Annotated in this window: 54 protein-coding genes, 7 tRNA genes and 1 pseudogene (2 of these 62 cut by a window edge); 14 read left to right on the forward strand and 48 right to left on the reverse strand. The window is 72.0% G+C overall.

Features of this window, described 5'->3' with window-relative positions; translation table 11 throughout:
• The 15 genes from aroB to ACWH4W_RS26880 form a co-directional block, all read right to left on the reverse strand.
• A protein-coding gene (gene aroB / locus ACWH4W_RS26810; RefSeq protein WP_473078406.1) for a 3-dehydroquinate synthase crosses the window boundary here: on the reverse strand, positions 1–927 show its 5' portion. Its footprint begins 168 nt before the window's first position; 927 of the gene's 1,095 nt are visible here — the first part of the coding sequence; its start codon is at positions 925–927; its stop codon lies off the left edge, out of view.
• Positions 924–1,436, reverse strand: a complete 513-nt coding sequence (locus ACWH4W_RS26815) for a shikimate kinase (RefSeq protein WP_473078407.1) — start codon at positions 1,434–1,436, stop codon at positions 924–926. Before ACWH4W_RS26815 ends, aroB begins: the two co-directional genes overlap by 4 nt.
• Positions 1,433–2,617, reverse strand: a complete 1,185-nt coding sequence (gene aroC, locus ACWH4W_RS26820; RefSeq protein WP_473078408.1) for a chorismate synthase — start codon at positions 2,615–2,617, stop codon at positions 1,433–1,435. The genes ACWH4W_RS26815 and aroC overlap by 4 nt, the downstream gene beginning before the upstream one ends.
• A gap of 181 nt (positions 2,618–2,798) precedes the next feature.
• Entirely contained in the window at positions 2,799–3,164 is a 366-nt protein-coding gene (locus tag ACWH4W_RS26825; RefSeq protein ID WP_473078409.1) for a hypothetical protein, read from the reverse strand.
• Between the two features lie 51 nt (positions 3,165–3,215).
• On the reverse strand, positions 3,216–4,043 hold the full coding sequence (locus ACWH4W_RS26830) for a shikimate dehydrogenase (RefSeq protein WP_473078410.1): 828 nt from the start codon (positions 4,041–4,043) through the stop codon (positions 3,216–3,218).
• Complete coding sequence (gene mltG, locus ACWH4W_RS26835) at positions 4,043–5,755, reverse strand: endolytic transglycosylase MltG (RefSeq protein WP_473078411.1); 1,713 nt, start codon at positions 5,753–5,755, stop codon at positions 4,043–4,045. Before mltG ends, ACWH4W_RS26830 begins: the two co-directional genes overlap by 1 nt.
• Positions 5,756–5,882: 127 nt before the next feature.
• Complete coding sequence (gene ruvX / locus ACWH4W_RS26840) at positions 5,883–6,347, reverse strand: Holliday junction resolvase RuvX (RefSeq protein WP_473079271.1); 465 nt, start codon at positions 6,345–6,347, stop codon at positions 5,883–5,885.
• A 35-nt stretch (positions 6,348–6,382) separates the two neighbouring features.
• On the reverse strand, positions 6,383–9,052 hold the full coding sequence (gene alaS / locus ACWH4W_RS26845) for an alanine--tRNA ligase (protein ID WP_473078412.1): 2,670 nt from the start codon (positions 9,050–9,052) through the stop codon (positions 6,383–6,385).
• Positions 9,052–9,420 (reverse strand): hypothetical protein, encoded by a 369-nt coding sequence (locus ACWH4W_RS26850; protein WP_473078413.1) that lies wholly within the window; start codon positions 9,418–9,420, stop codon positions 9,052–9,054. Before ACWH4W_RS26850 ends, alaS begins: the two co-directional genes overlap by 1 nt.
• A gap of 7 nt (positions 9,421–9,427) precedes the next feature.
• A complete protein-coding gene (locus tag ACWH4W_RS26855; RefSeq protein ID WP_473078414.1) occupies positions 9,428–9,877 on the reverse strand; it encodes a DUF948 domain-containing protein in 450 nt (149 codons plus the stop codon).
• A 200-nt stretch (positions 9,878–10,077) separates the two neighbouring features.
• Complete coding sequence (gene rpsD, locus ACWH4W_RS26860) at positions 10,078–10,692, reverse strand: 30S ribosomal protein S4 (protein WP_019523761.1); 615 nt, start codon at positions 10,690–10,692, stop codon at positions 10,078–10,080.
• A gap of 303 nt (positions 10,693–10,995) precedes the next feature.
• A complete protein-coding gene (locus ACWH4W_RS26865; protein ID WP_473078415.1) occupies positions 10,996–12,351 on the reverse strand; it encodes a replication-associated recombination protein A in 1,356 nt (451 codons plus the stop codon).
• A 44-nt stretch (positions 12,352–12,395) separates the two neighbouring features.
• Positions 12,396–13,061, reverse strand: a complete 666-nt coding sequence (locus ACWH4W_RS26870) for a vitamin K epoxide reductase family protein (protein ID WP_473078416.1) — start codon at positions 13,059–13,061, stop codon at positions 12,396–12,398.
• A gap of 264 nt (positions 13,062–13,325) precedes the next feature.
• Positions 13,326–14,588 (reverse strand): histidine--tRNA ligase, encoded by a 1,263-nt coding sequence (gene hisS, locus ACWH4W_RS26875; protein ID WP_473078417.1) that lies wholly within the window; start codon positions 14,586–14,588, stop codon positions 13,326–13,328.
• An 11-nt stretch (positions 14,589–14,599) separates the two neighbouring features.
• Positions 14,600–15,310, reverse strand: a complete 711-nt coding sequence (locus tag ACWH4W_RS26880) for an MBL fold metallo-hydrolase (protein WP_473078418.1) — start codon at positions 15,308–15,310, stop codon at positions 14,600–14,602.
• 183 nt (positions 15,311–15,493) lie between these two features.
• Here ACWH4W_RS26880 and ACWH4W_RS26885 point away from each other — a divergent pair, with 183 nt between their 5' ends.
• Both ACWH4W_RS26885 and ACWH4W_RS26890 read left to right on the forward strand, forming a co-directional pair.
• Complete coding sequence (locus tag ACWH4W_RS26885) at positions 15,494–16,315, forward strand: peptidylprolyl isomerase (RefSeq protein WP_473078419.1); 822 nt, start codon at positions 15,494–15,496, stop codon at positions 16,313–16,315.
• Between the two features lie 137 nt (positions 16,316–16,452).
• Complete coding sequence (locus ACWH4W_RS26890; RefSeq protein ID WP_473078420.1) at positions 16,453–17,682, forward strand: DUF349 domain-containing protein; 1,230 nt, start codon at positions 16,453–16,455, stop codon at positions 17,680–17,682.
• A gap of 69 nt (positions 17,683–17,751) precedes the next feature.
• Here the strand turns inward: ACWH4W_RS26890 and relA are convergent, their stop codons facing one another.
• The 15 genes from relA to pgsA all read right to left on the reverse strand — a co-directional run bounded on the left by relA (position 17,752) and on the right by pgsA (position 33,028).
• Positions 17,752–20,277, reverse strand: coding sequence for a GTP pyrophosphokinase (relA, locus tag ACWH4W_RS26895; RefSeq protein ID WP_473078421.1), 2,526 nt, complete (start codon positions 20,275–20,277; stop codon positions 17,752–17,754).
• A gap of 190 nt (positions 20,278–20,467) precedes the next feature.
• Positions 20,468–21,016, reverse strand: coding sequence for an adenine phosphoribosyltransferase (locus tag ACWH4W_RS26900; protein ID WP_473078422.1), 549 nt, complete (start codon positions 21,014–21,016; stop codon positions 20,468–20,470).
• On the reverse strand, positions 21,013–22,128 hold the full coding sequence (gene secF, locus ACWH4W_RS26905; RefSeq protein ID WP_473078423.1) for a protein translocase subunit SecF: 1,116 nt from the start codon (positions 22,126–22,128) through the stop codon (positions 21,013–21,015). The genes ACWH4W_RS26900 and secF overlap by 4 nt, the downstream gene beginning before the upstream one ends.
• Before the next feature lie 3 nt (positions 22,129–22,131).
• Positions 22,132–23,904 carry a protein translocase subunit SecD gene (gene secD / locus ACWH4W_RS26910; protein ID WP_473078424.1) on the reverse strand — a complete coding sequence of 591 codons (1,773 nt, stop codon included), beginning with the start codon at positions 23,902–23,904 and terminating at the stop codon, positions 22,132–22,134.
• A 132-nt stretch (positions 23,905–24,036) separates the two neighbouring features.
• Positions 24,037–24,519 (reverse strand): preprotein translocase subunit YajC, encoded by a 483-nt coding sequence (gene yajC / locus ACWH4W_RS26915; protein WP_473078425.1) that lies wholly within the window; start codon positions 24,517–24,519, stop codon positions 24,037–24,039.
• Positions 24,520–24,684: 165 nt separating this feature from the next.
• The gene (gene ruvB, locus ACWH4W_RS26920) at positions 24,685–25,755 is read right to left on the reverse strand and encodes a Holliday junction branch migration DNA helicase RuvB (protein WP_290004372.1); all 1,071 of its coding nucleotides are present in this window, start codon (positions 25,753–25,755) and stop codon (positions 24,685–24,687) included.
• A 67-nt stretch (positions 25,756–25,822) separates the two neighbouring features.
• Positions 25,823–26,428, reverse strand: coding sequence for a Holliday junction branch migration protein RuvA (gene ruvA, locus ACWH4W_RS26925; protein ID WP_473078426.1), 606 nt, complete (start codon positions 26,426–26,428; stop codon positions 25,823–25,825).
• Positions 26,425–27,003, reverse strand: a complete 579-nt coding sequence (gene ruvC / locus ACWH4W_RS26930; protein WP_106415107.1) for a crossover junction endodeoxyribonuclease RuvC — start codon at positions 27,001–27,003, stop codon at positions 26,425–26,427. Before ruvC ends, ruvA begins: the two co-directional genes overlap by 4 nt.
• 107 nt (positions 27,004–27,110) lie before the next feature.
• The gene (locus ACWH4W_RS26935) at positions 27,111–27,863 is read right to left on the reverse strand and encodes a YebC/PmpR family DNA-binding transcriptional regulator (protein WP_106415106.1); all 753 of its coding nucleotides are present in this window, start codon (positions 27,861–27,863) and stop codon (positions 27,111–27,113) included.
• Between the two features lie 48 nt (positions 27,864–27,911).
• On the reverse strand, positions 27,912–28,517 hold the full coding sequence (pdxT, locus tag ACWH4W_RS26940) for a pyridoxal 5'-phosphate synthase glutaminase subunit PdxT (RefSeq protein WP_473078427.1): 606 nt from the start codon (positions 28,515–28,517) through the stop codon (positions 27,912–27,914).
• Positions 28,517–29,428, reverse strand: coding sequence for a pyridoxal 5'-phosphate synthase lyase subunit PdxS (pdxS, locus tag ACWH4W_RS26945; protein WP_473078428.1), 912 nt, complete (start codon positions 29,426–29,428; stop codon positions 28,517–28,519). The genes pdxT and pdxS overlap by 1 nt, the downstream gene beginning before the upstream one ends.
• 136 nt (positions 29,429–29,564) lie before the next feature.
• On the reverse strand, positions 29,565–30,107 hold the full coding sequence (locus tag ACWH4W_RS26950; RefSeq protein ID WP_473078429.1) for a LemA family protein: 543 nt from the start codon (positions 30,105–30,107) through the stop codon (positions 29,565–29,567).
• A gap of 109 nt (positions 30,108–30,216) precedes the next feature.
• Positions 30,217–31,380, reverse strand: a complete 1,164-nt coding sequence (locus tag ACWH4W_RS26955; RefSeq protein WP_473078430.1) for a glycosyltransferase family 4 protein — start codon at positions 31,378–31,380, stop codon at positions 30,217–30,219.
• Complete coding sequence (locus ACWH4W_RS26960; RefSeq protein WP_473078431.1) at positions 31,377–32,306, reverse strand: phosphatidylinositol mannoside acyltransferase; 930 nt, start codon at positions 32,304–32,306, stop codon at positions 31,377–31,379. The genes ACWH4W_RS26955 and ACWH4W_RS26960 overlap by 4 nt, the downstream gene beginning before the upstream one ends.
• Positions 32,303–33,028, reverse strand: coding sequence for a phosphatidylinositol phosphate synthase (gene pgsA, locus ACWH4W_RS26965; protein ID WP_473079272.1), 726 nt, complete (start codon positions 33,026–33,028; stop codon positions 32,303–32,305). Before pgsA ends, ACWH4W_RS26960 begins: the two co-directional genes overlap by 4 nt.
• A gap of 266 nt (positions 33,029–33,294) precedes the next feature.
• Here pgsA and ACWH4W_RS26970 point away from each other — a divergent pair, with 266 nt between their 5' ends.
• Positions 33,295–35,493, forward strand: a complete 2,199-nt coding sequence (locus ACWH4W_RS26970; protein ID WP_473078432.1) for an elongation factor G-like protein EF-G2 — start codon at positions 33,295–33,297, stop codon at positions 35,491–35,493.
• A 219-nt stretch (positions 35,494–35,712) separates the two neighbouring features.
• Entirely contained in the window at positions 35,713–37,368 is a 1,656-nt protein-coding gene (locus ACWH4W_RS26975) for a hypothetical protein (protein ID WP_473078433.1), read from the forward strand.
• 49 nt (positions 37,369–37,417) lie between these two features.
• Here ACWH4W_RS26975 and ACWH4W_RS26980 read toward each other — a convergent pair whose 3' ends face one another.
• Positions 37,418–37,960 (reverse strand): HIT family protein, encoded by a 543-nt coding sequence (locus tag ACWH4W_RS26980; RefSeq protein WP_473078434.1) that lies wholly within the window; start codon positions 37,958–37,960, stop codon positions 37,418–37,420.
• 151 nt (positions 37,961–38,111) lie between these two features.
• Positions 38,112–40,088 (reverse strand): threonine--tRNA ligase, encoded by a 1,977-nt coding sequence (gene thrS / locus ACWH4W_RS26985; protein ID WP_473078435.1) that lies wholly within the window; start codon positions 40,086–40,088, stop codon positions 38,112–38,114.
• A 482-nt stretch (positions 40,089–40,570) separates the two neighbouring features.
• On the opposite strand from thrS, the gene ACWH4W_RS26990 reads away from it, so the two are divergent.
• Entirely contained in the window at positions 40,571–41,296 is a 726-nt protein-coding gene (locus ACWH4W_RS26990; protein ID WP_473079273.1) for an exonuclease domain-containing protein, read from the forward strand.
• Between the two features lie 99 nt (positions 41,297–41,395).
• Here ACWH4W_RS26990 and ACWH4W_RS26995 read toward each other — a convergent pair.
• The 5 genes and pseudogenes from ACWH4W_RS26995 to ACWH4W_RS27015 all read right to left on the reverse strand — a co-directional run bounded on the left by ACWH4W_RS26995 (position 41,396) and on the right by ACWH4W_RS27015 (position 43,786).
• Positions 41,396–41,467 (reverse strand) — tRNA-Val (locus tag ACWH4W_RS26995).
• Positions 41,468–41,506: 39 nt separating this feature from the next.
• Positions 41,507–41,956, reverse strand: a complete 450-nt coding sequence (locus ACWH4W_RS27000; protein ID WP_473079274.1) for an SRPBCC family protein — start codon at positions 41,954–41,956, stop codon at positions 41,507–41,509.
• 108 nt (positions 41,957–42,064) lie between these two features.
• Positions 42,065–42,848 (reverse strand): annotated as a pseudogene (locus ACWH4W_RS27005) (extracellular solute-binding protein); the annotation flags it as partial.
• A 328-nt stretch (positions 42,849–43,176) separates the two neighbouring features.
• Positions 43,177–43,248, reverse strand: a tRNA-Val gene (locus ACWH4W_RS27010).
• A 79-nt stretch (positions 43,249–43,327) separates the two neighbouring features.
• Positions 43,328–43,786 carry a TIGR02611 family protein gene (locus ACWH4W_RS27015; RefSeq protein ID WP_473078436.1) on the reverse strand — a complete coding sequence of 153 codons (459 nt, stop codon included), beginning with the start codon at positions 43,784–43,786 and terminating at the stop codon, positions 43,328–43,330.
• A gap of 191 nt (positions 43,787–43,977) precedes the next feature.
• On the opposite strand from ACWH4W_RS27015, the gene ACWH4W_RS27020 reads away from it, so the two are divergent.
• Both ACWH4W_RS27020 and ACWH4W_RS27025 read left to right on the forward strand, forming a co-directional pair.
• Positions 43,978–44,391 (forward strand): SsgA family sporulation/cell division regulator, encoded by a 414-nt coding sequence (locus tag ACWH4W_RS27020; RefSeq protein WP_004002642.1) that lies wholly within the window; start codon positions 43,978–43,980, stop codon positions 44,389–44,391.
• An 842-nt stretch (positions 44,392–45,233) separates the two neighbouring features.
• Positions 45,234–45,794, forward strand: coding sequence for a CGNR zinc finger domain-containing protein (locus ACWH4W_RS27025; protein WP_473078437.1), 561 nt, complete (start codon positions 45,234–45,236; stop codon positions 45,792–45,794).
• 85 nt (positions 45,795–45,879) lie between these two features.
• Here ACWH4W_RS27025 and ACWH4W_RS27030 read toward each other — a convergent pair whose 3' ends face one another.
• Together ACWH4W_RS27030 and ACWH4W_RS27035 are read right to left on the reverse strand one after the other, a co-directional pair.
• Positions 45,880–46,032: a hypothetical protein gene (locus ACWH4W_RS27030; protein ID WP_190004184.1), complete on the reverse strand. Its 153-nt coding sequence runs from the start codon at positions 46,030–46,032 to the stop codon at positions 45,880–45,882.
• Between the two features lie 149 nt (positions 46,033–46,181).
• A complete protein-coding gene (locus tag ACWH4W_RS27035) occupies positions 46,182–46,634 on the reverse strand; it encodes a hypothetical protein (protein WP_473078438.1) in 453 nt (150 codons plus the stop codon).
• A 234-nt stretch (positions 46,635–46,868) separates the two neighbouring features.
• On the opposite strand from ACWH4W_RS27035, the gene ACWH4W_RS27040 reads away from it, so the two are divergent.
• On the forward strand, positions 46,869–47,393 hold the full coding sequence (locus tag ACWH4W_RS27040) for a DsbA family protein (protein ID WP_473078439.1): 525 nt from the start codon (positions 46,869–46,871) through the stop codon (positions 47,391–47,393).
• A gap of 31 nt (positions 47,394–47,424) precedes the next feature.
• Here ACWH4W_RS27040 and ACWH4W_RS27045 read toward each other — a convergent pair whose 3' ends face one another.
• From ACWH4W_RS27045 to ACWH4W_RS27055, 3 genes are read right to left on the reverse strand one after another with little or no spacing between them, the layout of a single operon-like run.
• On the reverse strand, positions 47,425–48,249 hold the full coding sequence (locus ACWH4W_RS27045; protein WP_473078440.1) for a GNAT family N-acetyltransferase: 825 nt from the start codon (positions 48,247–48,249) through the stop codon (positions 47,425–47,427).
• A 53-nt stretch (positions 48,250–48,302) separates the two neighbouring features.
• Positions 48,303–49,124: an aminotransferase class IV gene (locus tag ACWH4W_RS27050; protein WP_473078441.1), complete on the reverse strand. Its 822-nt coding sequence runs from the start codon at positions 49,122–49,124 to the stop codon at positions 48,303–48,305.
• Positions 49,121–50,173, reverse strand: coding sequence for a chorismate-binding protein (locus ACWH4W_RS27055; RefSeq protein ID WP_473078442.1), 1,053 nt, complete (start codon positions 50,171–50,173; stop codon positions 49,121–49,123). Before ACWH4W_RS27055 ends, ACWH4W_RS27050 begins: the two co-directional genes overlap by 4 nt.
• Positions 50,174–50,336: 163 nt before the next feature.
• On the opposite strand from ACWH4W_RS27055, the gene ACWH4W_RS27060 reads away from it, so the two are divergent.
• The 5 genes from ACWH4W_RS27060 to ACWH4W_RS27080 all read left to right on the forward strand — a co-directional run bounded on the left by ACWH4W_RS27060 (position 50,337) and on the right by ACWH4W_RS27080 (position 50,821).
• A tRNA-Gly gene (locus ACWH4W_RS27060) sits at positions 50,337–50,409 on the forward strand.
• A 37-nt stretch (positions 50,410–50,446) separates the two neighbouring features.
• Positions 50,447–50,520 (forward strand) — tRNA-Cys (locus ACWH4W_RS27065).
• 1 nt (position 50,521) lies between these two features.
• Positions 50,522–50,593, forward strand: a tRNA-Val gene (locus ACWH4W_RS27070).
• A 41-nt stretch (positions 50,594–50,634) separates the two neighbouring features.
• Positions 50,635–50,706: transfer RNA gene (locus ACWH4W_RS27075), tRNA-Val, on the forward strand.
• A 43-nt stretch (positions 50,707–50,749) separates the two neighbouring features.
• Positions 50,750–50,821 (forward strand) — tRNA-Val (locus tag ACWH4W_RS27080).
• A gap of 57 nt (positions 50,822–50,878) precedes the next feature.
• On the opposite strand, the gene ACWH4W_RS27085 is transcribed toward ACWH4W_RS27080, so the two are convergent.
• The 4 genes from ACWH4W_RS27085 to ACWH4W_RS27100 all read right to left on the reverse strand — a co-directional run bounded on the left by ACWH4W_RS27085 (position 50,879) and on the right by ACWH4W_RS27100 (position 53,027).
• Positions 50,879–51,160, reverse strand: coding sequence for a TFIIB-type zinc ribbon-containing protein (locus tag ACWH4W_RS27085; protein WP_473078443.1), 282 nt, complete (start codon positions 51,158–51,160; stop codon positions 50,879–50,881).
• Between the two features lie 100 nt (positions 51,161–51,260).
• Positions 51,261–52,187, reverse strand: a complete 927-nt coding sequence (locus ACWH4W_RS27090) for a phosphotransferase family protein (RefSeq protein WP_473078444.1) — start codon at positions 52,185–52,187, stop codon at positions 51,261–51,263.
• Between the two features lie 173 nt (positions 52,188–52,360).
• Complete coding sequence (locus ACWH4W_RS27095) at positions 52,361–52,540, reverse strand: hypothetical protein (protein ID WP_473078445.1); 180 nt, start codon at positions 52,538–52,540, stop codon at positions 52,361–52,363.
• A gap of 211 nt (positions 52,541–52,751) precedes the next feature.
• Positions 52,752–53,027, reverse strand: a complete 276-nt coding sequence (locus ACWH4W_RS27100; RefSeq protein ID WP_473078446.1) for a hypothetical protein — start codon at positions 53,025–53,027, stop codon at positions 52,752–52,754.
• A gap of 204 nt (positions 53,028–53,231) precedes the next feature.
• On the opposite strand from ACWH4W_RS27100, the gene ACWH4W_RS27105 reads away from it, so the two are divergent.
• Positions 53,232–54,530, forward strand: coding sequence for a serine/threonine-protein kinase (locus tag ACWH4W_RS27105; protein WP_473078447.1), 1,299 nt, complete (start codon positions 53,232–53,234; stop codon positions 54,528–54,530).
• 144 nt (positions 54,531–54,674) lie between these two features.
• Here the strand turns inward: ACWH4W_RS27105 and ACWH4W_RS27110 are convergent, their stop codons facing one another.
• On the reverse strand, positions 54,675–55,493 hold the full coding sequence (locus ACWH4W_RS27110; protein WP_473078448.1) for a TrmH family RNA methyltransferase: 819 nt from the start codon (positions 55,491–55,493) through the stop codon (positions 54,675–54,677).
• Between the two features lies 1 nt (position 55,494).
• Positions 55,495–56,086: the 3' portion of a uroporphyrinogen-III C-methyltransferase gene (gene cobA, locus ACWH4W_RS27115; protein ID WP_473078449.1), read on the reverse strand. It continues 644 nt past the right edge of the window; the window shows 592 of its 1,236 coding nt (coding positions 645–1,236); its start codon lies off the right edge, out of view; the stop codon is at positions 55,495–55,497.

A 56,086-nucleotide genomic window follows, 5' to 3' on the forward strand; every position in this document is an offset into this window, starting at 1 on the left:
GTGCAGTGGGAGCCCGACGGCCTCGAGGACCGTGCGGTGGCGGTCGGCGGTGGCGTCGTCGAGGCGGCCGGCGAGGCGGCCCAGTTCGGCGGCGAAGTGCATGCCGACGGCGACGGCGGCGCCGTGGCGCCACTTGTAGCGCTCGTTCTTCTCGATGGCGTGGCCGAGGGTGTGGCCGTAGTTGAGGATCTCGCGGAGGCCGGACTCCTTGAGGTCGCTGGAGACCACGTCGGCCTTCACCCGGATCGAGCGTTCGATCAGCTCGGCGGTGTGCGGTCCCGCCGGGGTGCGCGCGGCCTCGGGGTCGGACTCGATCAGGTCGAGGATCACCGGGTCGGCGATGAAACCGGCCTTGATGACCTCGGCGAGCCCGGAGACGTAGTCGTGGACCGGGAGGGAGTCGAGGGCGGCGAGGTCGCAGAGGACGCCGGCGGGCGGGTGGAAGGCGCCGACGAGGTTCTTGCCCTCGGCGGTGTTGATGCCGGTCTTGCCGCCCACGGCCGCGTCGACCATGGCCAGCACGGTGGTCGGGACGGCGATCCAGCGCACGCCGCGCAGCCAGGTCGCGGCGACGAATCCGGCCAGGTCGGTGGTGGCGCCGCCGCCGACGCCCACGATGACGTCGGTACGGGTGAAGCCGGACTGACCGAGCGCCTTCCAGCAGTAGGCGGCGACCTCGGCGGTCTTGGCCTCCTCCGCGTTCGGCACCTGGATGGCGACGGCCTCGTAGCCCTGCCCGGCGAGGTCGGCGCGCAGCGCGTCACCGGTCTCGGCGAGGGCCTCGGGGTGGATGATCGCGACCCGCTGGGTTCGTTCGCCGATCAGCCCGGCCAGTTCGCCGAGCAGTTGCCGGCCGACCAGGACGTCGTAGGGCTCGGTGCCCGCCGTGCCCGCGACGTGGATGCGGGTCACTGCCTCGTTGCTCATGCTTCCTTCAGCTCCAGTGCGTCGAGGACCGCGTCGGCGACCTCTTCGGGCGTGCGGCCGTCGGTCGGCACGACGGCCGTGGCGGTCTCCTCGTACAGGTGGCGGCGGGCCTCCATCAGCTCGCGCCACTGCTTGCGCGGGTTGACCGCGAGGAGCGGGCGGGCGGCGCCCAGGCCGGTGCGCCGGACGGCCTCCTCGACGTCCATCGACAGGTAGGCGACCCGCTCCGCGGCGAGCAGCGCGCGGGTGTCCGGGTCGAGGATCGCGCCGCCGCCCAGGGCGAGGACGCCGTCGTGGGAGGCGAGCGCCTGCCGCACGGCCTCCTTCTCCAGGGCGCGGAAGGCGGGCTCGCCGTCCTCGACGAAGATGTCGGCGATGGTGCGGCCCTGCCCGGCGACGATGTCGTCGTCGGTGTCCCGGTAGCCGACGCCGAGCCGCTCGGCCAGCAGCCGGCCCACGGTGGACTTGCCCACGCCCATCGGGCCGGTCAGAACGAGTCGCGGACTCACCGGATCGCCAGGTTCTCGAGGTACGAGGTGACGTTGCGACGGGTCTCGGCAACGCTGTCACCGCCGAACTTCTCCGCCACCGCGTCCGCCAGCACCAGCGCGACCATCGCCTCGGCCACGATCCCGGCGGCCGGCACGGCGGAGACGTCGGAACGCTGGTGGTGGGCCCGCGCGGCCTCACCGGTGGTCACGTCCACCGTCCCCAGAGCACGCGGCACGGTGGCGATCGGCTTCATCGCCGCACGCACCCGCAGCAGTTCACCGGTGGACAGACCACCCTCGGTGCCACCGGAGCGGCCGGAGACCCGCCGGACCCCCTCGGGCGTGTTCACGATCTCGTCGTGCGCCTCGGAGCCGGGCACCCGGGCCAGCTCGAAGCCGTCACCGATCTCGACGCCCTTGATGGCCTGGATGCCCATCAGCGCACCGGCCAGCCGCGCATCGAGCCTGCGGTCCCAGTGCACGTGCGAACCGAGACCGACCGGCACCCCGTGGGCGAGGACCTCCACCACACCCCCGAGGGTGTCACCGTCCTTGTGCGCCTGATCGACCTCGGCGACCATCGCCTTCGACGCGTCCGCGTCCAGACAGCGCAGCGGGTCGGCGTCCAGCCGCTCCACATCCGCCGGCGTGGGGTACACGCCCCGCGGCGCCTTGACGGAACACAGTTCGACCACATGGGAGACGATCTCCACGCCGGCCGTCTCCTTCAGGTACGACCGGGCCACCGCGCCCAGCGCCACGCGGGCGGCGGTCTCCCGGGCGGAGGCGCGCTCCAGCACCGGCCGGGCCTCGTCGAAACCGTACTTCTGCATACCGGCCAGATCGGCGTGACCGGGACGCGGGCGGGTCAGCGGGGCGTTGCGGGCCAGACCCGCCAGCACCTCCGGGTCGACCGGGTCGGCCGCCATGACCTGCTCCCACTTCGGCCACTCGGTGTTGCCCACCATGACCGCGACCGGGGAGCCCAGGGTCAGCCCGTGCCGGACACCGCCGAGGAAGGTGACCTCGTCCCGCTCGAACTTCATCCGGGCACCACGACCGTAGCCCAGCCGCCGCCTCGCCAGGTGGTCCGCCACCATGTCCGTGGTGACCGGCACGCCGGCGGGAAGACCCTCCAGCGTCGCCACGAGTGCGGGACCGTGGGACTCACCCGCGGTCAGCCAGCGCAACCTGCTCAACGGTGCTCCTCCGTGTTCGCGCCCCGGTACTGCCCTGCGCACGCTCCTTCTCGCGTACGCGCGCGGCGGGACGGGGTGCGCGGGTCCCGGTCCGCCGTCCTTCGATCCTCCCATGTCGGGTGCGGGATCCGGCCGCCGGTCCATCTGGCGGACGGCCGGGATCACCTGCCGGCCGCCGGGATCAGACCAGGTCGTCGCCCTCGCGGCGCGGCGCGTAGGCGCCGAGGAAATCGGCCCCGCTCGGCTCGCGGGTGTCCGCGGCGGCGGGCCGCGGCGCGTGGGCGCCCAGGTGGTCGGCACCGCTGCCCTGGTGCGCCGGGGCGTACGGGCCGAGGAAGTCGGCACCGCTCGCCTGCGGGTGGACCGGCGTGCCCGCGCGCAGGGCGCGGCGGGCGGCGATCCGGCGCTTTACCTTGCGCGCCCAGACCGCCAGGACGGCGAGCACCACCAGCGCCAGCACGGTGATCTGCACCCACTCGGGCAGAAAGCCCAGCAGCGACTCGAATATCTGCGTCTTCCAGGACGCCAGCGGCACGCCTGCGGACATGAGAAGGGTCCCCTCCCTCACGCTCCGCCCCCTGCGGAACGAGGAGGGATCCTACCGGGCCGCCAGAGCCCGTTCGCCCGCGTGCCGCATGGCCTCCAACGGGGCGGGCGAGCGGCCGGTCATCTGCTCCACCTGGAGCACCGCCTGGTGCACCAGCAGGTCGAGTCCGCTGACCACGGCCCCGCCGTACGCGGACCAGCGGGCCGCGAGGACGGTCGGCCACGGGTCGTACAGCACGTCGAAGAGGACCGCCGGGCGCTCCGGCACGGCGCGGGCGAGCGGGTCGGTGGCGCCGGCCGGGGTGGTGCTGACGACCAGCGGCGCGTGCAGGGCCTCCTCGGCGTCGTCCCAGGCGGCGATCCGCACGGTGACGTCCAGGCGTTCCGCCCACTGCCGCATCTCGGCGGCCCGGGTCTCGCCGCGCACGTAGACGGCGACCTCGCCGGAGCAGACGCGGGACAGCGCGGCGAGCGCGGAGGAGGCGGTGGCGCCCGCGCCGAGGATCGCGGCGGTCTCCACCTTCTCGATGCCGTGCTCGCGCAGGGCCGCGACCATGCCGGGGATGTCGGTGTTGTCGCCGGTGCGGCGGCCGTCCTCGGTGAGGACGACCGTGTTGACCGCGTCGACCGAGGCAGCCGTCTCGCTGATGCCGTCGAGCAGCGGGATCACGGCCCGCTTCAACGGCATGGTCAGCGACAGTCCCGCCCACTCGGGGCCGAGGGTCTCGAAGAAGCCGGGCAGCTCCTTCTCGTCGATCTCGAACCGGTCGTACGTCCAGCCCTCCAGGCCCAGCTCGGCGTAGGCCGCGCGGTGCAGCACCGGGGAGAGCGAGTGGGCGATCGGGGAGCCGAGGACGGCGGCACGGCGGGGCGCTGTCATCAGTTCCCCCTCATCTTGTTCCACTTATCGACCAGCTTCGCGTGCTCGGCGTTGGTCTTGGTGAACTCGCTGGTCTTGCCGTCCAACGAGATGAAGTAGTACCAACCGTCGTCCGTCGGGTCGAGCGCGCCCTTGACGGCGTCCTCGCCGGGATTGCTGATCGGTCCGGGCGGCAGCCCCTTGTAGAAGTACGTGTTGTACGGGTTGTCGTAGTTCCTGAGCTCGCTGAGGGTCAGGTCCAGTTCGCTCTGGTTCTTGATGTAGTTGTAGGTGGAGTCGAACTCGAGCATGCCGTTGGTCTCGGTGTTGCCCGGCTTGAGCCGGTTGTAGATGACCTCGGACATCTTGCGGAAGTCGGCGTGACTGGTGCCTTCGGCCTGGACGAGGCTCGCCACGGTGATCAGCTGCCACGGATCCTCGAGGCCGAGGCTCTCGGCCTTCTTCTCGACTCCGAGCTTCTCGTAGGTGGCGGTGGCGCGCTCGACCATGCTCTTCAGCACGTCCTCGGGTGTCTGCCCCTCGGACACGCCATAGCTGGAGGGGAACAGGAACCCCTCCAGGGGGTCCTTGACGTCCTCGTGGTTCATCGCCCAATCGGGCAGGCCGAGCTTCTCCCAGTTGTTCTTGGCGACCTTCGCGGTGGTCCCGTCCTCGACCTTGAGGCGTGTGTCGATGAGCTTGTAGATGTCGGCGTTGCGCTTGCCCTCGGCGATGATCAGGTTGTTGCGGCTCTTCGGGCTGAGCATCAGTTCGACCACGCTCGCGGCTGACATCTCCTTCTGCAGCGTGTAGACGCCGTCCTGGATGTTCTTGCCCTCCGGGTTGGCCGCCTGGGCCGAGACGAAGGCGTCGACGCTCTTGACCACGCCCATCTTCTTGAGCACCTGGCCGATGGCGTAGCCGCCGGAGCCCTTGGGGATGGTGACGGTGACCTGCTCGCCGTTCCCGGATCCCGCGAAGTCCGGGGCGCTGCCGAAACGATCCTGGTAGAACTGGTAGCCGAAGTAGCTCACACCGGCCAGTCCGCCGCCGAAGACCGCGACGACCACGAGACAGGCCGCTCCGCTGCGCCGCTTCTTCTCCTTGCCGCCGCCCCGGCGGTCCCCGCCGCCCCGGCGTTCGCCGCGGCCGCGCCGGTCGTCCGGCTCGTCGGCGCGGCCGTCCTCGTCGTCACCGCCCGCGAAGAACGCGTGCTCGCCCTGGTCGGGGCCGGGGTCCCAGTCGGTCCGCGGCTCGGGCTCGCGCTCCGGCTCGGGCCGCCGGCGGCCGGGGGGCTCGGGCGGCGGGTAGGCCTCGGGGGTGCCGTAGTAGTCGGACTGCTCCCCGCCGTAGGGCGCGGGCTGCTGCGCGTACGGATCCTGCGGACCGCCCGCGTACGGGTCCTGGGGGTACGAGCCGGTGGGCCAGCCGTTCTCGTCGTACTGCGGCTGCTGGTGCTGCTGCTGCTGCGCCTGGTGCTGCTGCTGGTGCTGCGGGGGCGTGTGCTGCTGACCGTACCCGTCGTACTGCGGGTACGACGGGTCGCCGTACTCGTGCTGGTCACCCGTGCCCCAGTCGCCGTACTGCTGCTGCGACTGCTGCGGGTGATGCTGCTGGCCGCCGTAGGACTGCTGTGACTGCTGAGCCTGCTGTCCTCTCCATCCGTCGTCCCCGTACAACGGGTCGTCCGGATGCCACGGTGCGGAGCCTTGGCCCCGGCCATACTCAGTCATCGATCCCCTAGAGCCGCGAGGCGGTGGCAGCCCGGCCACCTGAAGACCGCGGCTTCCGTTCCGCCTCTCTTTGTGCGGGGGCTGTTCGAACGCCGCCCGCATCGCGCGGAACGTTACCGTATCGCGATCAGATGACCACTTCGACGCCCTCACCGGGTGGTCTGCCTGACACCCGTTCGGATTCCAGTGCCTGCTGGAGGATGATCACAGCGGCGGCCTGGTCGATGACCGAGCGCCCCTTCTTGGACTTCACGCCCGAGGCGCGCAGCCCCTGACTGGCCGTCACCGTGGTCATGCGCTCGTCCACGAGTCTCACCGGAACCGGCGCGATCATGCGCGCCAGCTCCTGGACGAAACCGCGGACCTTGGCGGCGGCGGGGCCCTCGCCCCCCTTGAGGGAGCGAGGGAGGCCGACGACGACCTCGATGGGCTCGTACTCCTCGACGAGCTGCCCCAGCCTGCGGTGCGCGGCCGGAACGTCCCGGCCGGGGACGGTCTCGACCGGGGTGGCGAGGATCCCGTCGGGGTCGCAGGAGGCGACCCCGATGCGGGCGTCCCCGACGTCGATCGCGAGGCGGCGGCCGCGGCGCATCACCGGGCCGCCCGCCTGCTCGTTCTCCGTACCGCTCACTTGGCGGTGTCCGCCACGAGCCGCTCCACGGCGTCGACGGCCTCGCCGACCGCGGCCGGGTTCTGGCCGCCGCCCTGGGCGACGTCCGGCTTGCCGCCACCGCCGCCGCCGAGGGTCTTGGCGGCGGTGCGCACCAGGTCGCCGGCCTTGAGCCCGCGCTCGCGGGCGGCCTCGTTGGTGGCGATGACGGTGAGCGGCTTTCCGTTGACCGTGCTGAACAGGGCCACGACGGCGGCCCGTCCGCCCTGGATGCGGCCGCGCACGTCGAGGACCAGCCTGCGCAGGTCGTCGGCGGTGGTGCCGTCCGGGACCTGGCCGGTGACCACGGCGACGCCCTTGATGTCCTTGGCGGACTCGGCGAGACCGGCGGCGGCCTGGAGCACCTTCTCGGCGCGGAACTTCTCGATCTCCTTCTCGGCGTCCTTCAGCCGGCCGAGCATGGCGGAGACCTTCTCGGGCAGTTCCTCGGGACGGCCCTTGAGCAGTTCGGTGAGCTGGTTGACGACCGTGTGCTCGCGGGCGAGGAAGGTGTAGGCGTCCACGCCGACCAGGGCCTCGATGCGGCGCACGCCGGAACCGATGGAGGACTCGCCCAGCAGCTTCACCAGGCCGAGCTGGGCGGTGTTGTGCACGTGGGTGCCGCCGCACAGCTCCTTGGAGAAGTCGCCGATGGTGACCACGCGCACCCGGTCGCCGTACTTCTCGCCGAACTCGGCGATGGCGCCCTGCTTCTTGGCCTCGTCGATGCCCATGATGTCGGCGCGCACGTCGAGGTCGCGGGCGAGCACCTCGTTGATCTTCTGCTCGACGTCCAGCATGACCGTCTGCGGCACGGCGGACGGCGAGCCGAAGTCGAAGCGGAACCGGCCGGGCTGGTTCTCGGAGCCGGCCTGGGCGGCGGTGGGACCGAGGGCGTCGCGCAGGGCCTGGTGGGTGAGGTGCGTGGCCGAGTGGGCGCGGGCGATGGCCTTGCGCCGGCGGTCGTCGATGGCGGCGTGGGCGCGGGAGCCGACGGTGACCTCGCCGACCTGGACGACGCCCTTGTGGACGTAGACGCCCGGGACCGGCTTCTGGCAGTCGCGCACCTCGATGACGGCGCCGGAGTCGGTGCGGATCCGGCCGGTGTCGCCGATCTGGCCGCCGCCCTCGGCGTAGAAGGGGGTGCGGTCCAGGACGATCTCGACCTCGTCGCCCTCGGTGGCCGCGGGCGAGGAGACGCCGTCGACGAGGATGCCGACGACGGTGGACTCGCCCTCGGTGTCCGTGTAGCCGATGAAGTCGGTGGCGCCGGCCCGGTCGGCGATCTCCCGGTAGGCGCCGAGGTCGGCGTGGCCGGTCTTCTTGGCCTGGGCGTCGGCCTTGGCGCGCTCCCGCTGCTCCTTCATCAGGCGGCGGAAGCCGTCCTCGTCCACGGTCAGGCCCTGCTCGGCGGCCATCTCCAGGGTGAGGTCGATGGGGAAGCCCCAGGTGTCGTGGAGCAGGAAGGCCTTGTCGCCGGGCAGGACGCTGGAACCGGCGGCCTTGGTCTCGGACACGGCGGTGTCGAGGATGTTGGTGCCGGCCTTCAGCGTCTTGAGGAAGGCGTTCTCCTCGGCGAGGGCGACCTTCTCGATCCGCTCCCGGTCGGTGATCAGCTCCGGGTACTGCCGGCCCATCATGTCGATGACGACGTCGATGAGGTCCTTGACGACCGGGCCGGTGGCGCCGAGCAGGCGCATGTTGCGGATGGCGCGGCGCATGATGCGGCGCAGCACGTAGCCGCGGCCCTCGTTGCCCGGGGTGACGCCGTCGCCGATGAGCATGACCGAGGTGCGCATGTGGTCGGTGACCACGCGCAGGGACACGTCGGACTGCTGGGCGTCGCCGTAGCGGACGCCGGTCAGCTCGGTGGCCTTCTCGATGACGGCCGTGGAGGTGTCGATCTCGTACATGTTCCGCACGCCCTGCAGAATCATGGCGAGCCGCTCGAGGCCGAGGCCGGTGTCGATGTTCTTGCTGGGCAGGTCGCCGAGGATCGGGTAGTCCTTGCCCGGGCCCTCGCCCCGCTCGTACTGCATGAAGACGAGGTTCCAGATCTCCACGTACCGCTCGTCGTTGACGGCGGGGCCGCCCTCGGGGCCGAACTCGGGGCCGCGGTCGTAGTTGATCTCGGAGCAGGGACCGCACGGGCCGGGGACGCCCATGTCCCAGAAGTTGTCCTTCTTGCCCAGGCGCTGGATCCGCTCGGCGGGCACGCCGACGACGTCGCGCCAGATCTGCTCGGCCTCGTCGTCGTCCTGGTAGACGGTGATCCAGAGCTTCTCCGGCTCCAGGCCGTAACCGCCCTTGTCCTGGGGGCTGGTGAGCAGCTCCCAGGCGAGCTTGATGGCGCCTTCCTTGAAGTAGTCGCCGAAGGAGAAGTTGCCGCACATCTGGAAGAACGTGCCGTGGCGGGTGGTCTTGCCGACCTCTTCGATGTCGGGGGTGCGCACGCACTTCTGCACGCTGGTGGCGCGGTCGAAGGGCGGCTTGACCTCGCCCAGGAAGTAGGGCTTGAAGGGCACCATGCCGGCCGGGACGAGCAGCAGAGTCGGATCGTCCGCGATGAGCGACGCCGACGGGACGACGGTGTGCCCACGCTCCTCGAAGAAGCTCAGCCAGCGGCGGCGGATCTCGGCCGACTCCATCAGTGGTCCTCATTCCGGTTGTGCGGGTACGTCGGGTACGTCGACTTCTTCGGGCCCTCGACGTACGTCGGGCCGTTGCGGTTCTCGATCACGGCGTAGCCGCGGGGCGCGGGCAGTTCACGGTCGACGGGGGCGTTGAGCCCGAGCGCGTCGCCGAGTTCGGCCTCGCGCTGGGCCATGTTCTCGCGGACCTCGAGGGCGAAGTCCACCGCGCGGTCCTTGAGCCGGCCGCCGGCCTCGATCGCCTTGTTGGCCGCGGCGACGGCGAGGTGCTCGGGGGTGAGCTGCTTGATCTTGCGGTTGACCTTGGTGGTGGCCCACACGCCGGCGGCGACGCCGGTGCTGAACCAGAACGTTCGGCGGAACATCGTCCGGTCAGTCCTTCTTTCCCCGGGTCCGCTTGTCGCGCCGCGCTCCCGGGACGGTGCGGCCCACGATCACGTTGCGCCGCGTCCTGTCCGGCGCGTCCTCCTTGCGGCCGCTGACGGCCCGGCGCACGCCGTAGCCGAAGGCGGCGACCTTGACCAGGGGGCCGCCGAAGGTGGAGGCGACCGTGGTGGACAGCGCGGAGGCGTTGGAGGTGACCTCCTGGACGTCGGAGGCGATCGCGTCGACCCGTTCGATCTGGGTCTGCGCGGACCGCACCGCCGTGGAGGCGTCCGCCAGCAGCGGGACGGCCTGGTCGGTCACGTCCGCCACCAGCTTGGTGGTCGCCCGGAGCGTCTGGGCCAGCCTCGCCAGCGCGACGGCGAGGAAGGAGACCAGGATCGCCCAGAAGACGGCCACCAGGATTCCGGCCACCTCACCACCGGACACTGTGTGCACCCGCTCCCTTGAAACGCGCCTGAACATCGAGAAAGTCGTGTCACCGAGCCTATCGCGCCGGTGGCGGGTCCCCGTACCGGATTACCGTCCGCCGCGGCATCGGTCTCGCCGGAAGGCTCCCGGGCGAGGACGAGCCCGCCGCCTCGCCCGCCCCGAGGGGCGGGAAGACGACGGGCTCGGGATACCGCGCGCCTGCCGGATCAGCGGGCGTAGTACTCGACGACGAGCTGCTCGTCGCAGATCACCGGGATCTCCTTGCGGTTCGGCTCGCGGTCCAGGCGGAACGCCAGGGCCTTGAGGTTCACCTGGAGGTAGCGCGGGATCTCACCGTCGGGGGCGAAGCCACCCTCACGGGCGATCGTGAAGAGGGTCTTCTCCTTGCTGCGCTCGCGGACCTCCACGACGTCGTCCGGGCGGACGCGGAAGGAGGGCTTGTCGACCTTCTTGCCGTTGACCTGGATGTGGCCGTGGGTGACCATCTGGCGGGCCTGGTAGATCGTGCGGGCGATGCCCGAACGCAGGACCAGCGCGTCGAGACGGCGCTCGAGCTCGATGACGAGGGCCTCGCCCGTCTTCATCGACGTCTTGGAGGCGCGCTCGTAGGCACGGACGAGCTGGCGCTCGGAGAGGTCGTACTGCGCGCGCAGACGCTGCTTCTCCAGCAGACGGACCTTGTAGTCCGAGTTCTGCTTGCGGCCGCGGCCGTGCTCACCCGGCGGGTAGGGGCGGGCCTCGAAGTACTTGACGGCCTTCGGGGTCAGCGCGATACCGAGGGCACGCGACTTCTTGACCTTGGGGCGGGACTGGTTCGCCACTTGTTTTCCTTTTCGTGTTCCGGCTGCCTCAGGGTTACGGGAGGTCGCATCCGCAGCAGGGGAATTCCCATCGGGCCCGCGAGGGACCTGGTGGGCAGCCGCTCCCCTGAACTGGGCACATACGTGCAGCACACGAACGGCCCACCGACCGGTCCCGGGACTCACGGGTGGTGGTGGGCTGCCCGCGACACCTACGACGGTGCGCGACGCTCCTGGATCGAAGGATCCGGCTGGTCGTCCCGCCTGAGGCGCCGACCGGAGCCGGACACGGGACACAGCACTTCGACGGATTCTACAGGGTGCTCAGGGCCGCCTGCGACCGAGGTGCTTCCTGGTCCACTCCACGGCGTCCGCGTACCGCGCCTCGGCGCCGTGCCGGGTGGGCTCGTAGTACTCGCGGTCCTTCAGGGCGTCCGGGGCGTACTGCTGCTCGGCGATGCCCTCGGGCAGGTCGTGCGGGTAGACGTAGCCCTTGCCGTGGCCGAGCTTGCCGGCCCCCTGGTAGTGACTGTCGCGCAGGTGGGAGGGGACGGGGCCGGCCAGACCCTTGCGGACGTCCTCCAGGGCGGCGCCGATCGCCGTGGTGGCGGCGTTGGACTTGGGCGCGAGCGCCAGGGCGATGGTGGCGTGGCTGAGGGTGAGGGCGGCCTCGGGGAAGCCGATCATGGCGACGGCCTGGGCGGCGGCGACCGCGGTCTGCAGCGCGCCCGGGTCGGCGAGGCCGATGTCCTCGCTGGCGGAGATCATCAGGCGGCGGGCGATGAAGCGGGGGTCCTCGCCGGCCTCGATCATCCGGGCCAGGTAGTGCAGGGCGGCGTCCACGTCGGAGCCGCGGATCGACTTGATCAGGGCGCTGGCGACGTCGTAGTGCTGGTCGCCGTCGCGGTCGTACTTCACGGCGGCCCGGTCGACCGTCTCCTCCAGGGTCTCCAGGCTCACCTCGGACTCGCCCTTGTCCAGCGCGGCGCCGGCGGCGGCCTCCAGGGCGGTGAGCGCGCGGCGGGCGTCCCCGCCGGCGATGCGCAGCAGGTGCTCGGCGGTGTCGTCGGGGAGGGTGAGGGAGCCCTTGAGGCCCCGCTCGTGGGTGAGGGCGCGCCGCAGCAGACCGCGGATGTCGTCGTCCGTGAGCGGCTCGAGGGTGAGCAGCAGGGAGCGGGAGAGCAGCGGGGAGATGACCGAGAAGTAGGGGTTCTCGGTGGTCGCGGCGATGAGCGTGACCCAGCGGTTCTCCACGGCGGGGAGCAGGGAGTCCTGCTGGGCCTTGCTGAAGCGGTGGATCTCGTCGAGGAAGAGGACCGTCTCCTGGCCGTACCCCCCGGAGGCGCGGCGGGCGCCGTCGATGACCGCGCGGACCTCCTTGACGCCCGCGGTGATCGCGGACAGCTCCACGAAGCGCTTGTCGGTGGCCTTGGAGACGACGTAGGCGAGGGTCGTCTTGCCGGTGCCGGGCGGGCCCCAGAGGATCACCGAGGAGGGGCCCGCGGGGCCCGAGGAGCCCTCCCCGACCAGTCTGCGCAGGGGGGAGCCCGGCTTCAGCAGGTGCTGCTGGCCCACCACCTCGTCGAGGGTGCGCGGGCGCATCCGGACCGCCAGGGGGCTGCCGGCCGGGTCCTTCTCCTGGCGTTCTTCTGCTGCGGCGGTGAACAGGTCGGGCTCCACGCTGAAACCCTAAGGCACCGCGCCGACAGCCCCGGAGCGGGCGGTCAGCTGGTCCAGAAGTCCCACCAGCGGGTCAGGATCAGCATGCCGATGACGCCGATGTGCAGTACCGGCAGGACCCAGGTGAACTCGCCGAAGAAGCCCTTGAGCCAGGAGGGCGCGGGCAGGAAGCCCTTGCGGACGTTGAAGGACGTCACGTACCAGAACATGATGATCGTGGCGACCCAGGCGAGGCAGCACCACAGGCACAGGGCGTTGATCCGGTACAGGGACTGGACCGTCAGCCAGGCGCAGAAGCCGACGCCGAAGAGGGTGCCCGCGTTGAAGGTGAGCCAGTACCAGCGGGGGTAACGGGCCCCGGCGAGCAGGCTCATGCCGACGCAGACCACGATGCCGTAGGTGACCAGGCCGAGCATCGGGTTGGGGAAGCCGAAGACGGAGGCCTGGTCGCTCTCCATGACGCTGCCGCAGGAGACGACGGGGTTGAGGCTGCAGCCGGGGACGAACGTCTCGCCCTTGACCTTGGCCTCGAGCAGCTTGAACTTGTCGAGCGTGATCACCCACGCGGCGAGCACGCCGGCGGCGCCGGTGATCACCAGGAGCCACGCGAACGCCCTGCTGCCGCCCTCCGTGCGGGGCGAGGTGTCACTCCCGTCGGGGGGAGAGGGTTCGGACTCCATGTCGACGTCCCTGACTGTCGTCTTGCTCATCACGCCGATTCCGTCACTCACGCATGCGGACCTGCTTCGGGCAGGGGCCATTGTGCCGTACGGCGGGGCGCGTTCGCTGTTGACCGGAGATAAGGGCGCACAGGCGTTCGTGTCGGGGCGCAGGATTTCGGCCGGTCTTCGTCGGGTGTTCGCACGGGTGCGCGAGTCCGCTCCCCCGCCGGGGTGGCGGCGGGATCCGGGCCGTTGACGACCCGGGCGCCGGACCCCCTCGGAAGGGGACCCGGCGCCCGGGAGGGACGCGTCTCAGCCGAGGCGGGACTCGAGCTCCGCCACGACCTCGTTCACGCCGACCGCGGTCTGCTCGCCGGACTCCAGGTCCTTGAGCTGGATCACGCCCTCCTCGATGTCGCGCTCGCCGAGGATGAGCGCGTACCGGGCGCCCGAGCGGTTGGCCGCCTTCATCGCGGCCTTGAGGCCCTTGCCGCCGTAGGCGAAGTCCGCGGCCACGCCGTTCTTGCGCAGCTCGGTGACCTTCGCGAACAGCACCCGGCGGGCCTCGTCCCCGAGCGGCACGGCGAACACGCTGGTGGCGGCGGGCAGTTCCAGCTCGACGCCCTCCGCCTCCAGGGCCAGCACCGTGCGGTCGACGCCGAGCGCCCAGCCGACGGACGGCAGCGCGGGGCCGCCGATCATCTCCGACAGGCCGTCGTAACGGCCGCCGCCGCCCACCGCGGACTGGGAGCCGAGGCCGTCGTGGACGAACTCGAAGGTGGTGCGGGTGTAGTAGTCCAGGCCGCGCACCAGCTTGGGGTCGTCCTCGAAGACCACCCCCGCGGCCGTGATCAGCTCCCGGACCTCCTCGTGGTACGCCTTGCAGGCGTCGCAGAGGTGGTCGCGCAGCAGGGGCGCGCCGGTGAGCTGCTTCTGCACCGACTCGCGCTTGTCGTCCAGGACGCGCAGCGGGTTGATCTCCGCCCGGCGCAGGGTGTCCTCGTCCAGGTCCAGGCCGCGCAGGAAGTCCTGGAGGGCGGCCCGGTAGACGGGACGGCACTCCTTGTCGCCCAGGCTGTTGAGCAGGATGCGGAAGTTCCGCAGGCCCAGGGAGCGGTAGGCCTGGTCGGCCAGGATGATCAGCTCGGCGTCGAGCGCCGGGTCCTCCGCGCCGATCGCCTCGGCGCCGACCTGGGAGAAGTGCCGGTAGCGGCCCTTCTGCGGGCGCTCGTAGCGGTAGTACGAGCCGGAGTACCAGAGCTTGACCGGGAGGTTGCCCGCCTTGTGCAGGCTGGCCTCCAGGGCGGCGCGCAGCACGGAGGCGGTGCCCTCGGGACGCAGGGCGAGCCGGTCGCCGCCCTTGGTCTCGAAGGCGTACATCTCCTTGGTGACGATGTCGGTGGACTCGCCGACGCCGCGCGCGAACAGCTCGACGTTCTCGAAGCCGGGCGTCTCGACGTAGCCGTAGCCGGAGCCGCGCAGCGGGGCGGCGATCGCCTCGCGGACCGCGAGGTACCTGGCGGAGTCGGGCGGCAGCAGGTCGTAGGTGCCCTTGGGGGCCTTGAAGGTGCTCACGGAAGTACTCGTCACATTCCTCGTCGGGGAGCCTCGTCCCGGGCTCCCGGGCCGGCGGCCACCTGCCGCAGATACGGGTTGGTGGCGCGCTCCTGGCCGATGGTGGTCTGGGGGCCGTGGCCGGACAGCACCACGGTCGAGTCGTCGAGCGGCAGGCACACGCGGGCCAGCGAGTCGAGCATCTCGGCCATGTCACCGCCGGGCAGGTCGGTGCGTCCGATGGAGCCGGCGAACAGCAGGTCACCCGAGAACATGACCGGCGGGACGTCGGCCGACTCGGGCAGGTTGTAGGTCACCGACCCCTTGGTATGGCCCGGGGCGTGCGCGACGGAGAACTCCAGGCCCGCCAGCTTCAGCGTCGCGCCGTCGGTGAGCTCCTTGACGTCGTCCGGCTCCCCCACCGCCAGCTCCCCCATGAGCGGCATGCCGATGGCCCGGCCCAGGCCCTTCTCGGGGTCGCTCATCATGTACCGGTCCTCGGGGTGGATCCAGGCGGGCACGTCGTGCGCCCCGCAGACCGGGACCACCGAGGCGACGTGGTCGATGTGGCCGTGGGTGAGGACGACGGCGACGGGCTTGAGCCGGTGCTTGCGGACCGCCTCCGCCACGCCGTCGGCGGCCTGGTGGCCGGGGTCGATGATCACGCACTCCTCACCGGCGGCGGGGGCGACGAGATAACAGTTCGTCCCCCATGCTCCGGCGGGGAACCCGGCAATGAGCACGATCGTCCTTCGTTTGTGTCGGTACGGGAGGCTTGCGACGGGCTGAGCCCGTGGTCAGAGCCTACCGGCGCTGCCGATTCCTCAGCGAACCCATATACGGTACGGGGCACACGCAGGCGGTCGGCTCACCGCACGCACGCACGCGTACCGGCCGGCACACGAGACGCATGAGGAGAGAACCCGGTGGTCAGCCAGGAGCAGCGGCGGCGTCAGCTCGCCCGGGAGAAGTTCTTGCGGCAGCAACAGCGGCGTACCGAGGCGCGGCGCAAGGCGAAGGTCCGCAACGCGGTCATCGCGTCGGTGCTCGGTGTGACCCTGGTCGGCAGCCTCGCGCTGTACACGACGGGGGTGCTCAAGCAGGACGACGACAAGACCAACGCGGCCGCGGAGGTCACGCCGGACGCCGAGCCGGCGAGCAAGGCCCCGGACCCCTGTGAGAAGCCGGCCGGGGGCAAGGTCAAGACGCAGACGTGGAAGAAGGAGCCGGCGATGTCGATCGACAAGTCGGCGGCGTACACGATGAAGCTGGAGACGACCTGCGGGACGATCGACGTGGCGCTGAAGGCGTCGGCGGCCCCGCACACGGTCAACTCGTTCCACTTCCTCGCCGGCAAGGGCTACTTCGACCACACCAAGTGCCACCGGCTCACCACCAACGGCATCTACGTCCTGCAGTGCGGCGACCCGACGGGCACCGGCACCGGCGGCCCCGGCTACACGATCCCGGACGAGAACCTGAAGGACGCGAGCCTGAAGGACAACACCTACCCGGCGGGCACGGTCGCGATGGCCAACACCGGGCAGAAGGACAGCGGCGGCAGCCAGTTCTTCCTGGTCTACGAGGACAGTCAGCTCCCGCCCAGCTACACCCCGTTCGGCACCGTCTCGGACGCGGGCCTGAAGGTCCTGAAGAAGATCGCCGACGCCGGGGAGAGCACCGGGGGCGGTGACGGGGCGCCCAACGCGACGGTCGTGATCGACAAGGCGACCGTGACCGCATCCTGAGCCCCAACTGCGTAATTTCGGTCGCGCGGGATGCGGACAGGCATCCCGTCGGTCGCCTATGTTGGCCGTGACGAAACTGTGGACGATGCCCGGGGGAGCGCACAGGCCCCTCGACGGCATCATGTGGAGGAGGCGCTGTGAGCAGCGACCCGTGGGGCCGCGTCGACGAGACGGGGACCGTGTACGTGCGTACGGCCGACGGCGAGAAGGTCGTCGGTTCCTGGCAGGCCGGCTCCCCTGACGAGGCGCTGGCCTACTTCGAGCGCAAGTACGAGGGCCTGGTGGTCGAGATCGGCCTCCTCGAGAAGCGGGTGAGGACCACCGACCTGTCGTCCAAGGACGCCGTGGCCGCGATCGACCACCTGCGCGAGCAGGTCGACGCCCATCACGCGGTCGGTGACCTCGACGCCCTGAGGGCCCGGCTGGACAAGCTCGTGGAACTGGTCGAGGCGCGCCGCGAGGAGCGCAAGGCGCAGCGGGCCCGGCAGTCCGAGGAGGCCCGGCGGGCCAAGGAGGCGCTGGTCACCGAGGCCGAGGAACTGGCGCGGTCCGACCAGTGGCGGGCGGCCGGGGAGCGGCTGCGGGCCCTGGTGGACACCTGGAAGGGTCTGCCTCGGCTGGACCGCAAGTCCGACGACGAGCTGTGGCACCGCTTCTCGCACGCGCGGTCGGCGTTCTCCAAGCGGCGCAAGCAGCACTTCGCACAGCTGGACGCGCAGCGCGAGGAGGCCCGCCGGCTCAAGGAGCAGCTGGTCGCCGAGGCCGAGGCGCTGTCGGGCTCGACGGACTGGGGTCCGACCGCGGCCCGGTACCGCGACCTGATGACGCAGTGGAAGGCCGCGGGCCGCGCCCAGCGCGAGCACGAGGAAGAGCTGTGGAACCGCTTCCGCGGCGCCCAGGACGTCTTCTTCGCGGCCCGCTCCTCGGTGTTCGCGGAGCGTGACGCGGAGCAGGCGGAGAACCTCAAGCTCAAGGAGGAGCTGGCGGGCGAGGCGGAGAAGCTGCTGCCGATCACGGACCTGAAGACCGCCCGGGCCGCGTTCCGCGCGATCAACGAGCGCTGGGAGGCCATCGGCCACGTGCCGCGGGACGCCCGTCCGCGGGTCGAGGGCCGGATGCACGCCGTGGAGCGCGCCCTCCAGGAGGCCGAGGAGGCCGAGTGGCGCCGGACCAACCCGGAGGCCCGTGCGCGGGCGGAGGGTCTGACCGGTCAGCTGCAGGCCGCCGTGGACAAGCTGAAGGGCCAGATCGAGCAGGCCCGCGCGCAGGGCAACACCGCCAAGGCGGAGAAGCTGGAGCGCGAGCTGGAGGGCCGCCAGGCCCTGCTGGACCAGGCCCTGAAGGGTCTCCAGGAGTTCGGCGGCTGAGCCCGGCCGCACGCGCGACGAAGGGGCCGCCGTACCTCGGCGGCCCCTTCCGTGTGTCCGGCGCGCGTCCTACCCGCGGTTGCGGGCCGAGGTGACGCGGTAGACGTCGTAGACGCCCTCCACGCCGCGTACGGCCTTCAGGACGTGGCCCAGGTGCTTGGGGTCGCCCATCTCGAAGGTGAAGCGGGAGGTGGCGACCCGGTCGCGGGAGGTCTGGACGGCCGCGGACAGGATGTTGACGTGCTGGTCGGACAGCACGCGCGTGACGTCCGACAGCAGCCGGGAGCGGTCCAGGGCCTCGACCTGGATGGCGACCAGGAACACCGACGACTGGGTGGGCGCCCACTCGACCTCGAGGATCCGCTCGGGCTCGCGGGACAGCGAGTCGACGTTCACGCAGTCGCTGCGGTGCACGGAGACGCCGCTGCCGCGGGTGACGAAGCCGATGACGGGGTCGCCCGGCACCGGGGTGCAGCAGCGGGCGAGCTTGACCCACACGTCCTCGACGCCCTTGACGATGACGCCGGGGTCGGCGTTGGAGCGGCGCTTGCGGCGGCTGCGGGCGGGCGGGACCGACTCGTCGATCTCCTCGGTGGCCGCCTCCTCCCCGCCGAGGGCCTGCACCAGCTTCTGCACGATGTTCTGCGCGGAGACGTGCCCCTCGCCGATCGCCGCGTACAGCGCGGAGATGTCGGAGTAGCGCATCTCGTGCGCCAGCGTGACCAGCGAGTCGCCGGTGAGGATGCGCTGGATCGGCAGGTTCTGCTTGCGCATGGCGCGGACGATGGAGTCCTTGCCCTGCTCGATCGCCTCGTCGCGGCGCTCCTTGGAGAACCAGGCGCGGATCTTGTTGCGGGCGCGGGGCGACTTCACGAAGCCGAGCCAGTCGCGGGAGGGGCCCGCGCCGGCCGCCTTGGAGGTGAAGACCTCCACCAGGTCGCCGTTGTCGAGGGTCGACTCCAGCGGCACCAGGCGGCCGTTGACGCGGGCGCCTATGGTGCGGTGGCCGACCTCGGTGTGCACCGCGTAGGCGAAGTCCACGGGGGTGGCGCCGGCGGGCAGCGCTATGACGTCGCCCTTGGGCGTGAAGACGAAGACCTCGTTGCGCGAGAGGTCGAAGCGCAGCGACTCCAGGAACTCGCCCGGGTCCTCGGTCTCCTTCTGCCAGTCGAGGAGCTGGCGCAGCCACGCCATGTCGTTGAGGTGGTCGTCCTTGCTCTTGCCGGACGACCTGGGCGCGTCGGTGCGGATCTTGGAGGCGCCGGCGACGGCCTCCTGCTTGTACTTCCAGTGCGCGGCGATGCCGTACTCGGCGCGGCGGTGCATGTCGAACGTGCGGATCTGCAGTTCGACGGGCTTGCCGCCGGGGCCGATGACCGTCGTGTGCAGCGACTGGTACATGTTGAACTTGGGCATCGCGATGTAGTCCTTGAACCGGCCGGGGACCGGGTTCCATCGCGCGTGCACCGTACCGAGGGCCGCGTAGCAGTCGCGGACGGTGTCCACGAGGACGCGGATGCCCACCAGGTCGTAGATCTCCGCGAAGTCGCGGCCGCGGACGATCATCTTCTGGTAGACGCTGTAGTAGTGCTTGGGGCGGCCGGTGACGGTCGCCTTGATGCGGGCGGACCTGAGGTCCTGCTGCACCTCGTCGGTGACGATGGCGAGGTACTCGTCGCGTTTGGGGGCGCGCTCGGCGACCAGGCGGACGATCTCGTCGTACATCTTGGGGTAGAGGATCGCGAAGGCGAGGTCCTCCAGCTCCCACTTGATGGTGTTCATGCCCAGGCGGTGGGCGAGCGGCGCGTAGATCTCCAGGGTCTCGCGCGCCTTCTTCTCCTGCTTCTCCCGCTTGAGGTAGCGCATCGTGCGCATGTTGTGCAGGCGGTCGGCGAGCTTGATGACCAGGACGCGCGGGTCCTTGGCCATGGCGACGACCATCTTGCGCACGGTCTCGGCCTGGGCGGCCTCGCCGAACTTGACCTTGTCCAGCTTGGTGACGCCGTCGACGAGCAGCGCGACCACGTCGCCGAAGTCGCGGCGCAGGTCCTCCAGGCCGTACTCGGTGTCCTCGACGGTGTCGTGCAGCAGCCCGGCCATCAGCGTCGCCGGGTCCATGCCGAGCTCGGCGAGGATGGTGGTGACGGCGAGCGGGTGCGTGATGTACGGGTCGCCGCTCTTGCGCTTCTGGCCGCGGTGCCAGCGCTCGGCGACCTGGTAGGCGCGCTCGATCTGGCGCAGCGTGGCGTTCTCGGTCTTCGGGTCGTTGCTCCGCACGATCCGGAGCAGCGGCTCCAGCACCGGGTTGTACGGGTTGGCCCGCTGGACGCCGAGCCGGGCCAGGCGGGCGCGGACGCGGTTGGAGGAGCCGGAGCGCGGCTGGCCGGCGTTGGGACGGGCCGGGGACGCGGAACGCTCGGGAGGGGACGGCTTGGGACGTGGCTGCTCGGGCTTGTCCACGGGAGCCGCCTGGGCGCGCTGCACCGGCCCTCGGGTGTCGTTCTTCGCCTGGGGCGTGTCCGGCGCGGGCTTCGCCGCCGGCGCCGAGGCGGGCTCGGGCTTGGCGGCGGTCAGGTGCTGGGCCTCGTCTGGCAAGAGGACTCCTCGTGCGCGATCCGGGTCCCCGGTCAGGCTCCGGAGATCCCATGGTAGCGAGCCCGCGTCCGCCGATCGCCTCCGGAGCGGTGTGAGGGCCGTCGACAGGGGAAACGCACGAGGCGGACCCGTATTCCTCCGGGTCCGCCTGCGTGGTGTTTCCGGGGCCGTTCCCGGCGCCCCCGTGGGCTCAGACCGTGAGCAGCGCCTCCAGCGGTGCGCCCGCCAGGGCGGGCTCCAGCCGGGCCCGGCCGCCGAGGAAGCCGAGCTCCATCAGCACGGCGAGGCCCGCGACCTCGGCGCCCGCCCTGCGGATGAGCTGGAGGGACGCCTCGGCGGTGCCACCGGTGGCCAGGACGTCGTCGACGACCAGGACGCGGTCGTCGGCGCCGAGGTCCTCCGCGTGGATCTCGATCTCGGCCGAGCCGTACTCCAGGTCGTACGCCTGGCTGAGGGTGGCCCCGGGGAGCTTGCCGGCCTTGCGGACGGGGATGAAGCCGAGGCCGGCCCGGAGCGCGACCGGGGCGCCGAGGATGAACCCGCGGGCCTCCAGGCCGACGACCTTGGTGGCGCCGGCCCGGCGGGCGACGTCCGCGAGGGCCGCGGTCAGCGCGTCGAACGCCTTGGGGTCGGCCAGGAGCGGCGTGATGTCCTTGAACATCACGCCCGGCTCCGGGTAGTCCGCCACGTCCCGGATACGGCTCAGCAGCAGGGCGGAGAGGTCGGCGTGCTCGGTCATCTGCGCTTTCCTGAGGGTCGGCCGCGGCCGCGGACGCGGGACGCGGGCTGGGTGCGGGGCCCGACGACCGCCGCCGCGACGCCGGCGGGCTCGTCGTGGCCGTCGTGGGTCACGGGGGTGTCCCGGCCGTCGTCCGGGTCGCCGCCGTGGGCGCGCTTGGCCAGCACGCGCTTCTTCAGGCTCCTCATGGCCGGCTCGCGCTCCTTGAGGTCGGCGACGAGCGGGGTGGCGATGAAGATCGAGGAGTACGCGCCGGCGGCGAGGCCGACGAACAGCGACAGGGAGATGTCGTTCAGCATGCCGGCGCCGAGGACGCCGCCGCCGATGAACAGCAGTCCCGCCACCGGAAGCAGCGCCACCACCGTGGTGTTGACCGACCGCACCAGGGTGCTGTTGATCGACCGGTTGGCGATCTCGCTGTACGTCCAGCGGGTCTGCTTGGTGATGTCCTTGGTCTGTTCCTTGAGGCTGTCGAAGACGACCACCGTGTCGTACAGCGAGTAGCCGAGGATGGTGAGCAGACCGATCACCGTGCCGGGGGTGACCTCGAAGCCGACGAGGGCGTAGACCCCCACCGTGATGGTGATGTCGTGGATCAGCGCGACGAACGCGGCCACGGCCATGCGCCACTCGAAGGCGATCGCCAGGTAGATCACGACCAGGATGAGGAAGATGCCCAGGCCCTGCCAGGCCTTGTTGGCGATCTGCTCGCCCCAGCTGGGACCGACCAGTTCGGCGTTGATCTTCTCGGCGTCGACCCCGAGGTCGGCGGCGAGCCGGTCCTTGATGGTGTCCGAGGTCTTGGTGTCGATGCCGGAGACCTGGATGCGCAGGCTGCCGTCACCGAGCTTCTGGACGATGGCGTCGTGGCCGGAGGCGTCCTCCGCGTGGTCCTCGGCGGTCGCCACCGAGACGCTCATGTTCTTCGGGGTGGTGAAGACCGCGCCGCCCTGGAACTCGATGCCCATGTGCAGGCCGCGCACGCCCAGGCCGAGGATGGCCGCGATGGTGATGAGGATCGAGACGCCGTACCAGAGCTTGCGGTTCTTGACGAAGTCGTAGCCGATCTCGCCGTGGTGCAGTCGGGCGCCGAGGGTGCCGAGCTTCGACATCTCTCACGCCTCCTTCGTCAGGGCAGGGGCGGAGGGACGGCGGGTGCGGCGCAGCGGCGGTTTCGCGCCCAGCGCCTTCGGGTCGAGACCGGACCACTTGTGGCCGCTCGCGAAGAACGGACGGCGGGCCATCAGTGTCAGCAGCGGCTTGGTGAAGAGGAACACCACCACGACGTCGAGGAGCGTGGTCAGCCCCAGGGTGAACGCGAAGCCCTGCACCTTGCCGACGGTGACCACGAAGAGCACGGCGGCGGCCAGGAAGGACACGAAGTCGGAGACCAGGATGGTGCGCCGGGCGCGCGGCCAGGCCCGCTCCACGGAGGGGCGCAGCGAGCGGCCCTCGCGGATCTCGTCCCGGACCCGTTCGAAGTAGACGATGAAGGAGTCCGCCGTGATGCCGATGGCCACGATGGCGCCGCAGACGGCCGGCAGGTTCAGCGCGAAGCCGATGGTCGGGCCGAGCAGCGACATGATCACGTAGGTGAGGGCCGCGGAGACCAGCAGGGACGCGACGGCGATGAAGGACAGGCCGCGGTAGTAGATCAGCAGGTACAGCACGACCAGCGCGACGCCGATGGCGCCGGCGATCAGGCCGGCCTCGAGCTGCTCGCCGCCGAGGGCGGCGGTGACGGTGGTGACGCTGTCCTCACGGAAGGTCAGCGGCAGGGCGCCGTAGGACAGCATGTTGGCCAGTTCCTGCGCCGACTGCTGGGTGAAGTTGCCGGAGATCTCGGCGTTGCCGCCGGTCAGGGCCTGCCGGACGTACGGGTCGGAGACGACCTCGCCGTCCAGGACGATCGCGAACTGGTTCTGCGGGGACGGCTTCTGGGAGAGCTGGCCGGTGATGTCGGCGAACTTCTTGGAGCCCTCGTCCGTGAACTGCATGGTCACGGTCCAGCCGGCGCCGGACTGGGTGTTGAGGACGGCGTCGGCCTCGTCGACGTCGGTGCCGTCGACGGCGGCCGGGCCGAGGATGTACTTCTGCCACTGGCCCTCGGAGTTCTGGCCGCAGGCGACGGTGGAGTCGGTGGCCTTGGCGCCGTCACCGGCGGTGGCGCGGACGCTCTCCTCGGTGCAGTCGAGCCCCGCGTACGCGGCCTGGAGCTCGCTGTCGGCGTCGGCGGAGGCGCCGCCCGCCGCGGACGGGGCGGGGCTCGCCTGGTCGGTGGCGGACGGGCTCTCGTCGGCCTTCAGGGCGTCGGTGAGCGCGCGGCCCTGGGCGGTGGCGCTCGACGAGGGAGTGGCGGGCGCGGCGGAGCCGTCGGTGGCCTCCTCGCTCGCGTCGTCCGTGGCCCTGTCGCCGGAGGAGCCGGAGGAGTCTGCGGAGGGGGCGCCGGTGGCGCTCGGCTCGGGGGCGGCGCCGCCGGCGGCCAGCTCGGTGGCGATCACGGGACGGAAGTAGAGCTTGGCGGTGGTGCCGACCTGTTCCCGGGCCTGCTCGGAGTTGGTGCCCTTGGGGATGTTGACGATGATGTTGCGGTCGCCCTGCGTCTGGACCTCGGCCTCGGAGACGCCCAGACCGTTGACCCGCCGCTCCATGATGGAGACCGCGGTGTCCATGTTGGTCTTGTTGATCGCGGATTCCTGGCCCGCCTCGGGGACCGCCGCCAGCGTGATGCTCGTACCGCCGGCCAGGTCGATGCCCAGACGCGGAGTGGTGTGCCCGGAGGCGAACATCCCTCCGGTGAGCGCCACGATGGCGATCAGGATCAGAGCCAGCGAGCGCCACGGCTTGCTTGTGGCGCTCGCGTTCTGTCCCTTTTTGAGTGCTGCCACCTTTGTACTCCCTCTCGGGCCGCCTGATCCCGAGAGGGGGGCCGGCGGCCATGACGTGGTGTCGGGATGATCCCGTGCGAGCCGGGCATGGTCCGGGGCGCGCGGGCGGTACCCGCGCGCCCCGGGACACGGCTACTTCGCGTCGGTGCCGCCGTCGGACTTCTTCGCGCGCGCGTCCGCCGTGGCGTCGGCCGGCTCGTCCTCCGCGTCCTTCTTGCCGAGGTCGACAGGCGTGTCGTCGGAGTCGGCGGCAGCGTCGGAGGAGTCGTCGGTCTCGAGGAGGGAGGAGGCGTCGTCGGGGACGACGTCGGCGTCGGACTGCGGGTCGTGCTCGATGCCGTGGACGATGCGGTTGTACTCGTCGTCGCTCAGGACGGCGCCGATCGAGTTCTTCGCGAACAGCAGCTCCACGCCCGGCCCGGCGTCGAGGAGGACGGTGTCCTCGTTGACCTCCTTGACCGTGGCGTACATGCCCCCGATCGTGCGGACGCCGGAACCGGGCTGCATCTGGTTCCGCATCTCGATGACCTGCTGCTGCTTCTTCTTGGCCGAGCGGGTCATCAGGAACATGGCCCCGATGAGCACAATGAACGGGAGGAGGGTCAGGAGACTCACGGGTCGGAACTTCCTTCACACGACCGCGATGGTGAACGGCCTGATGGTTGGGGGTATGTGCTGCCGCCGACAAGGGCGGCACCGGCGGAGTCTAGGCGAGTCCGCACCGAGGGAACAACGCTCAGCATGGCACCCGGGTTCCTGCCCGGGCCAGCGCGCCCGCCGTCACGCCCCGAACAGGTCCCCTTGTCCGTTTCCGGCGGCCTGCGAGCGCGGCGGCGTGAGGCCGAGATGCGACCATGCCGCGGGCGTCGCCACCCGTCCCCGCGGGGTACGGGCGAGCAGTCCCTCCCGCACCAGGAAGGGCTCGGCCACCTCCTCCACGGTCTCACGCTCCTCCCCCACCGCGACGGCGAGCGTGGACAGGCCGACCGGACCGCCGCCGAACAGCTTGAGGAGCGCCTCCAGCACCGCCCGGTCCAGCCGGTCCAGGCCCCGGGCGTCCACCTCGTACACCGCGAGGGCCGCGGCGGCGACGTCCTGGGTGATCCGGCCGTCGCCCTTGACCTGCGCATAGTCGCGGACCCGGCGCAGCAGGCGGTTGGCGATGCGGGGTGTGCCGCGGGAGCGTCCGGCGATCTCCGCGGCGCCCTCGGTGTCGATCTCCACGTCGAGCAGGCTCGCCGAGCGGTGGACGACCCGCTCCAGCTCGGCCGGCTCGTAGAACTCCATGTGCGCGGTGAAGCCGAAGCGGTCGCGCAGCGGGGGCGGCAGCAGACCGGCCCGGGTGGTGGCGCCGACCAGGGTGAAGGGCGGCAGCTCCAGCGGGATCGCCGTGGCGCCGGGGCCCTTGCCGACGATCACGTCGACGCGGAAGTCCTCCATCGCCATGTACAGCATCTCCTCGGCCGGCCGGGACATGCGGTGGATCTCGTCGAGGAAGAGGACCTCGCCCTCCTGGAGGGAGGAGAGGATCGCGGCGAGATCGCCGGCGTGCTGGATGGCGGGGCCGGAGGTGATGCGGATGGGGGCGTCCATCTCCGCCGCGATGATCATGGAGAGGGTGGTCTTGCCGAGGCCGGGGGCGCCGGAGAGCAGGACGTGGTCGGCGGTGGCGCCGCGGGCGCGGGCGGCCCGCAGCACCAGGTCGAGCTGCTCACGGACCTTCTCCTGGCCGATGAACTCGCCCAGGTCCTTGGGGCGCAGCGCGGCCTCGACGGCCTGGTCCTCGCGGTCGGCGACCGATTCCACCAGCCGCTCGGAGGCGGCGGTGTCGTTCGTGTCGTCCCAGTTCATGTGCGTGTGCCTCAGCTCTCCGTACGGACTCGGGCGCGGTCGTGGGCCGTTGGGCGGCGGCCGCGGTCTATCGGGCGCGGTTCAGCGTCTGCAGGGCCGCCTTGAGCAGCTGCCCCACCGGTACGGCGCCCCCGGCGGCCTCCGCCCGGGGGGTCACCGCGGCCACGGCCTCGTCGGCCTCACGGGTCGCGTACCCCAGTCCGATGAGGGCGGCGTGCAGCTGGTCGCGCCAGCCGGCGGTGACGGGCGCGCCGACGGCGGGGGCGCCGGTGGGCTCGCCGAGCCGGTCCTTCAGTTCGAGGAGGAGCTTCTGGGCGCCCTTCTTGCCGATGCCGGGGACGGCGGTCAGCGCCTTCTCGTCGCCGGTGGCCACGGCGCGGCGCAGGGCGTCGGGACTGTGCACGGCGAGCATGGCCTGGGCCAGCCGGGGGCCGACGCCGCTGGCGGTCTGGAGCAGCTCGAAGACCTGGCGTCCGTCCTCGTCGGCGAAGCCGTACAGGGTCAGGGAGTCCTCGCGGACGACGAGGGAGGTGGCGAGCTTCGCGGGCTGTCCGACGCGCAGCGTGGACAGCGTGTCCGGCGTGCACCGGACGGCCATGCCGACACCGCCGACCTCGACCACCGCGGTGTCGGGGGTGAGGGCGGCGACCGTGCCGCTGACGAAGGCGATCATGCCGTACGGCCTTTCGATGCGTGGCGGGCCGCGGGGGCCCGGGGGGTGGTCTGCGGGGCGCGCGCCGCGTGGGCGGCGACGGCCTGCTGGAGCCGGTTCTGGGCGGGGGCGCGCCAGATGTGGCAGATGGCGAGCGCGAGGGCGTCGGCGGCGTCGGCCGGCCTGGGCGGCGCGTCGAGCCGCAGCAGGCGGGTCACCATGGCGCCGACCTGGGCCTTGTCGGCGCGGCCTGAACCGGTGACGGCGGCCTTGACCTCGCTGGGCGTGTGCAGGGCGACGGGGATGCCCCGCCGGGAGGCGCAGAGGATGGCGACGGCGCTGGCCTGGGCGGTGCCCATCACCGTGCGCACGTTGTGCTGGCTGAAGACGCGCTCCACGGCGACGAACTCCGGGCGGTGCTCGTCGAGCCACTGCTCCAGGCCCTCTTCGACGGCGACCAGGCGGTGGCCGAGGTCGGCGTCCGTCGGCGTGCGGACGACTCCCACGCCGAGCATGGTGAGCGGGCGTCCCGCCACCCCCTCGACGACGCCGACGCCGCACCGGGTCAGTCCCGGGTCGACCCCCAGTACGCGCATGCGCGGCCCCCTTGCTCGATCACCTGTTTGTGCAGGCTATCGGGTGCCACCGACAGAGCGGCGGGCCGACGGGGTGTGTCCCGTCGGCCCGCCGCCCCGCGGACGCGTCACGCGTCGACCTTCTCCATGATCTCGTCGCTGACGTCGAAGTTGGCGAAGACGTTCTGCACGTCGTCGCTGTCCTCCAGCGCGTCGATGAGCTTGAAGATCTTCTTCGCGCCCTCCTCGTCCAGCTGGACCTGCATGGTCGGGACGAAGTTGGCGTCGGCCGACTCGTAGTCGATGCCGGCGTCCTGGAGCGCGGTACGGACCGCGACCAGGTCGGTCGGCTCGCTGATCACCTCGAAGTTCTCACCGAGGTCGTTGACCTCCTCGGCGCCCGCGTCGAGCACGGCGGCGAGGACGTCGTCCTCGGTCAGCTCGCCCTTGGGGACGATCACCACGCCCTTGCGGTGGAACAGGTACGACACCGAGCCCGGGTCGGCCATGGAGCCGCCGTTGCGGGTCATCGCGACCCGGACGTCGGAGGCGGCGCGGTTGCGGTTGTCGGTGAGGCACTCGATGAGCACCGCGACGCCGTTGGGGCCGTAGCCCTCGTACATGATCGTCTCGTAGTCGGCGCCGCCGGCTTCCAGGCCCGCGCCGCGCTTGACCGCGGAGTCGATGTTCTTGTTGGGGACCGACTGCTTCTTCGCCTTCTGGATGGCGTCGTACAGCGTCGGGTTTCCGTCGGGGTCGGCGCCGCCCATCCGGGCCGCGACCTCGATGTTCTTGATGAGCTTCGCGAAGAGCTTGCCGCGCTTGGCGTCGATCACGGCCTTCTTGTGCTTCGTCGTGGCCCATTTAGAGTGGCCGGACATCTGCCTGTCTCCTTCGCGTAACCCATCGCTGCAACGAACGCAGGAATCCTACAAGGACTCGCCCCTCCGGTTCGCCCGCACCATGTCGGTGAAGAGGCGGTGCACCCGGTGGTCCCCGGTCAGTTCCGGGTGGAAAGCGGTCGCGAGCGCCCTGCCCTGGCGGACCGCGACGATGTGGCCGTCGTGCTCGGCGAGCACCTCGGCGGACGCGCCGACGGAGTCCACCCAGGGCGCCCGGATGAAGACGCCCTGCACGGGTTCCCCGGCGATTCCCTCGACCTCGACGGCGGCCTCGAACGACTCGTTCTGCCGGCCGAAGGCGTTGCGGCGCACGATCATGTCGATGCCGCCGACGGTCTCCTGCCCGGAACGCGGGTCGAGGATCTTGTCGGCGAGCATGATCATGCCGGCGCAGGTGCCGTAGACGGGCATACCGGCGCGCACGCGGGCGCGCAGGGGCTCCATCAGACCGAAGAGCACGGCCAGTTTGGAGATCGTGGTGGACTCCCCGCCCGGGATCACCAGGCCGTCGACCTCGGCAAGCTCCTCCGGGCGCCGGACCGGCCCGGCCACGGCGTCGGCCGCGGCCAGGGCCACCAGATGCTCCCGTACGTCACCCTGGAGCGCGAGCACTCCGATCACGGGAGCGGTCATCACCAGCCCCGGTTGGCGTAGCGCTCGGTCTCGGGCAGGGTGTCGCAGTTGATGCCGACCATGGCCTCGCCGAGGTTGCGGGACGCATCGGCGATGATCTTCGGGTCGTCGTAGAAGGTGGTCGCCTTGACGATGGCCGCGGCGCGCTTGGCGGGGTCGCCGGACTTGAAGATGCCGGAGCCGACGAAGACGCCCTCGGCGCCGAGCTGGCGCATCAGCGCGGCGTCGGCCGGGGTGGCCACACCGCCGGCGGAGAACAGCACCACCGGCAGCCTGCCCAGCTCGGCGACCTCCTTGACCAGCTCGTAGGGGGCGCGCAGCTCCTTGGCGGCGGCGTACAGCTCGTTGTTGTCGTAGCCCCGCAGGCGGGCGATCTCGTTCTTGATCTGGCGCAGGTGGCGGACGGCCTCGACGACGTTGCCGGTGCCGGCCTCGCCCTTGGAGCGGATCATCGCGGCGCCCTCGGCGATGCGGCGCAGGGCCTCGCCCAGGTTGGTGGCGCCGCAGACGAAGGGGGTGGTGAAGGCCCACTTGTCGGAGTGGTTGACCTCGTCGGCCGGGGTGAGGACCTCGGACTCGTCGATGTAGTCGACGCCGAGCGACTGGAGCACCTGGGCCTCGACGAAGTGGCCGATGCGGGACTTGGCCATCACCGGGATGGACACGGCGTCGATGATGCCCTCGATCATGTCCGGGTCGGACATCCGGGCCACGCCGCCGTCCTTGCGGATGTCGGCGGGGACGCGCTCCAGCGCCATGACGGCGACGGCGCCCGCGTCCTCGGCGATCCTCGCCTGCTCCGGCGTGACGACGTCCATGATCACGCCGCCCTTGAGCTGCTCGGCCATGCCGCGCTTCACGCGCGCGGTGCCGGTCTGGGGACCCTGGTTTTCGGAGAGCGTGCTGGACACGAATGACCTCGCTGAGGTGAGGGGGATTCTGCAGCACTGAGGAAACGTGACCGGAGCAGGCCACATCAAGGGCCAATGGGGAGCCGGTGGCTCGTTCTCGGCCGACGGCCGGGCTCCTGGTGGCCGGACATCGCCGTCAGGCGGCCCGCTCGATCAGCGCCGCCGGCGGCTCGTCGTCCATCTCGAAGGCCATCGGGAACGGGGCGTGGCCGGCCAGCCGGAACCAGCGCACCTTGCGGTGCAGCCGCAGGGCGCGGGCGGCGCGCACGGCGTCGTTGTGGAAGCGGCGGGCCATCGGCACCCTGCGCACGGCTTCGGCGAGTTCCCGCGTGGCCTCCTCTCCCCCGGGCGCCTCCCGGACCGCGTCCACCTGCTGCGGGTCGGCGAACACCGCCCGCAGCGCCTGGCTGAGCTCGCTCTCGGCGACCTCCCGCTGCTCCTCCACCGCCTGCCGCGCGGCGTGCGCGGCCTCGTACAGCACGATCGAGGCGGCGGGGTCGAGCACCCCGGAGGTGGCCAGCTCCTGCGCCACCGAGGCGCGGCGCAGCAGTTGCGCGTCGAGCGCGGCGCGGGCGGCGTCGATCCGGGCGTGCAGCCGGTCCAGCCGCCCGGCCGTCCAGCTCAGGTACAGCCCGACGGCGACGAGGACGACGAGGATCCAGATCAGGGTTGCGGTCACGGGCGGCAAGGCTAGTACCGGCGCGGCGGGGCGCGGTCCCTGGGGCCGCGCCCCGGATCCCGGGTCCGGCGCACGCGGGGCTTGAGGACACGGGACGCGCCCCGGGGTCTCAGTCCCGCGCCAGCCCCAGCCGGGCCCTCAGGCCCGTCGCGCGGTCGTCCGTGGCGACCGCCGCCGCGCCCGCGGTGACCGTCTCGTAGACGGAGAGGATGTCCGCGCCGACCGTCGACCAGTCGAAGCGGCGCACATGGGCGCTGCCCCGCGCGCGGAGTTCCGCGCGGCGCTCGGGGGCGCCCAGGAGGCGCACCGCCGCGTCGGCGAGCGCGTCCGCGTCCTCGTTGGCGAACAGCTCGCCGGCCGCGCCCCGGTCGAGGACCTGGGCGAAGGCGTCCAGGTCGGAGGCGAGCACCGGCGCGCCCGCCGACATCGCCTCGACCAGGATGATGCCGAAGCTCTCGCCGCCCGTGTTGGGCGCCACGTAGAGGTCCACGCTGCGCAGCAGCCGCGCCTTGTCCTCGTCGCTGATCATGCCGAGGAACTCCACGCGGGGACGCAGCTCGGCCGGCAGCGACTCGACCGCCTCCTCCTCGTCGCCGCGCCCGGCCACCAGCAGCCGGGTCCGCGGGCGGGCGGCGAGGATCTTCGGCAGCGCCCGCATCAGCACCGGCAGGCCCTTGCGGGGTTCGTCGATGCGGCCGATGAAGCCGATGGTGTCGCCCTGCCATTCCGGCTTGGGCTCGGCCTCGGCGAAGAAGTCGACGTCGACGCCGTTGGGGATGACCACGGCGTCGCCGCCCAGGTGCTCGACGAGGGTGCGGCGGGCGTACTCGCTCACCGCGATCCGCGCGCTGATCTTCTCCAGGGCGGCCTGGAGGATGGCGTACGCGGCGATCATCGCGCGGGAGCGCGGGTTGGACGTGTGGAACGTGGCGACGATCGGGCCCTCGGCCGCCCAGCAGGTCAGCAGGCCCAGCGAGGGCGACGTCGGCTCGTGGATGTGCACCACGTCGAAGGAGCCCTCGTGCAGCCAGCGCCGCACCCGCGCGGCGGACAGGAAGCCGAAGTTCAGCCGGGCCACCGAGCCGTTGTACGGCACCGGCACCGCGCGGCCCGCGGAGACGACGTACGGGGGCAGCGGGGTGTCGTCGTCGGCCGGGGCGAGGACGGAGACCTCGTGTCCGAGGCGGAGGAAGTACTCGGCCAGGTCGCGGATGTGGAACTGGACGCCGCCCGGCACGTCCCAGGAGTACGGGCAGACGATGCCGATCCTCACGGCGTCCCCTCCCGGCCCTCGCCGGGGGCGTGCGCGGGGTCGAGGTCCTCGGTCCACAAGCGCTGCAGCATGTGCCAGTCCTCCGGGTGTCCGGCGATTCCGGTGGCGAAGGCGTCGGCCAGCGCCTGTGTCATCACGGACGTCTTCTCGGCGCGCGTGCCTGACGCGGGAACCTCGACCGGGGGGTGGACCCGGCCCCGCATCACGGGCGGTTCGTCGTACCAGAGGGTGACGGGCAGCAGCCGGGCGCCGGTGTGCAGGGCCAGCAGGGCGGGGCCGGCGGGCATGCGGGCGGCGTGGCCGAAGAAGCTCACCTCGACGCCCGAGGCGGACAGGTCGCGGTCGGCGACCAGGCAGACCAGGCCGCCGTCGCGCAGCCGTCGGGCCAGGGTGCCGAAGGCGGAGCCGCCGCTGTGCGGCAGGACCTCCATGCCGAGGCCCTCGCGGTAGGCGACGAAGCGGTCGTACAGCGTCTCCGGCTTGAGGCGCTCGGCGACGGTGGTGAACGGCATGCCGAGCCGGGTGGTGAGCCAGGCGCCGGCGAGGTCCCAGTTGGCGAGGTGCGGGAGCGCCAGGACGACGCCCTTGCCGGCCGCCATGCCCTCGTCGAGGTGGTGCAGGTCCTTCACGGTGAGGGAGTCGGCGATGCGCTCGGGGCTCCAGGAGGGCAGCCGGAACGACTCCATCCAGTACCGCAGGTAGGACCGCATGCCCGCGCGGGACAGCTCGGCGAGCCGCTCCGGGCTCGCGCCGGGCACCACGCGCGCGTAGTTGCTCTCCAGCCGCAGCACGCCCTTGCCGCGCTGCTTCCAGGCGGCGTCGGCGATGGTCCGGCCCAGGCGCACGGCGACCGGCTCGGGCAGTTTCTTCACGGTGCTCCAGCCGGCGCCGTACAGGGCGTCGGCGAGCCGTTCGCGGGCGCTCACTGGGCGGCCTCGCTCCCCTGCGCCTGCCGCTCCGCGGCCTCCGCCTCGGCGGACTCGCGGCGCACGGTGACCACGCGCTGGATCAGCGTGACGAGGCTGCCGACGGCGACGGCCCACAGGGCGACGGGCAGCAGGTACTGGATGCCGGGCACCCCGAACGCGTGCAGGCCCGCGAGCCCGGCCGCGACCAGCGAGATCACCAGCCGCTCGGCCCGCTCCACCAGCCCGTTGACGGCGACCGGCAGCCCGATCGACTCGCCGCGCGCCTTGGTGTACGACACCACCTGGCCGCTGGCCAGGCAGAAGATCGACACCGCGCACAGCACGTCGTCGTCGCCGGAGCCCGCGTACCACAGGGCGAAGCCGCCGAAGACCGCGCCGTCGGCGACCCGGTCCAGGGTGGAGTCCAGGAAGGCGCCCCAGCGGCTGGAACGGCCCAGCTGCCGGGCCATGTTGCCGTCGACCAGGTCGGAGAAGACGAACAGCGTGATGACGACCGTGCCCCAGAAGAACTCGCCGCGCGGATAGAAGACCAGCGCACCCGCCACCACGCCCGCGGTGCCGATGAGCGTGACCGTGTCGGGGCTGACCCCCCGCCGGATGAGAAACGCGGCGAACGGTGTGAGGACACGCGTGAAAAATGCACGCGCGTACTTGTTCAGCATGGCCTTCCCGACGGTCGGTGTGGCCGCGCGGCCCCTGCTGGCCACCGGCGGGCCCATCGTAGTCACGCGCGCGGGGGCGCGGCTGCGGGGCACCCGGGCCGCCGTGCGCGGGCGCCGCCGCGCGCCCCGCCGCACCCCCGCGGACCGGGGCCGCGGCGGGGAGCACGTCCTTCGTATGGACGGGCCGTGACAGGAGTGGAAAGCTCGAAGAACCGCGGGCGCCGCCGGAGCCGCACCGCAGGCGATGCCCCCGGACGGGGTCCGGGGAAGGGTTCCACGGGTCCGCGCCCACAGTGACCTCACCGTGCACGGGAGGCAGGATCATGGGCGACAAGGCGCACACACACCCCGGGGCCGCCGGCAGGGCACAGGCGGCCGACCGTCCCACGTCCGTACGGAACGTGGTGCTGGTCGGCCACTCCGGATCGGGCAAGACGACTCTGGTGGAGGCCCTCGCGCTGACCGCGGGGGCGGTGAACCGGGCGGGCCGCGTGGAGGACGGCGGCACCGTCTCCGACTACGACGACATCGAGCACCGGCAGCAGCGTTCGGTGCAGCTCTCCCTGGTGCCGGTGGAATGGAACGGCATCAAGGTCAACCTCCTGGACACCCCCGGCTACGCCGACTTCGTCGGGGAGCTCAGGGCCGGTCTGCGAGCGGCGGACGCGGCCCTCTTCGTCGTCTCCGCCGCGGACGGCGTGGACGGTCCGACCCGCATGGTGTGGGACGAGTGCGCGGCGGTCGGCATGCCGCGCGCCATCGTCGTCACGCACCTGGAGGCGGCCCGCGCCGACTTCGAGGAGATGACCCGCGTCTGCGCGGAGACCTTCGGCGGGGACGACCCGGACGCGGTGCTGCCGCTGTACCTGCCGCTGCGCGGCCCGGAGGGGCCCGACGGGCACGCGCCCGTGACCGGCCTGATCGGGCTGCTGACGCGGAAGCTGTTCGACTACTCCAGCGGTGAGCGCGTGGCGTCCGAGCCGGTCGGGGACCAGGTGCCCCTGATCGAGGAGGCACGCGGCCGGCTGATCGAGGGGATCATCTCCGAGAGCGAGGACGAGACCCTCATGGACCGCTACCTCGGCGGTGAGGACGTCGACGTCGAGACGCTGATCGACGACGCGGAGCGGGCGGTGGCGCGCGGCGTCTTCTTCCCCGTCCTGGCCGCCGCGCCCGCCGCCCCCGGCGCCCGCCAGGGGCTCGGCACGGTGGAACTGCTCGACCTGGTCACGAACGGCTTCCCGACCCCGCTGGAGCACGGCACCCCGCAGGTGACCACGCCGGACGGCAGGCCGCGCGAGCTGAAACCGTGCGACCCGGACGCCCCGCTGGTCGCGGAGGTCGTGAAGACCTCCTCCGACCCCTACGTGGGGCGGCTCTCGCTGGTGCGGGTCTTCTCCGGGACGCTGCGCGCCGACCAGACCGTGCACGTCTGCGGGCACGGCCTGACCGACCGGGGCCACGAGGACCACGACGTCGACGAACGGGTCGGCGCCCTGTCCACGCCGTTCGGCAAGCTGCAGCGGCCGGTGTCGCACGTCATCGCGGGCGATCTGGCGTGCGTGGCGAAGCTCTCCCGCGCGGAGACCGGCGACACCCTGTCCGCGAAGGACGACCCGCTGGTCATGGAGCCCTGGGAGATGCCGGACCCGCTGCTGCCGCTGGCCATCGAGGCGCACGGCAAGGCCGACGAGGACAAGCTGTCCCAGGGGCTGGCGCGGCTGGTGGCCGAGGACCCGACGATGCGGCTGGAGCAGAACCAGGACACCCACCAGGTGGTGCTGTGGTGTCTGGGCGAGGCGCACGCGGACGTGGCGCTGGAGCGGCTGCGCAGCCGGTACGGCGTGCAGGTCGACGTGGTGCCGCACCGGGTGTCGCTGCGGGAGACGTTCGGCGGCCCGGCCTCCGGGCGCGGCCGGCACGTCAAGCAGTCCGGCGGGCACGGGCAGTTCGCGATCTGCGAGATCGAGGTGGAGCCGCTGCCGAACGGCTCGGGCATCGAGTTCGTGGACAAGGTGGTCGGCGGCGCCGTGCCCCGGCAGTTCATCCCCTCGGTGGAGAAGGGCATAAGGGCTCAGGCCCTGAAGGGAGTCGCCACCGGGCACCCGCTCATCGACGTGCGGGTGACCCTGCTGGACGGCAAGGCGCACTCGGTGGACTCCTCCGACGCCGCGTTCCAGACGGCGGGCGCGCTGGCCCTGCGGGAGGCCGCCGCGGACGCGGGGATCCTCCTGCTGGAGCCGGTGGCCGAGGTGTCCGTGCTGGTCGGCGACGACTACGTGGGCGCCGTGATGAGCGACCTGTCCGGCCGGCGCGGCCGAGTGCTGGGCACCGAGCAGTCGCCCGGCGGACGCACGCTGATCCGGGCGGAGGTGCCGGAGATCGAGATCGGCCGGTACGCCGTCGACCTGCGGTCGCTGTCGCACGGCACCGCCCGTTTCAGCCGCCGCTACGTCCGGCACGAACCCATGCCGCCGCAGGTCGCGGAACGGGTCAAGGGGGAGGCGCACGCGGCCTCGTGACACGCCGGGCGTCCGCCGGTCGCTCCGGCGGACGCCCCTGTGTGCGCGGTCACGCTCCCGGTTCGCTCCGTATCGCCTCCCCCGTACCGGAGAACGGCTTGGAACGGCCCCCGGCGGACGGCGGTGGCTGCCTATACGCTGAACACCTGATCAACAGGTGTGCGCAGTACGGAAGTCGGGAAGGCCGCAAGACGACAGTCGCGGCGATCGGGGGCGGGAATGACCGGTGAGAGCGGTTTCGCGGATTTCTTCGGTCCGCAGGTACCGCGCACGGGCGACGAGGGCCAGACACCCACCCTCGCACTGGCCTCGGCGGCCTACCGGGACAACGAGGCCGAGGAGATACTCAAGGCCAACAACGAGTGGCACAAGTCGGCGGTCGGCAAGCCGCGCGTCAAGCTGTTCCGGCCCAATCTGGGCGAGGCGTTCTCCCGGGCGATCATCGACCGGATGCTGGGCTCCGGCCGCGCCCCGCTCATCCAGTCCTTCGGCACCCAGCCCCAGGTGGTGGTCGAGCACGCGCTGGCGGCGCACCGCATCCGCCGGGAGCGCGACAACTGGCTGACCGCCGTGATGGTCCTGTGCGGGCTGCTGTTCCTGCCCGGCCTGCTCGTGTGGCTGCTGGTGTTCCAGATCCGCACGACGATGGCCAAGCGTGAGGACAAGCGGGCCGGCGCGCTCGCCACCACCCTGCTGGTGGGCGTCGGCGCCCTCGCCGTGCTGTTCCTGCTGCGCATGCCGTTCGACGGCTTCTGGGGCTGGTACGCGCGCGCGTGTGTGGTGGCCCCGGTGCTGGGCTGGTTCTGGGCCAAGCGGATCTGCGAGCGGACCGCCCATGACCTGCGGGAGCGCTGGGAGAGCCTGCTGTCCGGCGGCAGCATCGGCGCCAAGGTGCCCGAGACGGTGCCGAGCAGCCCCGGCGAGACGGCGGCCGAGCAGCTCCGCCAGTCACTGGCCCGGCTGAGCGCCGAGCAGCAGTCCAACTCCGCCTTCTACGCCGGTCCCAAGGGCATCCTCGGCATGGGCACGCGCTGGGGCAGCTGGCAGCTCGCCGAGGACCTGGTGCCGGCCGACCCCGGCCGGGAGATCCACCCGTTCCGCAGCTGGGACGTCATCAAGGCCATCCACGACCGGCTCCGCATGCTGGAGCGCGGCCCGCTGAACACGGGCGGCTTCCCCAAGCCGTCGATACGCCACTGGATCGTCACGCCCATCGGGGAGAACGCCACGTCGGTGTCCCGGCCCGAGGGCACGGACGTCGAGGCGTACCAGGTGAAGCCGCACGCCGTGCAGGAGATCTGCAACAAGCAGCAGTTCGGCGCGGGCGACCGGCACTACCTGGGCGTGCAGTGGACCCTGTGGGACGGCCAGCTGGTGATCACGATGCTGATCACGGTGACCGTGCTGCACGAGACGCTGCGCATCGAGGTCACCGGGCACGCCCTGGGACCGGTGCACTCGCTGTTCACCACCAAGCCGGCGGCCAAGGAGAAGGAGGTCCAGAAGTCGATCAAGTTCTGGGAGACCCGGAAGGTCAAGCTCCCGCTGGTCGACTCGGACGAGGTGGTGCGGCTCGCCGCCCGCGCGCCGCTGACCAACTACCCGCCGCTGCTGTACTGGCTCGGCGGCAAGCTGAGTCTGCCCGAGCCGTTCGGTCTGCGTCATGCCTGGGCGGACAAGCCCTGGCGGCACCGGTTCATGGCGGACGACGCGCTGCGGGCGGCGACGCCGGTGCTGCGCGTGGTGCACTCCGCGGCGCTCAAGGTGCTGGAGGAGAACGGCGTGAACACCGAGAAGTTCGGCTCCCGCTCCTCGTCCCTGTCCACGGCGGTGCAGGACGCGACACCGAGCAAGGCCGACCTGTACGACGCGTAGGCGAGGACGGGCGGGGTGCGCGGGACGGGCCCCGCCCCGTGGCCGGGCGTCAGGCCGCCGGCCAGGCCTCCGCCAGCATCTTGCGGGTGTCGCCCAGCAGCTGCGGCAGCACCTTGGTGTGGCCGATGACCGGCATGAAGTTGGTGTCGCCGCCCCAGCGCGGGACGACGTGCTGGTGCAGGTGGGCGGCGATGCCCGCGCCCGCGACCGTGCCCTGGTTCATGCCGATGTTGAAGCCGTGGGCGCCCGACGCCGTGCGCAGCGCCGTCATCGCCTGCTGGGTGAGCACGGCGAGCTCCGCCGTCTCCTCCACGGTCAGCTCGGTGTAGTCGGCCACGTGCCGGTACGGCACGGTCATCAGATGGCCGCCGGTGTACGGGTACAGGTTGAGCACCGCGTACACCAGCTCGCCGCGGCGCAGGATCAGCCCGTCCTCGTCGGACTCGGCCGGCAGGGAACAGAAGGGGCAGCCGTCGCCGGGGCCGCTCGGCTTGTTCTCGCCCTGGATGTAGGCCATCCGGTGAGGCGTCCACAGACGCTGGAACGCGTCCTGCGTCCCCACTCCCAACTGCTGCTCCGGCTCACTCGTCATGCGTGCAGCATATGGCGTGACCACGGGGCGGCGGCAAAAAGGCCCCCGGGATCGCTCCCGGGGGCCGAGCCCCGCGTCGCGGGGATCAGGTCGGCATATGCCACGTCCGACCGATCGCGTCCGGACCGCCCCTGCTTGCGCGGGGAGCAGGTCACACCTGGATCCGGCGCTCCACCACGTCAACGAGCTTCGCCAGCGCCTGGTCGCGCGGGATGCCGTTCTCCTGCGAACCGTCGCGGTAGCGGAACGACACCGTGCCCGCGTGCATGTCCTCGTCACCGACGATGATCATGAACGGGACCTTCTGCTTCTGCTGCGTGCGGATCTTCTTCTGCATCCGGTCCGAGGAGGAGTCCACCTCGACGCGCAGACCCTTGCGCCGTGCCTCGCCCGCGAACTCCTCCAGGTACTGCACGTGAGCGTCACCGACCGGGATGCCCACCGCCTGGACCGGGGCGAGCCACGCCGGGAAGGCGCCCGCGTAGTGCTCGAGGAGCACCGCGAAGAACCGCTCGATGGAGCCGAACAGCGCGCGGTGGATCATGACCGGACGCGTCTTGGAGCCGTCCGCGGCCGTGTACTCCAGGTCGAAACGCTCCGGCAGGTTGAAGTCGAGCTGGATGGTCGACATCTGCCAGGTGCGGCCGATCGCGTCGCGCGCCTGGACGGAGATCTTCGGACCGTAGAAAGCCGCGCCGCCCGGGTCCGCCACCAGTTCCAGGTTCTGCTTCTCGGCGACCTGGCGCAGCGTCTCGGTCGCCTCCTCCCAGGCCTCGTCGGAGCCGACGAACTTCTCCGGGTCCTTGGTGGACAGCTCCAGGTAGAAGTCGGTCAGGCCGTAGTCGCGCAGCAGGTTCAGGACGAAGGTGAGGGTCTTGTCGAGCTCCTCGGACATCTGCTCGCGGGTGCAGTAGATGTGCGCGTCGTCCTGGGTGAAGCCGCGGGCACGGGTCAGGCCGTGCACGACGCCCGACTTCTCGTACCGGTACACGGTGCCGAACTCGAACAACCTCAAGGGCAGTTCGCGGTAGGAGCGGCCGCGCGCGTCGAAGATCAGGTTGTGCATCGGGCAGTTCATGGGCTTGAGGTAGTAGTCCACGCCCTCGTCGAGCTGCATGGGCGGGTACATGCCGTCGGCGTACCAGTCCAGGTGGCCCGAGGTCTCGAAGAGCTTCCCCTTCGTCGCGTGCGGGGTGTAGACGAACTCGTAGCCCTCCTCCTCGTGGCGGCGCCGCGAGTAGTCCTCCATGACCCGGCGGACGATGCCGCCCTTGGGGTGGAAGACGGCGAGGCCGGAGCCGATCTGCTCCGGGATGGAGAACAGGTCGAGCTCGCTGCCGAGCTTGCGGTGGTCGCGCTTCTCGGCCTCGGCGAGGAACTCCAGGTGCGCCTTCAGCTCCTCCTTGGAGGGCCAGGCGGTGCCGTAGATGCGCTGGAGCATCGGGTTCTTCTCGCTGCCGCGCCAGTAGGCGGCTGCGTTGCGCATCAGCTTGAACGCCGGGATGTTCCGGGTGGTGGGCAGGTGGGGGCCCCGGCAGAGGTCCTTCCAGCACAGCTCGCCGGTCTTGGCGTCCAGGTTGTCGTAGATCGTCAGCTCACCGGCGCCGACCTCGACGTCCGCGCCGTCCTCGGACGAGGCGGCGCCCTTGAGGCCGATCAGCTCCAGCTTGTACGGCTCGTCGGCGAGCTCCTCGCGGGCGGCCTCGTCGGTCACCACGCGGCGGGAGAAGCGCTGGCCGCGCTTCTGGATCTCCTGCATCTTCTTCTCGATGGCCTTGAGATCCTCGGGCGTGAAGGGCTTCTCCACGTCGAAGTCGTAGTAGAAGCCGTCCCGCACCGGCGGGCCGATGCCGAGCTTGGCCTCGGGGAACAGCTCCTGCACGGCCTGGGCCATCACGTGCGCGGTGGAGTGGCGCAGGATGTCGAGGCCGTCCTCGGAGGAGATCTCGACGCCCTCGACGGTCTCGCCGTCCCTGACCTCGTACGAGAGGTCCTTGAGCTCTCCGGCCACGCGTGCGGCGATGACGGAACGCTCGCCGGTGAAGAGCTCGGCGGCCGTAGTGCCCGTCGTCACCACGCGTTCTTCCCGCTCGGAATCGCGTTGGATGATCACACGGACGTCTGACACCGGTCTCTCCTGACTGAAGGCTGTGGTCGCGGCGCCATACCGGAGCGCACGCATGGGTGCGATCGTACCGACCCGGGACCGGTCGAGGCGAAATCAGCCGTCGCGGGCCGGGCCGCGGGCCTCGCCGAAGCCGCCCGCGCATCCGCGCCGGCGGGCCCACGAGGAGCGCGTGTCCGGCGGTCCGGTGATCGTCTCCACCGGGCGCGACGCGGAGACGGCGGCATGGTGCGCCCGCGGACACCCGCAGCCGCACCGTCGCCCGCGACCGGGACCGTGTGCCCGCGGGCGGCGGGTGCGCGCTCCGGTCGCGGCCCGCCCGTTCGGGCTGCACGGCGGCCACGGCCAACTGCCGTCCGGAACAGCCGGATCCCCGTGCGGGTCGCTGAACTGCCCCCGGAGTAGTGCGCGAACGGTCCGGGTATCACCGGTCAGAGCAGTGCGCGGTACGTCGACTGCTGCTGGTGAGCGAGGGGTTGGTGGGTATGACGTGCTGGTACGAGGGGCCGCTGGCCGCCTTCGACACGGAGACCACGGGCGTGGACGTCGAGAACGACCGGATCGTGTCGGCCGCCCTCGTCGTCCAGGACGCCCCGGGCGCCCGACCGCGGACGACCCGCTGGCTGGTGAACCCGGGCGTGCCGGTGCCGGCCGCCGCGACCGAGGTGCACGGGCTGACGGAGGAGCACCTGCGGCGCAACGGCCGCTGGCCCGCGCCGGTGATGTACGAGGTGGCGCAGGCGCTGGCGGAGCAGGCGGCCGTGGGCCGGCCGGTGGTGGTGATGAACGCACCGTTCGATCTGACGCTGCTGGACCGGGAGTTGCGCCGGCACCGGGCGTCGTCGCTGGCCCGCTGGTTCGAGCGGACGCCGCTGCTGGTGCTGGACCCGCGGGTGCTGGACAAGCATCTGGACCGCTACCGCGAGGGCCGCCGCACGCTGGCCGGTCTGTGCGCGCACTACGAGGTGGAGCTGGAGGAGGCGCACGAAGCGGCGGCGGACGCGGCGGCCGCGCTGGAGGTCACCCGGGCGGTGGGCCGCCGGTTCGCGTCCCGGCTGGAGCGGCTGTCCCCCGGTGAGCTGCACACCTTGCAGGCGGTGTGGCACGCGGCGCAGGCGCGGGGCCTGCAGGCGTGGTTCCAGCGCACCGGCACGGAGGAGGTCGTCGATCCGGCCTGGCCCTTGCGTCCGGACCTGCCGGCAGCCGCCTGACCTGGGGGATCGGGCTCGCGACGACGCCTTCGCCGCGCACAACACCAAAAAGAGCGACGTGGTCCGTTGTACAACGGACACACGTCGCTCTTCCGAGCGTGGGCGATACTGGGTTCGAACCAGTGACCTCTTCGGTGTGAACGAAGCGCTCTCCCACTGAGCTAATCGCCCGGGAACGCACTGAACCATACAGGTCCGGGGACGCTTCCTTCAAACCGCTCGCAGGTGCGCCGCCAGTCCGCGCCGGCCGGCCCGCAGCATCAGCGCGTGGTTGGCGCGGAAGAGGGGTCGTCCGGGCACGGCCAGCAGGCGCAGCAGCCGCGCCCGGGCGTCGACCTCCTGCTCGTAGTGGGCGAGGCAGCCGTGGGCGCCCAGATCGGTGACGGTCCAGCGCGCCCAGCCGTCGATGTCGCCGGACAATCCTGCCTCCAGCACGCCGCTCTCCCGGTCCCGCCGCCCCTCGTGCAGGGTGAAGGTCAGGTCGTACGGGAGCACGGAGCGGATCGTGACGATGCCGGTGGTGTCGTCGAGGCGGGCGACCTCCCGCACCTGCGGCCACCACCGGGGGTAGTCCTCGATGCGCTCCAGTGCGCCGTAGACGGTCACGGCGGGCGCGGACAGGGTCCACACACTGCGGAAGCGGTAATGGTTCCGGTCCATGTACGGAGTGTGCCCGTCCGCGCCCGGCTCGTGCGTCACGGCATGCGGTCCCCCAGGAGTGCGAGGTTCCCGACGGCGGCGAGTCCGTGGAGGGCGGTGTCGTTGGGTGCTGAGCGTCAGCGGGCGGAGGAACTGGCCGGTCCGCCTGCCGCCGGTGGCGGGGACGGGCGCGAGTCCGTACTCGCTCCTGCCCTCGGGGGTGTGGCGGACGGTGAAGCTGTCCCAGGCGAACTCGCCGCCCGCGAGTGCGGCGGGGAGCGTCGGCCCGGGCATGACCTGCGCCACCTTCTTGGGGTCGGCGAAGAGGCCGGACCTCACGCCCTCCTCCTTCGTCCACCACCGTGTCAGATCCACCTCGGTGGAACCGAGATCGTTCTCGGTGAGGAACGCCGTGCCGTTCTGACGCAGGTACAGGTCGTAGAGGTACATGCCGCTGTCGCCGGTCCGGCCCGCCCGGGAGCCCTCCATGCGCAGGTCGCCGGCCTTCACCTGCGCGTGGAGGTCGAGGAGCACATCCTTCGCATCGTATTCACGGAGGAATCCGCTGACATTCTGGAAGACGTCCGGCGGATTCCCGCTGGAAGTCTGCGTGTCGGACTTCCTCCAGAAATCCGTGTACGGCTGGAAGACGGTCTTGACCTTGGTCTTCGGGTACTTCTTCTCAAGAGATCGGCGGTCTTGTCGATGCGCTGCGCCCGGCCCTCGGCACCCCACCAGGCATAACGGATCGTCACGGTTCCGCTTCCGGAACCGCTTCCGCCACCGCAGGCGGTCGCCGTCGCGCCGGGCCCCGTGACGGCGAGCGAGACCCCGCCGCCTTGAGGACCGTCCGCCCCTCCCCACCCTTGCCCTGCTGCCTACAGGGCTCCTCGCGACGTCCCCGGCCACTCATGAATGGTTTCAAGCAAGCGCTCGCCAACACAGGGCCCGAGCCCTCATGAGCGCGTCAATGATTCGGACAGGAATTGACGGCGGATCCTCGCGGGGGCATGACGGCGGGCGCGTCCGGCGAAGATCCGGGCCGGCAGGGAAAACGGCAGGTCCCGCGCCTGCGACCGACCGGCCGAACAACGCGGCGACGGCCGCGGCGGGCCACGCGGAAGGTCACGGTCGGGTGAACACGAGCGAAGCGGAACGGCGTGGAGGCCGAGGCGGGAACGCCTTCTCGCAACGACGAAGCGGTCCGGCTCACTGTTGGTGAGCCGGACCGCTTGACCCGGTGGGCGATACTGGGTTCGAACCAGTGACCTCTTCGGTGTGAACGAAGCGCTCTCCCACTGAGCTAATCGCCCGGGCGCAGGAAGAACATTACCCCATGTCAGGGGGTGCCCGTGACCACGGGGAGCCGGGCGGCCCGGCCCTCGGCGCCCGTCACTGGTCCTTGATCTTCCAGGGCATCTGCAGACCGAACTTCCACAGGTAGAAGCCGGCCAGCGCGGCCACGATCACCAGGCCGACCGAGGTCAGAATGATGTTGCGGCGCCGCACCTTGGGGTCCAGCGCCCGCTGGGCGGCCTCCGTGACCTTGCGCTTGGTCCAGCGCAGCACCAGCTGGGCCCAGACGAACTCGGTCGCCCAGACCGCCATGCCGCCGAAGATCACGACCCACCCCGGGCCGGGCAGCACCAGCATCAGGGCCCCGGCCACCACCACGGCCAGGCCGACGACGAAGACCCCCACCTGCCAGCTCAGATGCAGCGCGCGCCGCGCCTTCACGAATTCGGGCGCCCTCGACCCGAGCCCCCGCTCGTCCTGACGCTCGCTCTCGTCCACCGTCACCCCGTGGGCCGCGGTCACGGCCTCGCCGGACGTGTTACTCCCCGTGTTCATGCAGCCCAACACTACCGGAGCCGAAGACGTCACCGGAACGGGCGCGGAGTCCGAACGATCTCTCGGCCGGAAGAGTTACGTAATCCCACGCAAAACACGCAGAGGGGTTTACAACGGCACCGTAGGTGGCATGTCGATTTCGCCGACGTGCGAATCCCCGAGCGCACACTGAGCGAAAGGCCCTGGCGCTTATGAACACCACGGTCAGCTGCGAGCTGCACCTGCGCCTCGTTGTGTCGAGCGAGTCCTCCCTGCCTGTCCCCGCAGGCCTGCGGTACGACACGGCCGACCCCTACGCCGTGCACGCCACCTTCCACACCGGAGCCGAGGAAACCGTCGAGTGGGTGTTCGCCCGCGACCTCCTCGCCGAGGGACTTCACCGCCCCACGGGCACCGGCGACGTCCGCGTCTGGCCGTCGCGCAGTCATGGTCAGGGCGTCGTGTGCATCGCCCTGAGCTCTCCGGAGGGCGAGGCCCTGCTGGAGGCCCCGGCACGGGCTCTGGAGTCCTTCCTGAAGCGCACCGACGCCGCCGTGCCGCCCGGCACGGAACACCGGCACTTCGACCTCGATCAGGAGCTCTCGCACATCCTGGCGGAAAGCTAGGCGAGGCCCGCGAAGCCGCCCGGCGCCGTCGACTCGGGGTGACGGCTCGGGCCCGGACAGCCGCATACGGGATGCAGCCGCATACGGCTCACACACACCGGCGCCGACGCCGCGGGTCGCCGCGGCTCGGCGCCGGTGTGCTGTGCGGGGCGCGGGCGTGTGAAGGGGTGAGGGAGCACGGGCACGTCCGGCGGCGGGGCGGGCGCCTGGGTCGGGGCCGACGCGTGGCCCCGGGGGTGCCCGGCACCGGGTGTGCGCCGGGGCGGGGTGAGCGCGCGCCGAGACGCGTCTGCACCTGATCGAGGGGTGCTGGGGGCGCGCCTGGAAGCGGGACCGACCGTCGATCTGGGCTGGGTGCGCGAACGCAGGGGTCTGCGCACGTCCGTGCGGCTCCAAAGGCGGGGGACGGGCGTGAAGCGCCGGAGGCATGGGGCGGTGCTGCTCGGAGTCGAGCATGCGCCCGCCCGTTCGGGGCCGGGCGTGGACGTGTTCGAGGAGCGTGCACGCCGGCTCGGGGCCGCGTGCGTGGGCGATGGGAAACGGGTGCGCACGCCGGGTCTGGGCCGGAGGCGTGGGGCGCCGGGAGAACGGGGCGCGCGCAGCCCGTCCGGGGTCCGACGCGTGGGTGGGCGCGGTGGCCTGTCAGGGCCGCCCCGGGCCGGGTGTGGGCGCGCGGAGGGTGCGGCCCGGCCGCGTGCTCGCGAGGCCCGGGAACCCCCGGGTCTCGTTCCGCGCTCAATTCGAAGCCATGTGGGGAGCAGGGAGGTGCGGGGCGCGCCGGAGCCACTACCATCGGCCACCATCGGCGGGCGCCCGCCCGACCCCAGGCCAGGGAGCGAATCGTGTTGATCACCCATGACACCCGGTGCGCGCTGAACACCGTGGTGGATCTGGTGAACACCGCACCGGAGGACGACGGGACACCGGACGGACTGCCGGACGTCCCGGCCCTCGATGCGTTCGTGCGGGACCACGAGGTCAGTGAGGTCGGGGCGCTCACCGAGTTCGACCTGGCCGCGGTGCGCAGGATCCGGGCGCGGTTCGCCGCGGTGTTCGCCGCCCCCGACGCCCGCAGCGCCGCCACGATGATCAACGAGCTGATCGCGGCCGCCGGCACCACGCCCCGGCTCACCGACCACGACGGCTACGACTGGCACGTGCACTACTTCGCCCCCGGCGCCTCCGTGGCCGATCACCTGGCCGCCGACTGCGGCATGGCGCTGGCGTTCTTCGTGGTCGCCGGCGAGCAGGAGCGTCTGCGCCGCTGCGAGGCGCCGGACTGCAGACACGCCTTCGTCGACCTCTCCCGCAACCGCTCGCGCCGCTACTGCGACAGCCGCACCTGCGGCAACCGGCTGCACGTGGCCGCCTACCGGGCGCGCCGCAAGGAGGCGGCCGGCTGACCGGCCCCGGCCGCCACGGAGCGTCACCGCAGATGCCGGGCCGACGCGGTCCCGACGGGTGACGCCGGGGAACCGCGGGTACGGCTCACAGCCACAGCAGGTCGTGCAAGGCGGCCGTGAGAAGCAGACACCCGATCACCGCCAGGAAGATCATCAGCGGTGGCTGGGATAGGGCGAAGAGGCATCCGCGCGGCTCGCCCTGCTGCGGCGCGGCATCGCTCTGTGTCGTGTCCAGCATCTCGCCGCGATGATGACGCATCGGACGGGCACGAGGCGATCAACACTCGGGCACCACACACGCGCACGCGGAAAGCGCGGTCTACCGGTCAGAGCGTGATCATTTCCGAGCGGTCCGGGACCCCCTGTGACGCATGCGGTCCCAGGCGGTCATATGCCGTGCTTCTTGAGGATGGCCTCGATGTCGCTGAAGTCGTCGTCCCCCTGGGCGGCCGGCGTCTGCCGCCGGGGCGCGGGGCTCTGCCCCCGGGACGGCGCCTGTCCGAGGGCGGGCGCGGAGGCGCCCGGTGCCGTGGCCGCGGGGGCGGCCGTCTCCTGTGCCGCCTTGCGCTCCTTGCGGGCGCCGCCCCGCCGGCGCTCCACGGTGCGGGTCGTGGCGAACAGCACCCAGGACAGGCCCAGCAGGCCGAAGCCGACCCATGCCGTCGGGCTGAAGGCGGTGTCCGCGAGCCACTCGACGACGCCGGTCAGCACCAGACCGAGCGGCACCAGCGCGTACGCGGCGATGCGGGTCGCGGTGAGGTAGCGCTTGCGGTAGGCCGTGACCACCGCGATGCCCAGGCCCGCCGCGGCGACGGCGGAGCAGACGGTCTCGGCAATCATCCGGTCCTCCAGAGCAGCGTGCGTGCGGTCGCGAGCGACTTCGTCCCTTCCATCCTGCACCCGCCGCACCCCGAGCGGCCATGCCCGGGGCGGACATCAGGGACATCTCCGGGTCACGGCTCCTCCGCAGGTGCCGGTCGGCACACACGTAAGGGATCTCCGGGCCGCGGTGGAGGGTCCGGTGCGCGGGACCGGATTGGGTGGTGCCGGGCACCGGCTGGAAGACTGTCGCCCATGAACGACTCCTCCCCCGCCCGCTTCTCCGCCCCCGTCCTCGACGTGTGGTGCGAGCTGCAGTGCGCCGACTGCCGAACCGCCCTGGACGACCTCCGCGCCCTGCGGGCCCGGTACGGCGACCGGCTGGAGATCCGGCTGCGGCACTTCCCGCTGGAGAAGCACAAGCACGCCTTCGCCGCCGCCCAGGCCGCCGAGGAGGCGTGGGAGCAGGGCCGGGGCTGGGAGTACGCGGAGACCGTGCTCGGCCGGGTCGAGGAGCTGGAGCGCCGGGGCGAGGCCGTCCTGGTCGAGACCGCACGTGAGCTGGGTCTGGACGCCGACGAGGTCGACACCGCCCTGATCGACGGGCGGCACATCCTGGTGGTCGACGCGGACCAGGCCGAGGGCAAGGCGATCGGGGTGACCGGGACGCCGACGTACGTCATCGGCGGTGAGCGGCTCGACGGCGGCAGGAGCCAGGAGGGGCTGCGCGAGCGGATCGAGGAGATCGCGGACCGGCTGCTGGCCGGACAGGACCTCTGACCCACGCCCCCCGGCCCTGTCGCCCCGGCGGCTACACCAGCGGCTTGTACAGCGAGTACCGCGTCGCGGTGTAGCCGAGCGAGTCGTAGAGCCGCTCGGCCGGGGTGTTGCCCGCGAACACGTTCAGGCCGATGGCCCGGTTGCCCGCGGCGGCCGCCTGCGCCTCGGCGAGGAGCATGAGGCTGCGCCCGTGGCCCCGGCCGCGGTGGGCGGGCGACACCTCCACGTCGAACACGTACCCGCGTTCGCCGCGCACCGCGAGCCACAGCGTGCCGACCGCGGTCCCCTCGTGCTCCAGGACGCTGAGGACCATGTCCTCCGTGGCGAGGCCGTCGGGCAGCAGTGCCGTCCCGTCCGCGGCGGCCTTGGCCCGCGCCTCCGCCTCGGGCACTCCGCGCCGCGCCCACTCCCGCGCGTACTCCGCCGAGCTCTCGGCCTGCCAGGGACCGAACTCCTCCTCGGTCATGGGCCGGGCGCGGGTGCCCTCCGGAAGGGCGGGCGGGGTGTCGCCCAGGGCCTTCTCCATGGCCCGGTTGCGCACGACGTAGCCGAGCGCCGTGGCGAGGGCGAGGGCGGCGCCCGGGCGGGCGGGGACGGTGACCTCGATCCGGCGGCAGCCCCAGCCGCGGGCCACCTCCTCCGCCGCGAGGGCGGCCACCGTGCCCCGGCCGCGCCGCCGGTCCGGTTCGTCGACGCGCAGACCGGCGATCCGCGCCACGGCGTCGCCGAAGACGGGGTCCGTGCCGAGGCGCACCTCCCCCACGGGACGGCTGTTCACACAGACGTGGAAGTGACGCGAACGCGTCCCGTCGGGGTTCCGCTGAAGCGGCTCGGTCGGCCGCAGGGTGGTCGTCATCACGGGTGTTCTACCCCGCGGCGATCCCCTGCCTCAGCCGGTTTTCCGGCCCTTCACGGGTCGATGTCCGCCGCGGACCGCTCCTCGAAGACGCGCAGGGCCTCGGCCGTCACCGGGCCGGGGACGCCGGACAGTTCGCGGTCGTCGACGCGGTGCACCGCCTGCACGTCGCGCAGGGTGGAGGTGAGGAAGATCTCGTCGGCCTCCCGCAGGACGTCCAGCGGCAGGTCGGTCTCCTTGGCCCCGGCCCACTCGGCGACCAGCTCACGGGTGATGCCCGCGAGGCAGCCGGAGGAGAGCGGCGGGGTGTGGAGCTCGCCGTCGAGGACGACGAAGACGTTCGACCCGGTGCCCTCGCAGAGCTGTCCGACGGTGTTGCCGAACAGTGCCTCGGTGGCGCCCTGTTCGTGGGCGCGGGCGAGGGCGACGACGTTCTCGGCGTACGAGGTGGTCTTCAGACCGGTGAGCGCGCCGCGTTCGTTGCGGGTCCAGGGCACGGTGACGACGGCCGTGGTGTCCGGCCGGCGGGCGGTCTCGCCGAGGGCGACCACGAGGGTCGGGCCCCGGTCGCCGCGGTCGGAGCCGAGCGGGCCGTGTCCGCCGGTGTAGGTGAGGCGCAGCCGGCCGAGCGGCACGGGGTTGGCCTCGAGGACGGCGGCGCAGGCGCGGCGGACCTCGTCCAGGTCGGGGTCGGGCAGTCCGAGGCCCCGGGCCGAGCGGGTCAGCCGGTCGAGATGCCGGGTGAGGGCGAACGGCCGGCCGGCCACGGCCTTCACCGTCTCGAAGATGCCGTCGCCCACGGTCAGTCCGTGGTCGAAGACGGAGACGCGGGCGGACTCGGAGTCCCGCAGCGCGCCGTCGAGCCAGATCTTCACGTCTGGATCCTTTCGCTCACCTGGTACGTCCCCGACGCTACCGCGAGCAGCCGGGAGGCCTTCAGCTCGGTCTCCCGCCACTCCCCCTCGGGGTCGGAACCCCAGGTGATGCCGGCGCCGGTGCCGAACCGCAGCACGGCCCGGCCGTCCGCGTCCCGGTCGATCCAGAAGGTGCGGATGCCGACGGCGAGCACGCCGGTGCCGCGGTCGGCGTCGACCCAGCCGATCCCCCCGCAGTACGGGCCGCGCGGCGCGGTCTCCAGCGCCTCGATGATCCGCAGCGCGCTGGACTTGGGCGCCCCGGTGACGGAGCCGGGCGGGAAGGCGGCGCGCAGCAGTCCGGGCCAGCCCTCGCCGTCGCGCAGTTCGCCGCGGACCGTGGACACGAGGTGGACCAGGCCCGGGTGTTTCTCGACGGCGCAGAGGTCGGGGACCGTGACCGTGCCGGTGGCGCAGACCTGTCCGACGTCGTTGCGGACCAGGTCGACGATCATGACGTTCTCGGCGTAGTCCTTCTCCAGCAGGTCCGCCTCGGTCCGGCCGGTGCCCTTGATCGGCCCGGACTCCACGGCCCGGCCCTCCCGGCGGAGGAACAGCTCGGGCGATGCGGTGGCGATCTCCACGCCGTGCCGCGGCAGCCGAATCGTTCCTGCGTACGGCGCCGGGTTGCCGCGGGCCAGCAGGGCGGTGAGGGCGTCCACGTCGGCGTCCGGAGGCACCGGCGCGGACAGGACGCGGCAGAGGTTCGCCTGATAGACCTCGCCCGCCGCTATGTGGTCGCGGATGCGGCGCACCGCCGCCGTGTACCCGGCGCGGTCCAGGGAGGACGTCCAGTCGCCGGCCGCCGGTCCCCGCCAGGCGCCCGGCGCCGGGGGCGGCACGGGCTCCTCCCGGACGTCCTGGAACCGGGCGCAGGTCAGACGCCCCTCGAAGTCGGCGGCGACGGCCCAGAAGCCCGTGGAGTCGAGGGCGGCGGGGTCGTCGGTGACGTCGGCGAGGCCGGTGGCGACGCGGTCACCGAAGCGCGCGAGAGGTGGCAGGTCGAGCACGCCACGAGTCTATGGCGGGGACGCACGGGTGACGTGACCACGCCCGTGAGCACCCGTGAGCAGGCGTGACGCAGCACGCTGCGCAAACGGGTTTTTGTACTGGCCCCGGAATCCGCTAGAGTTCAGTTCGTCGCCGGGACGCGCAAGCGGACCGAAACGACAGGCGGACGTAGCTCAGTTGGTAGAGCGCAACCTTGCCAAGGTTGAGGTCGCGAGTTCGAGCCTCGTCGTCCGCTCGAAGGAAGAGGGGGCTTCCCGGTCCCCTGCACTCCTGGTGGAGTGGCCGAGAGGCGAGGCAACGGCCTGCAAAGCCGTCTACACGGGTTCAAATCCCGTCTCCACCTCCAAGGACGATTAGCTCAGCGGGAGAGCGCTTCCCTGACACGGAAGAGGTCACTGGTTCAATCCCAGTATCGTCCACTGGATCTTCGGTCTTCGACAGATCATCGAAGTTCCGGCCCGCGCGATTAGCTCAGCGGGAGAGCGCTTCCCTGACACGGAAGAGGTCACTGGTTCAATCCCAGTATCGCGCACGCAGTGCCCGTGGTCCGCTCCGCTGAGTGGTCATGGCCCCGAGGACGATTAGCTCAGCGGGAGAGCGCTTCCCTGACACGGAAGAGGTCACTGGTTCAATCCCAGTATCGTCCACACGGCTCGAAGCCCCCGGTCCGGCGACCGGGGGCTTCGTCGTGAGCCCGTCAGCCGTCAGCTCGAGAAGAGCATGTGCCCGAAGCTCTTGTGACGGCGGTGGCCGTAGTGGCTCCCGTGCGGCGCGCCCCACGCCGGGGCCTGCGGCGCCGCGGCCGGGTAGGCCTGGGGTGCGGCGGGCGGGGGCGGGGCGGGCTGCGACCACTGGGACTCGAGCCGGGTCAGCGCCTCGAGCTCGCCGTAGTCGAGGAAGATCCCCTTGCACCCGCTGCACTGCTCGATCTGGACACCGTTGCGGTTGTACGTGTGCATGGGGGCACGGCACTTCGGACACTGCATCTTCGGTTCAACTCCTCGCCGGTCGTATCTGCCTCGCGTATCGCTTGGACAGACTCCGTCCGGCTGCGCGCCGGTTGCACCTTACGTCGGGGAATTCCCCTCAGTCCGCCGGGGCGGCGGCCGGCACGGACCGCATGCGCGCGCAGGCGTCGACCAGCCACTCCTCCACCTCGTCCAGGGGCCGGCCCGCCGCGGCCGCCTTGGTGACGGCGCGGGCGGCGGTCTGCGCGGTCAGGGCGCGGGCCGGGACGTCCAGCGCCGGCCAGGGATCGCCGTCGGGCGGTACGGCCGGACCGCCGGCGGCGCGGTAGGCGGCCAGGAAGCGGTGCCAGGCGTCGGGGGCGAGCATTCCCACGGCGTACCAGGCGGCGGGGCGGGCCAGGTCCCAGACCGGTGGGCCCGCGCCGACGTCGTCCACGTCGATCAGCAGCCACGGGCTGCCCGGGGCGGGGTCGCGTATCAGCTGGCCCAGGTGGAAGTCGCCGTGGCAGAGGCGTACGGGGCCCGGCGCGGGCGCCTCGCCACGGGCCCAGGGCGGAAGGTCCGCCCAGGCGTCCAGCACGGGGGCGGCGGCAGGGTGGCGCGGGGTGAGGTCCCGGAGGAGCGCGACGGCGCGGGCGGCCTTCTCGGGGCCGCGCGCGGGGGGCACGGTCTCGGGGAGCGGGGCGCTGTGGAGGCGGGCGAGAAGGGCGGCCGCCTGCTCCCAGGGGGCGGCGTCCGGGTCGTCCGGGTCCACGGGCGTGCCGTACGGCCAGTACGTGACCGGGCGGCCGTGCAACTCCGCGGGGACCGGGGTGAGCGGGGAGAGCAGGACACCGGGGAGGCGGGCGGCGACGGCGAGGCGGAGGGTCAGTGCGGCGGGGTCGGTGCCGGGGGCGTGCGCCTTGGCCACGGCGCCGGCGTGCCGGACGACGGTGGTGTCCTCGCGGTGGGCGAGGGTGGCGGCGGTGCAGAGGCAGGCGGCGTCGCGGGCGTGGGCCGCCTCCGTGGCGCGGGCGGTCAGGGCGGGGAGGAGGTCCTCGGTCACGGGGTGAGGCTACGCGGGCCCCGCGGGCGTGTTCCGGGCGCCGGGGAAAAGCGATGCCGGCGCAGCTCCCCAGCTGCGCCGGCATCTTGCCGTCCGCCGCACCCCCGTCCCCACGGGGTTTCATGGGCGGATGTCCCCGCCCGGACCGCTCTTCCGGGCCCGGGGTCGCTGGATCAGCGCCCCAGCATCTCGCCCACGGACGACGCCTGTGTGGTCACCGTCTCCCACCCGTCGAAGACGAGGAGGAGCAGGACCGCCAGGGGGAGGGCCATCAACGTCGCCACCAGCGGGTGCCGGCGGCCCTTGCCGCGATCCCGCGTGCGGAACGACGTCCGCGGTGCCGTGTACGCCATGGCCCCTCTCCTGACCGTTTCTCTTGTCTGTTTCTGTTGTCTGCGGCAGCGGCGGGCGCCCGGCTTCGGGGGGACGAGTGCCGCACCCGCCGCTCGACCTCAAATCTAGGGGCCCCCGGCTTCCCTCACGTCATGCCCTCGTACCGAATGGCGGGCCTCCGCGAGGATGAGCGGGCCGCCGCGCCGTACTCCCCTGGGTGGAGACGGCGCCCTACGCCTCGGGGACATCCCCGAGGGGACGGCCGCCGCGGCCGGCTCCCTCCGCGGTGTCCTGGCGGGGGACGGGCTGCTCCACCAGGGCGAGCACCCGGTTCGCCATGAAACGCGCGGTGCGCACCACAGCGCCGGTTCGGGTGACTTCACTCACTTCCACCACCCCTCGTCGCACCGCCGTCTCCACCCTGCGGCCCGCCCGCGAGGCCACCACCTCGTACGTACGCGTCGTGTCCCCCGCGTCCACGACGATCTCGACCCGGTCACCCTTCACGCGATCAATCCCCCTTCACCGTCGAGCGGTTGGGAACGGCCTGCCCCGTCCTCGCGGGAACCCGGCCCGCTCACGCGTTCCCTGACCACTCTTCAAGTCTCCCACCGGCCACTGACAATCCGTCGAACAGAGAGGGCGCGGCCTCTGCGCACCGACGGCTGTGGAAACGTAAGCTGTGGCACGTCACAGGACCGGGCAGCGGGGATGAACATGGCGATGATGCGCCTGAGGCGCGAGGACCCGCGCGTCGTCGGCTCTTTCAGGCTTCACCGACGGCTCGGCGCGGGCGGGATGGGCGTGGTCTATCTGGGCTCGGACAAGAAGGGGCAGCGGGTCGCGCTGAAGGTCATCCGCCCCGATCTCGCGGAGGACCAGGAGTTCCGCTCGCGGTTCGCCCGCGAGGTCTCGGCGGCCCGGCGCATCCGCGGCGGTTGCACGGCCCGGCTGGTCGCCGCCGACCTGGAGGCCGACCGTCCCTGGTTCGCCACCCAGTACGTGCCGGGGCCGTCGCTGCACGACAAGGTCGCCGACGAGGGTCCGCTGAGCGCCGCCGAGGTGGCGGCCGTGGGCGCGGCGCTCTCCGAGGGGCTGGTGGCGGTGCACGAGGCGGGCGTGGTGCACCGGGACCTCAAGCCGTCCAACATCCTGCTGTCCCCCAAGGGGCCGCGGATCATCGACTTCGGCATCGCCTGGGCCACGGGCGCGTCGACGCTCACGCACGTCGGCACGGCGGTCGGCTCGCCCGGTTTCCTCGCCCCCGAGCAGGTGCGCGGCGCGGCCGTCACTCCGGCGACGGACGTGTTCTCGCTGGGCGCCACGCTCGCGTACGCGTCGATGGGCGACTCGCCCTTCGGACACGGCAGTTCCGAGGTGATGCTGTACCGCGTCGTGCACGAGGAGGCCCAGCTGCAGGGTGTGCCGGACGCGCTGGCCCCGCTGGTGCGGGCCTGTCTGGCGAAGGACCCCGAAGAGCGGCCGAGCACGCTGCAGCTGTCGCTGCGGCTCAAGGAGATCGCCGCGCGGGAGGCGCAGGGCCTCGCCGACGTCCGGCCGCCCGCGCCGCGCGCCCCCGAGTCCGAGCGGGCGGGCGGGCGGCTCGCGGACACCTACCCCGAGCGGGACGCGCGCCGGCAGGGCGGGCGGACCACTCCCCCGCGCGGCGGCTCCGCGGCACGCGGCTCCGGGGCCCGGGGCGGCGGCCCGTCGTCCTCGCGGGGCGGCAGGCGCGTGCCTCCGTCCCGGAACGGGGGGTCCGGGCGGAACGGGGCGCCCCGTCAGGGCGCACCGGCCCGGCCGAAGCCGCGTACCGGCACGTCGTCCCGGGGCGCCACCCGGCCCGGCACCGGCACGGGCGGCCGCCGTCCGGCGCCCCGGCCGACCGGGTCCGGCCTGCGCCCGGCCAATCCGCGTCTGCTCAGGCAGCGGCTGTTCGTGTTCGTGGTGGTGACGCTGGTGGTGGCGTTCGGCATCGCGCTGGTGCAGGGGTGCCAGGGGTCCGCCTGAGCGGATGAGCGGGCCGCGGGTACGCGGCCGGCGGGACGCCCCGCGCGTCATGCGGGGCGGTGGCCGCCGAGCCGTCCAGCAGGTCGGAGCCGCTGACCCGACCGGCAGGCTCCGACCGCGGGCCCGGTCGAAGAGGCGGCCCCTTCACTCCTGCGGGCGGCCCGTCGTCACCGCGTAGAAGGCGACCGCGGCCGCCGCGCCCACGTTGAGGGAGTCCACGCCGTGGGACATCGGGATGCGGACCCATGCGTCGGCGGCCGACAGAGCGCGGGAGGACAGGCCGGTGCCCTCCGCGCCGAGCATCAGTGCCACCCGCTCCATCCGGTGCGGGGCCGCCTCGTCGAGGGAGCGGGCCCGCTCGTCGGGGGTGAGAGCGAGCACGGCGAAACCCGACTCCCGGACCGATGCCAGGTCCCCCGGCCAGGTCTCCAGGCGGGCGTACGGCACGGAGAAGACGGCGCCCATGGAGACCTTGACGCTGCGGCGGTACAGCGGGTCGGCGCAGTCCGGGGAGAGCAGGACCGCGTCCATGCCGAGGGCGGCGGCCGAGCGGAAGATCGCGCCGATGTTGGTGTGGTCGTTGACCGACTCCATGACGACGACGCGGCGGGCCGTGCGGAGCACCTCGGCGGCCTCGGGCAGGGGCCGGCGCTGCATGGAGGCGAGCGCGCCGCGGTGCACGTGGTAGCCGGTGACCTGCTCGGCGAGCGCGGGCTCCACGACGTACACCGGGGCGTCGGTGCGCTCGATGACGTCCTTCATGACGTCGACCCACTTCCGCGACAGCAGCATGGAACGCATGGCGTAACCGGCGTCCCCGGCGCGGCGGACGACCTTCTCGCCCTCGGCGATGAACAGGCCCTCGGCGGGCTCCCGGCGGCGGCGCAGTTCGACGTCCGTGAGGTCGGTGTAGTCGCGCAGGCGCGGGTCGGCGGGGTCGTCGACGGTGATGATCTCGCCCATGTCAGGCAGCCGTCCCGTCCGGGCCCACGGCCACGACGTCGCCGACGACGATGACCGCCGGCGGCTTCACGTCCTGGGCGACGGCGGTCTCGGCGACCGTGGCGAGGGTGGCGTCGACGCGGCGCTGGGCGGCGGTGGTGCCCTCCTGGACCAGGGCGACCGGGGTGTCCGGTGACCTGCCGTGCGCCACGAGGGTCTCGGCGATCCGCCCTATCTTGTCGACGCCCATGAGGATCACCAGGGTGCCGGTCAGCCTGGCCAGTGAGGGCCAGTCGACCAGGGAGCGCTCGTCGTCGGGGGCGACGTGCCCGCTGACCACGGTGAACTCGTGGGCGACCCCGCGGTGGGTCACGGGGATGCCGGCCGCGCCCGGCACGGAGATGGAGCTGGAGATCCCGGGGACGACGGTGCAGGGGATGCCGGCCTCGGTGAGGGCGTGCAGTTCCTCCATGCCGCGGCCGAAGACGTAGGGGTCGCCGCCCTTGAGGCGGACCACCGACTTGCCCTGCTTGGCGTGCTCGATCAGCGCGTCGTTGATGGCCTCCTGGGCCATGTACCGGCCGTACGGGATCTTCGCCGCGTCGATCACCTCG

The sequence above is a fragment of the Streptomyces sp. DSM 120436 genome (assembly GCF_055778765.1).

Bases quoted from the DNA above. Each gene is read 5' to 3' on its own strand.
- ACWH4W_RS26825 (WP_473078409.1), bottom strand. From the start codon at position 3,164: ATGTCCGCAGGCGTGCCGCTGGCGTCCTGGAAGACGCAGATATTCGAG.
- ACWH4W_RS26830 (WP_473078410.1), bottom strand. From the start codon at position 4,043: ATGACAGCGCCCCGCCGTGCCGCCGTCCTCGGCTCCCCGATCGCCCAC.
- mltG (WP_473078411.1), bottom strand. From the start codon at position 5,755: ATGACTGAGTATGGCCGGGGCCAAGGCTCCGCACCGTGGCATCCGGAC.
- ruvX (WP_473079271.1), bottom strand. From the start codon at position 6,347: ATGCGCCGCGGCCGCCGCCTCGCGATCGACGTCGGGGACGCCCGCATC.
- alaS (WP_473078412.1), bottom strand. From the start codon at position 9,052: ATGGAGTCGGCCGAGATCCGCCGCCGCTGGCTGAGCTTCTTCGAGGAG.
- ACWH4W_RS26850 (WP_473078413.1), bottom strand. From the start codon at position 9,420: ATGTTCCGCCGAACGTTCTGGTTCAGCACCGGCGTCGCCGCCGGCGTG.
- ACWH4W_RS26870 (WP_473078416.1), bottom strand. From the start codon at position 13,061: ATGAGCAAGACGACAGTCAGGGACGTCGACATGGAGTCCGAACCCTCT.
- ACWH4W_RS26900 (WP_473078422.1), bottom strand. From the start codon at position 21,016: ATGACCGAGCACGCCGACCTCTCCGCCCTGCTGCTGAGCCGTATCCGG.
- secF (WP_473078423.1), bottom strand. From the start codon at position 22,128: ATGTCGAAGCTCGGCACCCTCGGCGCCCGACTGCACCACGGCGAGATC.
- ruvB (WP_290004372.1), bottom strand. From the start codon at position 25,755: ATGAACTGGGACGACACGAACGACACCGCCGCCTCCGAGCGGCTGGTG.
- ruvA (WP_473078426.1), bottom strand. From the start codon at position 26,428: ATGATCGCCTTCGTCAGCGGCACGGTCGCCGCCCTCACCCCCGACACC.
- ruvC (WP_106415107.1), bottom strand. From the start codon at position 27,003: ATGCGCGTACTGGGGGTCGACCCGGGACTGACCCGGTGCGGCGTCGGC.
- ACWH4W_RS26935 (WP_106415106.1), bottom strand. From the start codon at position 27,863: ATGTCCGGCCACTCTAAATGGGCCACGACGAAGCACAAGAAGGCCGTG.
- pdxT (WP_473078427.1), bottom strand. From the start codon at position 28,517: ATGACCGCTCCCGTGATCGGAGTGCTCGCGCTCCAGGGTGACGTACGG.
- pgsA (WP_473079272.1), bottom strand. From the start codon at position 33,028: ATGGGCCCGCCGGTGGCCAGCAGGGGCCGCGCGGCCACACCGACCGTC.
- ACWH4W_RS26970 (WP_473078432.1), top strand. From the start codon at position 33,295: ATGGGCGACAAGGCGCACACACACCCCGGGGCCGCCGGCAGGGCACAG.
- ACWH4W_RS26975 (WP_473078433.1), top strand. From the start codon at position 35,713: ATGACCGGTGAGAGCGGTTTCGCGGATTTCTTCGGTCCGCAGGTACCG.
- ACWH4W_RS26980 (WP_473078434.1), bottom strand. From the start codon at position 37,960: ATGACGAGTGAGCCGGAGCAGCAGTTGGGAGTGGGGACGCAGGACGCG.
- ACWH4W_RS26990 (WP_473079273.1), top strand. From the start codon at position 40,571: ATGACGTGCTGGTACGAGGGGCCGCTGGCCGCCTTCGACACGGAGACC.
- ACWH4W_RS27000 (WP_473079274.1), bottom strand. From the start codon at position 41,956: ATGGACCGGAACCATTACCGCTTCCGCAGTGTGTGGACCCTGTCCGCG.
- ACWH4W_RS27015 (WP_473078436.1), bottom strand. From the start codon at position 43,786: ATGAACACGGGGAGTAACACGTCCGGCGAGGCCGTGACCGCGGCCCAC.
- ACWH4W_RS27020 (WP_004002642.1), top strand. From the start codon at position 43,978: ATGAACACCACGGTCAGCTGCGAGCTGCACCTGCGCCTCGTTGTGTCG.
- ACWH4W_RS27030 (WP_190004184.1), bottom strand. From the start codon at position 46,032: ATGCTGGACACGACACAGAGCGATGCCGCGCCGCAGCAGGGCGAGCCG.
- ACWH4W_RS27035 (WP_473078438.1), bottom strand. From the start codon at position 46,634: ATGATTGCCGAGACCGTCTGCTCCGCCGTCGCCGCGGCGGGCCTGGGC.
- ACWH4W_RS27040 (WP_473078439.1), top strand. From the start codon at position 46,869: ATGAACGACTCCTCCCCCGCCCGCTTCTCCGCCCCCGTCCTCGACGTG.
- ACWH4W_RS27045 (WP_473078440.1), bottom strand. From the start codon at position 48,249: ATGACGACCACCCTGCGGCCGACCGAGCCGCTTCAGCGGAACCCCGAC.
- ACWH4W_RS27085 (WP_473078443.1), bottom strand. From the start codon at position 51,160: ATGCAGTGTCCGAAGTGCCGTGCCCCCATGCACACGTACAACCGCAAC.
- ACWH4W_RS27095 (WP_473078445.1), bottom strand. From the start codon at position 52,540: ATGGCGTACACGGCACCGCGGACGTCGTTCCGCACGCGGGATCGCGGC.
- ACWH4W_RS27105 (WP_473078447.1), top strand. From the start codon at position 53,232: ATGAACATGGCGATGATGCGCCTGAGGCGCGAGGACCCGCGCGTCGTC.
- ACWH4W_RS27110 (WP_473078448.1), bottom strand. From the start codon at position 55,493: ATGGGCGAGATCATCACCGTCGACGACCCCGCCGACCCGCGCCTGCGC.